Below are 57,671 nucleotides of genomic sequence, written 5' to 3'. Positions count from 1 at the left end.
CTTCAAATGTCATGAAATACATTCTGAACATATAGAAAGCAGTAATCCCAGCCGTTAGCCAACCAATAATCCACAGAAATGGATTGGCCTCAAATGCCTTGCCGAGAATTTCATCTTTTGACCAAAAACCAGCAAAAGGAGGCATCCCAGAAATTGCCAAACAACCAATCAAGAAGGTTGTAGCTGTGACGGGCATATATTTTCGCAGTTTACCCATCAGCCGCATATCCTGGGCTAAAGCAGGGTCATGACCGACGACTCCTTCCATCCCGTGAATTACAGAACCGGAACCCAAGAACAGCATCGCCTTGAAATAAGCGTGAGTCATCAGGTGGAACAAGCCAGCACTGTAAGCGCCTACTCCCATCGCCATTACCATGTAACCCAATTGGGAAATGGTGGAGTATGCCAAGCCTTTTTTGATGTCATTTTGCGTAATCGCAATCGTTGCCCCTAAAAATGCTGTAAATGCCCCAGTAAAGGCAATGACGTTCATGGCGGCGGGTACGTGTTCAAAAACTGGGTACATCCGAGCAACCAGGAACACACCTGCTGCCACCATTGTGGCGGCGTGGATTAGGGCAGAAATGGGGGTCGGCCCTTCCATTGCATCTGGTAGCCAGACGTGGAGGGGAAATTGCGCCGATTTCGCCACTGGCCCTAAGAAAACCAAAATGGCAAATAAAACAGCGAGGAAATTGCTGATTGTCCCTGATTGCACAAGTTGGGCGAGGCGATCGCCCATGATATGAAAGTCGAAACTGCCGGTTGCCCAAAACAGTCCCAAAATACCAAGTAATAAGCCAAAGTCACCGACGCGGTTGGTCACAAATGCTTTTTGACAGGCATCTGCTGCTGACTTGCGATCGTACCAAAAGCCGACCAACAAGTAGGAACACATCCCCACCAGTTCCCAGAAGATATAAATTTGCACTAGGTTGGGGCTGACCACCAGACCCAACATGGAGGAGCCAAATAAGCTCAGATAAGCGTAAAACCTTACATATCCTGGATCATGTGCCATGTAGCCATCGGTGTAGACCATGACTAGAAAGGCTACGGTTGTCACAATTACCAGCATGAGGGCGGTTAGATGGTCAATAGTGTAGCCCATGCTCAGGTGAAAATTCCCAGCTGCTGCCCATTCCAAGGTACGGAGATAAGTCGGGTGTCCTTGAATTTGACTCCACAGCAAGGCAAACGACAAACCCATTGCTGCTCCCATCAAGGAGATAATCAACACAGCGTTGAGTTGTCGCAGGCGGTTAGTCACCTGATTTATCGAAATTAATCCCAAACCGACCAGCATTGCCCCTAACAGGGGGAACACTGGAATCAGCCAGGCATATTCATAGATTGCTTCCATCACTGACGCGTAATTTTAGAATTCTTGACTAGCTTAGGACAGTTTTGCGGCGGCTGTCCTCCGCAGTCAACTGTCCAGGTCGGAACTGTTAATAATTGTGACACACACCCCTGATGATAAAATACCCCACCCAAGGGTGATTGGGTGGGGTAATTAAGCATGGTTTTAGATTTGAGACTATTCAAGAGTCCATAGTCAAGAGTTAATAGCATCTTTCACTAATAACCATTGATCATTGACTATTGACCTAGATCATGCAGTACGACATTCTAAATCTGCCGTTTGGAGATGATTGTATGTTTTAGGACGATTGGTGTAGGTGAGCCTAATTTCTTCTAACGCTAGACGTAAATCGTCTCTACCACGAAAACCTTCTAGGCGATGTCGGATAATTCCGTTTTCTACTAAAAGTAAAGTGGGTAGTGACTTGAGACGATAAGTATTAGATAGTTGGAAGTTTTCATCAGCATTAACCCCCACCAATTTAATTTGCTCTCCGCATTGAGATTTAAATTGCAACAATAAAGGGTGAATAATGCGGCATAAGCCGCACCAAGGTGCTTCAAAATTAACTAAAACAGGTACTGGAGATTCTAAAACTTCTTGAGTAAATGTCCGCTCACTAACCGACAACACCATGATGCCTCGAAAATTATAGGGTTTTAATATCAAACTAGCTATCAGCAGGGAGAATTGGCAACCCAGTCAGTACCTATCTATGAATCAGCATTCAGGATTAAGATGATTTAAAAAATACTTCCGCTTTGATTTTAACTCTGATAAAAAAGCCAGCGCGACTGTCACAGTGGCTTTTCAATTTTTTAACTCCTGATTGCCGCTGCAATAGAAGGGGTTGAGAATACTGTGCCATGAAATTCTCAACCAAGGTATTTAACCAGCGACTTACTACTATATGAAGATCAAACTGGCTAATTTTATCCCCACTGATAACTAGTTGAATTGATCCTACATTGATTTGGGAGCAATTGATAAGCAGAAATTTTCCTGCACTCAGATTTTTTGTTAATAGTGGGGATCAGCAAAAATCACAATGCTATCTTACTAGTTGCTACTATCAACAGTGGATGTGACCACCACAGGGCTGCCACAAAAATGGCTACTCCCAAATAAGCCGGACGGAAAAATTCCTGCCATTTGATAGATTGACGACCATCCAGAATTGCTTTAAAGGGGACGATGGAAGTTCTTTGTTTCACAAGTTCAAAAGCTTCGCCGTAGCGTTGGGATAGGCGGCGATCGCCATGCCAAACTCCAAATAAGTGATGTAATACTAATCCAATGGAAGTCACTAGGGTAAAGCTAGTCCCCAACCAAAGAGTATGAGCTATACACCACATAACTTGTCCTACCATCTGGGGATGACGGGTAATGCGGATAATTCCCGTTTCGTACAGATGGACTTGGGGCTTTTGAATAGCCGCAATTTCTAGTAGATTGAAGGTGGCAGGATACAAAAACAAAAACGAAATTGCTGACAACACCCAAACTACCGCCTTTACCCCTGGTAATCCCTGTACCTGCCAAATTTGCCAGCCATCATAGCGGTGATTAAAAAAGTAAATAATAAGGATGACAGCCAAAGGTAAACTAACTAATGCAAACAAAATGCGATAAAGCCTTGCTCCTATGTGCTTCTCAGCCAATGGACGTAAAGCAGCCCCGCCGCTGTGGGCGATCGCAAAAGCAAATTGTAACCCCAACATGACAAAATGACTGGGAGTAAACCAAGGATCGGGCATCGTAGACATGGGTGAAGTTATTTAAACAAAAGTTAATACAGTACAACCAATAACACAAAGTATTCAACAGGGGACTTGAGCAAAGATGCAATATTACTGTCTTTTTCAAGTCAAGTCTTCAGGTTTTAAGATGCAATAAATCATCTCGCACTTTTTTGTGATGAAACTCGATTTATTGCCAAAGTTGCTCCTTTCAAAGTTTGTGGGTTGAGCCTTATGTCTGACCTTCCTTTCACTTTAGATCAGTTACGTATCCTAAAAGCGATCGCTGTAGAAGGGAGCTTCAAGCGTGCTGCTGATAGTCTTTATGTCTCCCAACCTGCCGTGAGTTTGCAAGTGCAAAACCTCGAACGGCAACTAGACGTGCCTTTATTTGACCGTGGTGGCCGTCGCGCACAATTAACCGAAGCAGGGCATCTACTGTTAAGTTACGGCGAAAAAATCCTCAGTCTGTGTCAAGAAACCTGTCGCGCCATTGAGGACTTGCAAAATCTCCAAGGCGGTACATTAATTGTCGGTGCTTCTCAAACCACCGGGACTTATCTATTGCCGCGGATGATTGGGATGTTCCGCCAAAAATATCCAGATGTTGCAGTGCAATTGCACGTTCACTCAACGCGTAGAACTGCTTGGAGTGTCGCCAACGGACAAGTTGATTTAGCCATCATCGGTGGGGAAATTCCGGGCGAATTAGCCGAATCTTTGGAAATTATTCCTTATGCCGAAGATGAACTGGCACTGATTTTACCCGTCTTTCATCCCTTTGCGAAACTAGAAACAATTCAAAAAGACGACCTATATAAATTACAATTCATCGCTTTAGATTCCCAATCAACTATTCGCAAGGTCATCGATCAAGTACTAGCACGCTGCGAGATTGATACCAGACGTTTTAAAATAGAAATGGAATTAAACTCCATAGAAGCAATCAAAAATGCTGTGCAATCAGGCTTAGGTGCTGCCTTCGTTTCGACATCAGCGATCGCGAAAGAATTACAAATGGGTGTACTCCACTGCTCACCGATTGAAGGCGTGATCGTCAAACGCACACTCTGGCTGATTTGTAATCCCAATCGGTATAGATCCAAAGCAGCAGAGGCATTTAGTCAAGAAATTTTACCGCAGTTTGCTACTCCAGGATGGAACCAAGACCTGATAAAATTATCACAAAAAACGCTAGTAGTTAATACATTAGATGTAGCAACACCCAGTACCTCTGACGAGGGCTGATACTTTTCAATAGTCAATAGTCATTAGTTAAGGGCTACAGGCTATTGACTATTAACTGTGGACTATTGACTAAAAACTAACATGGAAGCTTACTGCACCCGTCCACGCTGCCCCCGCCCGAAAAACTATTTTGCCGACTTAGATGATGCGACAACCTTAAAAACAGCGCAGCAAAAATATTGCGCTACCTGCGGTATGCCGCTCATCCTAGATGGTAGATATATGTCTAGCAAATTACTGGGTCGGGGAGGATTTGCCTCCGCCTTTCTCGCACGTGATCGCCGCATTCCCGGAATCCGTGCGTGTGTGGTCAAACAGTTCCAACCTGCGGAAAATATCAGTGCCAATCAGTTGCGAATAGCCCAACAATTGTTTGAAAGAGAAGCAGATGTTTTAGCAGAAATAGGCAGAGAACACGAACAAATACCAGAACTATACGCTTTTTTTCAAATTACAGTTTCTAGCTTCAATCAGCCAAATCACGAAGAACAGTTTTTTTACTTAGTACAAGAATATATTGATGGGCTAAATCTTGAGGAAGAATTAACGCAAAAGGGGACATTTTCCGAAACAGAAATTTTATATATGTTGCAGGAAATCCTCAAAATCCTCAAGTTTGTCCATGATAAAAGTATTATTCATCGAGATATCAAGCCTTCTAATATCATGCGTCGCCAGGATGGGAAATTATTCCTCTTAGATTTTGGTGCCGTTAAGCAAGTCACAAATGTAGCTTCAGGAACAGTTGCGTCCTCTACTGGCATTTATTCAGCAGGATTTGCCCCCCCAGAACAGATGACGGGGAATCAAGTATTTCCCTGCACAGATTTATATGCTTTAGCTGTCACCGCTGTTACCTTACTTACAGGTAAACCAGCAAACAACTTGTTTGATCCGCTGATCAACCAGTGGACATGGCGATCGCACGTAAATATTAACCCCCACCTAGCTGATGTTTTAGAGAAAATGCTTTTGCCTGCGGTCAGTCAACGCTTTCAATCAGCCGAAGAAGTGCTAAAAGAACTTTTTCCCCAGATAATACCCCCAACCACTCTCGGAAACACACTACCCCAACCCCAAGGAATACAGCCACCTGCTACTTTTTCTCCCAGAGAGTTATTATCAGGCGCAGCCGTTAGCGGCTTTGAAAGTGCATTGTTCGCGATCGCCCTATTTAGTCTCATCCCATCACCTATAATCGTTTTGAGTATCACAATGGTGATTTTGAGTGGCATTATTTTTGCTCAAACTCGACGCTGGATTAAAACCACAAATTTGTTAATTGTTGCGGCAATTACTTTTGCGATCGTTCTTTTCGTTCCTGCCTTGCAAGCAGGCATGGATATTCAACAAATAGTAATTCTAGGAATTACTGGCAGCTTAGTAGCTATTGCCGTTACCACATTATTTCAGCTTATATATAAATTATTATCTATGATGTTTTAGTTAAAACTAAGTATAGCTCTACATTTCTCCCTCAGTGAGTAATTTCAGGAATCACATTGAGGTACTGTGTAGCATATTTCGTACTAACAGCATCGCAACTAGGAAATTAGAGTTTAACGAAACTTTAACCTAGAGTTACCCATAAAATGAGAAATTACTTTCAGGGTAAGAAAACCAAGCAACCAACTATGACACAACAAAATAGAACTAATGAAACTAAAGTTTTGGTTCTAACACTAGCAATCACCTTGGGACTAGTGGGTGGTTTGTTGTGGTGGTTTTCTCACAACTATGGCATACAAGCTGGTTATATTAATAGAACCAAGGTAGACACCCCAAAAACAGATACCTTCTCTCAAGTAGCTGATGTTCCTACAGGATTATTTAGTTATGGAGGTAGTACTACTTGGGCTCCCATCCGCCAGCAGGTAGATTCCGCAGTAGCAATTGTCTGGCCGAGATTTCAACTACGATACACCGAACCGATTGAAGCAGCACCCGGTTCAGGTACGGGAATTAAGATGTTACTGGGTAATCAATTAGCATTTTCTCAGTCTTCCCGCGCCTTGAAACCAGAAGAAAATGACCAGGCAAAACAATTGGGATTTACAATCAAAGCAGTTCCCGTAGCAATTGATGGCATAGCGATCGCCGTTCATCCTAATCTCAATGTTGCTGGGTTAACCCTCGCCCAGCTAAAAGATATCTACACAGGTAAAGTAAATAATTGGGAACAGTTAGGCGGGCCAAAATTACCCATAATACCGTACTCTCGCCGTCCAGAAGATAGTGGCACTATTGAGTTTTTTGATGAGAATGTCCTAGGTGGAGCAAAATTTGGTAGCAATGTGCAGTTTATTAGCACTACAACTAACGCTTTAAAAGAAATAGCCAAAAATCCTGGCGCAATTTACTATGCCTCTGCCCCAGAAGTAATAGGGCAGTGTAGCATCAAGGCCTTACCCCTGGGGCGACAGCCAGACAAATTGGTGGAACCTTACAAAAAACCTTATATTCCCTTAGAAAAATGCCCGCAACAGCGTAATCAACTGAATACAGAAGCATTTCAAACTGGTGAATATCCCATCACCAGACGTTTATTTGTCATTGTTAAACAAAATGGACAAAGTGATCAGCAAGCAGGAGAAGCTTACGCTAATTTGTTGCTCACAGATCAAGGTCAAGAATTAATTGCTAAAGCCGGATTTGTCAGGCTGCGTTAATAAAGACTGGCAATTTATGCAGACAAAAATGACAATTGGAGCCTAGGGTAGGCTCCAATTTGGTGAATCAACTGTATTTCCACTGCACCGCTGATCAAAGCAAGACAGACAATTGCATTGAAGAAGTCTTGGGTAATCAATACTTTCGACTCTGATTATGAGTTTGTTTTCAAGACCACCCAAACTTTATATAAAGTTTGCTGATATTTTTAGTGGCATCTACTACGCTTTTGCCGTAGACAAGGCATTCTCAATGTTCAACTTAGTTCCTGCTTTTGCCGGGCAAACAAGACAATCAATAAGTCCTCTACCAAGAACTATTATTTTTCTCTTGTGAATATTTTGTCAAAGAAACAAACTTCACACAGAGGCTTTTTTATCCAGAAACTACCCGATTACGCACAATCTGTTTGTGGTGGTCAAACAGATTGGTCAAACACAACAGTAAGAAAGAGTTGCTGCACCAACTTACTGATGACTGATCGGGGTCAAATTGTGATAGATGCCTTTACAGGAACTCTGAATGCGTCTTAACTGGCTCTATTAATCGATTCTGCTGGCAAGCAAATGAGATTATCTCCTTGAGTCAGGATTAAACCTCTTTGACGCAATTTGCCCATTAAGCGGGTAACAGTTACACGAGTAGAACCAATCGCACTACCAATTTGGGCATGAGTTAGGGGGAAAGGCAAACAATAGCCGCGAATCACATCGGGATCAGTTTCGCTCATTGCCGGTTCACCATATTCCTCAATTAACAATGTGAGGAATCCTAAGAGTCGGTCAATTGTACGTCGTTGGCCTAAGGCACTCAGCCACAACAATTTACGCTGATGCTGATACCTAAAGGCATCCATAACTTCACGCCGGAAGTGAGGCCAGTTGTCTAGATCATGCCAGTACATCCACAGCACCGCAGTTTGGTCAACGTGAGCGTATGCCTGAAGCGTGAATGGTGACTGAGCCACAATTTCAAATGGTTGTCCCGCTCCTACAAAACCCAAGAATGCTTCTTCTGGAGTTCTGTTGATGCGTCGAGATGTTAGCTGACTAGCAGTAGCACTAACTTGAGCAGTGCCTACCATACGGATCGCACCTCTTTGAACCAAATAGAGCAATCCGGGTCTAGCTGGAATGCGCTCATCTTTGCTAAAGGTGCGGCAACGATAGTGTTCTTGAGCCCAATCAAGAATACGTTGCCAAGTCAAAAAAGGGCGTGATGCCTCAGAAAAGGAGGATGGAGATTGCATAGGTAACAAAGAGCGTTCGGCTGAAGACAAAGACGTGATAAAACAAGGTGCAAGGAGTGTCTTTGTGTTGACGGGGTAGGCTTAACGCCTAACAGCGCCAGCCATCCAAAGAGTAGAAGGCAATTTAGCGCCTACTCTTTTGTTATACTTCTTACTGTACAATGATGGTAGTAAAGTTTACTTACTATTCATAGAATATTTATTAAATTTTATGCTCTTCTCATTTTTCTTTATATAGATTAAAGTTATATCCAAAGAAAGATGACAAGCCGTTGTTAGCGGAATAATAAAAAGATATTCTTATCAGATTCCGTGCATAGTTGGTCAATAATCAGCAATCACACGTCAATTAAACAGTTAATTTACAGTCTGTTATTTAACGCACTAAGTGAAGCTACGCAAACCCAAAAAATACAGAACATAAAATTAAAAAAAAATCATCTATATAAAGATAGAGATAATAGCAAAATTTTATATATCTCAGGATTGGCACAGCAGTTATCAAAATCTCATAATTGCACCGCTATGGATATAGCCGATAGTATCGGATATGCATTATCGGCGACCAGTGGCGACGTTTTTAGCGTCAAAATTGTTCCTCCTGGTTGGATTTATTTAGAATTAACTCCTGTTTATTTGGCAAGTTGGTTACAACACTGGGTAATGGAGTGCATAGGACAAGTAGAACTGATGGGAATAGAAGAAATAACCCCAAATGTTAAAAACCACAACCCGACAAATATTTTTGCTGCTCAATACGCTCATGCACGCTGTTGTTCATTAATATTGCTAGGTCATCACGAGGGATTAATCAAACTGACGGAACCTTTACCAGATACTAATCTGGAATTTTGGCGGCTAGTACCTCAACAGCCAATACCTTGGTTGAATCATGACAACCAACTTTGCTTCCATCACTCAACCGAAAAAGATTTACTTGCTCAGTTAGTGCAAGTAGCGGACAACTTGGGATGTTCGGATATTAGTGATGCAGTTAACTGGCAAAAAGTCGCCTTGAAGTTGAGTCAAGCTGTAGAAAACTTCTGGAGTAAGTGTAGAATTTGGGGTGATGTAAAAATTTATTCACCTGAACTAGCTCAAGCTAGGCTGGGTTTAGTGATAATTACTCAGCGTATGCTGAGATTTTTACTAGTAGAAAAACTAGGGGTGACGGCTCCTTGGGAACTATGAAATCTTACCACTGTAAGAAGTGAAGTCATAAATGAACAGGAGTTGGTTTGTTGCAGTAGTTCTCATAACAGTCAAGCAAGTTGGGAAAGCATTTGCTGATGAATGAGAACGCAGTAGGATTAACCTAAGATAGAGAACTTTTTTTTAAACTTGGCATTACTAATGATTTATTGAAGTTATAAAGTAGAATTTCCCAGAAATAACTACGCAATTTAGCTAGGAATAAGCGTGCTATTCATCAGTAGTGTTTCTGACAAAAAATATAACAATTTTTATCTCAGCTATTGACGCATAAAAGTAGTTCGACTATACTTTCAGTTGTGTGAGGAGCGAACCAGCAAGAACACCGAGACGAAACACGGCCAGTCGTCGGTGTTCTTTCTGATTTCATGAGATATAAAGATAGCAAGCTTTAAGAAAGTAAAAATTTTTTGATGGCGATCGCCGCTCCATCTTTTTCTACATTAGGAGTGACCCATTGAGCGATCGCCTGCACGTCTTTTGGAGCATTCCCCATCGCCACACCAATACCAGCATATTCCAGCATTTCCACATCATTATAATTATCACCAATAGCCATAACGTTATTTCTTTGTAAACCCAAAAGTTCTTCGGCGAAATAACGTACAGCAGCGCCTTTATTGACAGTAGGATTTGTGGCTTCAAAGAATGTAGCTACGGAAGTTGTCAGGTAAAGTTCTGCTGGTGTGTATTGACGGCGCAAATTTCCTAATAACCTATCAATCGCTTCTGTGTCATCGCACAAAGCTAAAATTTTTGTTGGTTCATGTTCAATTAAAATTTTGCGTAAATCACCCACAGCAATTGGGGTAATTCCTGAGCGTTGTGCATAAATTTTAGTTTCTCTGGTTAACTCCCGCACATAAAGCTCATCATTAATGTAAAAGTGGATAGATAGAAGCGATCGCCACTGGGGTTGTTCAAAATAGTCTAATAATTGGTGTGCCATTTCTCTCGCCACAGGCAAATGACGATGTATTTTCTGGTTCGTGGGATCTTGAATCCAGGCTCCTTGATAAGCTGCTAATGGTAGATTAGAGCCAATTTCTTGATGAAAGCGCAAGGCGGAACGATACATACGACCAGTAGCAATTGCAACATTGATTCCTTTAGCTTGCACGGCGGCGATCGCTTGCTTGACAGATTTGCTTAGGGAATTGGATTTTCCAGCGATCGTACCATCTATATCTAAAACTAGTAACTTAATGTCTTGTGTAGGTAGAACTTGATTTTCAGGCGATGCCATATATGTAAATTTTTAACCTGTGAACTTCCAGTATGAGGTTAGCAGGCATTGGCACAAGATGATTCAGTCTAGGCATTGCAATTGTCAACCAAAATTTAATAATGAAGGAATAGAAAGTCAGAATCATGAATAAATCAGGAGTCTCCTAGATCAAGATTTTCCTATTCTCATAGTACTGATGGTCAAACTTTAATAAATTCTGACTTCTGTATTCTGCATTTTTACCCCAAAATAAAAAACCCAGACTTATTGTCCAGGTTTTTCACAGTTAAATCAGATATGATTCTGACAGTAATAATCGGTATGAAGAGCAGTCTAGCAAAAGCACACTTTTGTAATTATTCAATGTGCTTCTTCATGTTTAATTGGTAATAGTAGATTAAATCAGGTGAGAAAACTCACCTATTTCTACCGATTAGTTAGAAGCTTTGAGCCAGCTTTTTCTGCGTTGTGACATTAAACCAATTCCTGCTACTAAACCAAGACCAATTGCCGCAGAAGGTTCTGGTACCGCTTTGGGGTCGTAGTTATAAGTAACATTAACATTTGCACTAGCTAATGTAGTAACATAAGAGGCAAGATTACCAGGGCCAGAAATACTTGAATTAGCTGTTGCTAAGAAGGTGAAGTCTGTGGTTCCTTGACCTAGGAAATATTGCAAGAAACTGCTATCAGCGAATGTTTTTGTTTCTGTAATACCAGCACTTAATCCAGCAACTGTTCTACCAGAAGTACCAGCGTAATCTAATACTCCATCTCTCCTAGCTACGGTGTAAGAATAAGACTGTTCTGGATTTAACTCAAATCGATCTACACCTTCTGGTAGTTGCAAATTCAGTGTACCTGCAAGATTTACTAGGACAGTAGCAGCATTATTGCTTCTGTTTTCAAAGCCTGCATCTCCTTTCAAGTTGCCAATAAACTCTATGGTTACACTTTTGAGAGTACCTAGTGCTGAGTTAAACTTTTGAACGCTGATTGTATCCTTGATGTCTGTTATGTAGTAACCATCAGCTGATGCTGCTTCATCTGTAGGTTTGTATTGGTATTGACTAGAGTAAGAGAGCGAAGCTGCGTTTGCTGCGCCCGCGGTGGCTACGATACCGGCTAAGGTTGTAGCTGCTGCTAGAGTTTGGAATAGTTTTGTTGTCATGGAAAATTGGGAAATTATCTTTTCAAACTGGATAAACGCAAGATTGCTACACTATTTCTAACTCTTACTTTCTAGTTCTCGGCTTGTTAAAACTACCGAAATTTATGTGAAGCTTTGATTATGAAAAAACTTGCATAAATCTCCCTTTGAGAACCACAGATAAAGTTTTGTTAAGGTTGACAAATTAGATGGAGATATTGGTAGCGCCTCACTGGACTATCAAAAACCATCAGAAGTTTTGCCCAATCATAACTATTTCAACTCAGCAAATCTTCAGATATCAGATGAATTTCCTATACATCAAGTTATTTATTGAGGATATATGCACTATTGGTATGATGAGCATGAAAGCTAGTGTGAATCGTGAAAATTTTAAATTTCTGTGGGTGTAATTCGCACTATCTATAGGAATCCGACTTGATTATTGAAATTACTTGTGTAGGAAGGGAACTCTTAAAAGGGAACAGAAAAAGAAGTAACAGAGGTGTACTGAGTTTTTTCTCCAAATCAAATATGATTCCTATATGCTTAAAAAGGCAGAGGTCGATTAATAATCGTCACAATAGTAGATAAAGGTACTTCAGAAAAATAATGTCGCTGAAATTGTTCTTCGCTGACTGCGGCTAAAAATTGAGTGACGGCTGCATCCGCTAGGGTGGCGGAAATTGTTTGGGGATTTTGGCTGATTTGTAAAGAACGGTCTTGTCTTGTGACGATAAATCCGCAATATTTTAAAGCCTTGATGCCTAAAAGCAAGCTTGGATTACCTATACCTAATTTTTCTAGTAGCTGTGTGCGGGTAACTAGTTGCTGTGTACGACTCAGATATTTAGCTATGCCAACCAGAGTAAGCCAAATTTCTTGGGGTGGTTGGAGGTGAAGTTTAGACCAAGCAAGGGCTAATTGTTGACCATGATAAAGAGAGCGTTGCCACCAAGCGCGTAGTTCATCCCAGCTACTAGGGCATTCTTCCAGGATGAGTGGGGAGTTTAGAGTGGGAAGTGCTGAGTGTTCTTGATTGCGCCAGTCGAGTATTTGTGTTGGGTGTTGTTGATTGAGTTCTGAGTTAGTGCTGGAACGGACGGCGATTAATCTGATTTCATAGCGTTTTTTGAAACTGTTGTAATCTAGTTCGACTATGCAATCAGCTTTGCCTATAGGTAATTCATCTTTATAATGTCCCCACCACACTCCAGGAAAAGGATTTTTAGTAGATTCATCCCGAATATCAAAATCGGTTTTAATGTACTGTACTTTTTTTCCTTGCCAGTCTTGCTGATTGCGATGCCAAGCATTTTCAAACCAGCAGTTTTGGATTAGTAGCTTTGGGGCTGGGTTTCCCATCCCGCAAGGTTCTAGCAGTTTCAGTTCTAAAAATAATTCTTTGCCTAAGTCTGCTACGGTAACTGTTAAATCTGCTTGAACCGTAGGCATCAATTCTGTACTACCCAAAGATTGCCGCAACTGCTGATTAATTGCTTGGGTAAATAAAGGAATATTCTCGACTGGCAGACTCAACCCCGCAGCGTAGGGATGTCCACCAAAGCGATGTAATAAATGTGCTTGGTCTTTGACTAGTTGATATAAATCGACAGAATTGATAGAACGGGCTGAACCACGGGCTAGTACAAGTGCTGAGTGCTGAGTGCTGAGTGCTGAGTGTTGAGTGCTGAGTGCTGAGTTAGAAGATAAAAGAGCTAATTCTTCTGAAGCTCCTCTGTTTCCTCGGTTACTGAGCGGAGTCGAAGTATGCTCCTCTGGCAATTCGGTGCTTAACAAAATTGTAGGACGGCCTGTTTCTTGGGCTACTTGTCCGGCGACTAAGCCTAACACACCTGCTGGCCATTGGGGATCTTCGAGGACAATGACGCTGGTGGTTGATAAATCTAATTGGGAGAGTTTTTGGACAACTTGGGCTTGCACATCTTTTTGTAATGACTTGCGGCGGGTGTTGGCAAGTTCTGTAACTTCAGCCAATTGATTGCAGTGTTTAGCATCGCGGCTGGTCAATAATTCTACGCAAAAACTTGCATCACCTTGAATGCGACTAACTGCATTGATGCGCGGCCCTAAACCAAAGGAAATATCTGTGGGGCGATCGCCACTTTTTTGGCACAATTCTAATAATCGCCCTACCCCTGGTCGTCTTCGTGCGGTTGGAGGTTGTTTAAAGTCTGCTTGTAAACGTTGAATTCCTAATTGTGCTAAATATCGACAATCTCCCTTGAGTTGCACCAAATCGGCTATTAACCCCACCGCTACTAAATCTAATAAATTTTCTAGTGCATCTTGAGGGACATTTGGCAGTGTTTGATAAAGGGCTTCTACTAATTTATAGGCAACCGCTACCCCAGAAAGATTAAATAAAGGATGAACGCTGGATAAATAACGGGGATTAATAATTGCTGCAACTGGTGGACGTTCCGCAGGTAAGGTGTGATGATCTGTAACGATTACATCTATACCTAACTGTTTAGCATAAATAATTTCATCAATATTTGTACTGCCCGTATCACAAGTAACTATTAATTTAAAATTTTGTTTAGCTAAATTCTCAATTCCTGGATTATTCAATCCGTGGGATTCTCGCAGGCGATTGGGAATGTAATAAGTTAACTGAGTATGTTGCTGAAAAAATTGCCCCAAACCATCCCATAACACAGCAGTAGAAGTGATACCATCAGCATCAAAATCACCCCAAATAGCAACTTTTTCACCAGTATTACGAGCTTGTTGTAACCTTTCTACTGCCAAGTGCATTTCTTCCCCAAATTCAAAGGGGCTGGCAGGTTGATAAGTTTGATAGTTAACAAAAGCTGCTAGTTGTTGAATATTTTTGATATCTCTTTGCCATAATAATTTTGCAGCATATAGTCCACTAGATGCAGGTGTGTACTGCTTTACTGCTGCAATAAACCACTCTGGTGGTTGTTCAGTTGGGGCTAAAAGCCACTGTGTTTGGTCATTTGTCATTTGTCAATAAGATGGAACCGTTAAAGAGAGACTTCTTGAATACTTTCAATATTTGATAATGGGTATGTCTTTGTTGTTTCAGTTGATTGATTACGTTGACAACGAATAGCAAACTGACAGTAATTACAAGCTTTACTACTCTCCATTATTTGTGGAAATGGCTGACCTTTTTGATAAAGTTTTAGGAAATTAGAGAGATGATTTAACAGTTGATTGAGGTCTTTTTCTGTTTGCTGATGTTGCTGATTATTATAAGTAAATTTTATATTTTGTGGTCTGCCTTGAGACTGAACAAACCAGTAAGTCATAGAAATCTTTTCTGGAGAGTATTCGCTAGTCTCAGCTAATACGTACAGATAAAGACGTGTTTGCCAGTTTTGTGCTAGTTTGTGTTGATCTGGGGGTTTTGGATAAGTTTTCCAATCTAAAATTTGTGCTTGTTGGTTATCTGCAATTAATAAATCGTAGATAACTGTCAGTAAATAATCTTGTACTTGTAGGGTGCGGTAGTGTTCACTGGCGCGGAAGGTTTGATTATCTATTGTCGGTGTGACAATTTCTGGTGCAGCGTTGGCAAAAGCAGACATCCAACTTTGCAGTTGAGCATCTGCTTGTAATAAACTATCAATTGGTAAACCCATTTCTTGCTGCTGCATTAACAAGTGAAAACGGCTACCTAAAGTTTGTCTCTCTTCATGTTCAGGGTCTGAAGGAGAATTGAGTTGTTCTAAATATGTATGTTGAAACTGACGAGGACAACATTCTAGTAAGTTTAGTTGTCCTTGTGAAAGTCGTAATAAGTTAGTAGGAGTTGATAGCATAATTCTATTTTAGATTTAGAAGCGATCGCCTTGGTTAATCTTATGAGATTTGTAATAATTTTTATATTCAGTTCTCTTTAATAAATAAACTTACTATTTTGTGGATCAAAGATACGACAGTTTAAGCGATCGCCTCGACTTTCAATCACTTTAAAATCACACAGCACAAAATGATAAGATAAACTATAAATCAATACGGTTCAGATAAGAATATTTAACTACCGATGTACGCCGACAAATGAAATATTTAATTGATTGATTTAGTTTATTTCTCAGGAATCTAGCCTTAACTGAACCGGATGGAATTATAAATAATTAATAAAATTAATCGTTACAGCCAAATTTTCGTCTAAATTCTTCAAAATTATCTCCGAGAATAAATCTTGAATATATATGTTTTGGGCTAACTGGACAATAAAATCCTGGCTGTAATTGATGTTTTTTGATTAATTTTCTATTCTCATAACCAATTATTATTAACTCAGAACCACATACCGCACATAAAATACAACCTCCATTTGTATAAATATCAAGAGCTTGCTTTAAGTTCTCTGACTGGCAATCATAAATATAATTATCTCTATTCATTTTTACACAAAACTTTAACTTAAAGCTGTACTCAATAATTCGCGGTGCATTAAGGCTTTATCTACTAAAGATTGAATTTGTGCAGATAAAAGTGGTTCACCATTGGCGTAATATTCCAGCCAAGTTTTACTAATTATATTTGCGTCATCTGGTAAATTTTCTAAATCCCAGCCAGGTATTGCTAAATCTTCCATTAAACGATTAACTTTGGGATCATAACTCAAGGCAAAACAGCGGCAACCTTCAGCAGCAGCCATAATTAAACTATGTAACCGCATTCCAATTGCCATTTCAACACCACGATAGACACCTTTTAAAAGTTGTGGATCTTCCAGACATAATATTTTACTGACATCAGCAAGATGAGGATGAATTGCTTCGGCAATGCCTAAATCTTCACTTTTTTGAAATGGCAACAGTAAAATAAATGCTTGGGTAGCTGTTTGAAAATCAACTAATGCCTTAGTGAGTTTAGCTAGGCGTTTTGATGTCAATTGAGGATGCGATCGCAATGTGACAGCCACTCTCGGCGCAGGTAAATCTGCAAGTCCGGGAACTGGTTTACCTTGTAACGCCCAAACCGGATCAGGTGCAATGATATGGGGAATTTGCCAATCTGATAATAAAGCCGCACTGGCGCGATCGCGTACACTAATTTTGCTACAGCCAGCAAAGTTGCGTCTTGCTAACCAACGAGTTTGCGGACGCACTAACGGGCCAATACCTTGCGCCCAAGCAATGGTTCTTAAATTCATTGTTTGCGCTAATGTCATCAATCCTCCATAATACAGAGGGCTAATAGTACTGGTGACATCTTGAATTAAACTCCCACCACCCCAAATAAAAGCATCACAAGAACGTAAAGCTTGCAGTACAGGTAGCATCGCCATCCGGTTGTGAGTTTCTACATTGTAGCGATCGCGCGTTTCTTCTGGATTGCCAGAAAGCACCACAGGCGTTACATGAGATGGCAACATTTGTAGAAGCGTCGCTAGTAAAGCTTCATCACCACCATTACCTTTGCCGTAATAACCAGACAATAACGCCCGCATAGTTCCCATCTTTAGATTGTGGATTTTAGAATATCAACTTTTTCCCTGTAGTTCATCTGATGTCAGCCATCTTGCCGACTAAAGATGAATTTTCTTATGGGAAGATGAACTAAAGGAAGAATCAGAAGACAATTAACTCTTGACTTTTGACCTTTGACTTTTGACTTTTGACTTTCCTATGCACGCCCTATCAATTCCCACTTGGATTATTCATATTTCTAGCGTTATTGAGTGGATTGCCGCGATTTGGTTAATCTGGATTTACGGCGAACTCACTGGTAATCGCCGTTGGTGGGGATTGTCCCTAGCCATGTTACCAGCTTTGGTTAGTGCTATGTGCGCTTGCACCTGGCATTATTTTGACAATGCAGAATCTTTAGAATGGCTGGTAACGCTACAAGCTACCATGACCTTAGTTGGTAATTTTACGCTGTGGGCGGCTGCGGTGTGGATTTGGCGTTCCACCAAGCCTGCCAAAAATACCACTGATACTATTGCAGTCCCATCTATTAAATCAGAACCATGATCTCGAAGGAAACCCTATTTGCCCTTTCTCTATTTCCCTATTTGGGTTTCTTGTGGTTTATTAGCCGTAGTCAGCAAATGCCACGTTTAGCACTATACGGATTTTACGGCACGCTTGTGTTTGTCGGCGTTACCATCCCAGTAGGTATTTACGCCAAGGTGCATTATGGAGAGTCTTTGGCAAATGTAGATTGGCTACATGGGGGCGCAGAAGTATTTTTAACCCTATCTAACATTTTGCTTGTGATTGGTTTTCGTCAAGCTGTCAAAGAGAGGTTAGAGGCTAGGAACTAGAGGCTAGTATTTTGTCTCAGAACTCAGCACGGGCTGAACGCCCCGCTACCGCAGAACTCAGAACTCAGCACTCAGCACTTTTAAAAAGGAAAGGTCAATGGACGTAATTCCAGCAATTGATTTACTCGAAGGTCGTTGTGTACGACTGTATCAGGGAGACTATGAAAAATCCCAAGTTTTTAGCGAAAATCCGGTTGATGTTGCAAAACAATGGGTAGATCAAGGTGCAACTCGGTTGCACTTAGTTGATTTAGATGGAGCAAAAGCAGGTAAAGTAATAAACTTGAAAGCGATTGAAGCGATCGCTCAAACAATATCAGTACCGATTGAAGTTGGCGGTGGATTGCGTGATCGCTCTAGTGTGCAACAATTGTTTAACTTGGGTGTCCAATGGGCGATTCTGGGAACTGTCGCCGTTGAACAACCCCAGTTAGTCCAGGAACTCTGCCAAGAATTTCCCCAACAGATTATTATCGGTATTGATGCCCGGAATGGGAAGGTGGCAACTCGCGGCTGGTTAGAAACCTCGGAAGTTTTAGCCACCCAACTGGCTGTGCAAATGCAGGAATTAGGTGCAGCCGCCATTATCTATACAGATATTCACCGCGATGGAACCCTCAGTGGCCCTAACATCGAAGCCTTACGCGAACTTACCAACGCTATTAATATTCCTGTAATTGCTTCTGGTGGTGTGAGTTCTGTAACTGATTTGTTGAGTTTATTAGCTTTAGAAGCGCAAGGTGTCACAGGTGCAATTGTAGGACGGGCTTTGTATACTGGCGATATTTTACTAAAAGAAGCACTACGAGCGATCGGGCCAGGACGCATTCAAGACGTACCCCCAAATCTGGACTTTTCCTCCTTCGCCTAAAAATAGCTTGATGCAAAATTGCGGCTATACAAACTCAGGTTATGTCTGTTTAGCCGTATGTAATTTCCGGAATAGCTATTTACACTGTTGTAGTTCAAGTAGTAAAGATTCTACCAACAGTGAGAGTATTCTTATGACTCGTCAAAAACCACGTAATCTCGGTAAACCAGATAAAACAGAACCTGGTGCTATTCGGTCTATTGGGAAAATTGACAGAATCAATCAACAGAACTCAAACAAACTTGATAAACCAGAATAATTTAGTATACAAGTAACCTAACTAATTATAGTAATCACAGGTCATAAAACGTAAGTATTCAGGAGTCAGAATTCAGGAGTCAGAAGGTTTAAAGAATCTGGAGAAATATTTGATTAATGAATTTGCTAATCCTATCGATAATTCTCAATTCTGACTCCTGGGTGCTGAATTCTTACCATAAAACTTTTAATTTTTTATAATATTGGGTTTCTTCTCGACTTAGAGATGTGATTATAATCACGTCTCTTTTTTATTTTTGTATGTAAATTTTTTAACTAGTTTCTGGATTCAGTCATATCCTTGTTGTAGGTAAACTTATCATTAATTTCCGCAGTCTTATGTCTAATCAAAAATCGAATGCTAACCCCCAACCCAATAAAAAATCGAATGAAACCAGCACTCCCCGCAAGAAACCTCTGAATAATGGTAAACCAAATAAAACTGATCCCTAATTATCGAAACTCATAATCAATTATGCCTAAACAATAGAGACGTAATAGGAATTACGTCTCTAAATTATTTGATTTGTATCCTAACTATTTATTTTTTACCTGGCTTTTTGCCTGTTCTAAAGCTATCTCTTTAATGGCTTGGTAAGAATTTACATTTGCAGTTCCTTCAATAGCCTTAACAGCCAAATCTTGAACTTGTTTCAAAGCTGAGTCTAACTGCTTAGAAAGATTTTGAATACGTGTTTCCTGATTATTAATAGTTTGTTCTAGAGATTGTAATCTCTGCTCATAAAAACGCTTTTGTCCTTCTACTTCTTTCGCATATAAATCTGATTTTACCTTCGCCTGATAATGAGCAATACCCTTACCTTCTTCTGTAGCTTTTTTCAAAGCTGCTTCTTTATCTTTCGGGAATGCTTCTACCTTAGATTTGGCTTCTGCAAATTGCGTTTCTCGTTCTACAACTTGTTTTTCACGTTCATTCCATTGTTTTTCTGTAGCTTGTTGAAATTCTTCTAACTGCTTGTATAAAGTTTTTTGCACTTGTTCATATTCATCAGAATTCAACTTGCGCTGTAGTTCTAAATCATATTTATACTCTGATGTATCTCGTTGTCGGGTTTTATTTAAGTTATCATTGCGTTCTTTAATTGACTGCTTATATTCTTCTTGTTCTTTTTGCCAAGTAATACGTTGCTCAAGGATTTCTTGCGATAACACTTCATAACGTTGATTATACTCTTCCTGATATGCCTTAGAATTATCTTCATAGGCTGTAATCAAAGTATCTAATGTATTTTCAGCAACTTCTAAATTATGTAGTTGTTTTAAGGCTGTAACTTCTGTTTCTACAGATTGCCTAATTTCTCCTAATTTAGAAGCTTGCGTAGTTAACTGTTCTGATAGCTCATTCGCCGCACTACCGAAGCCTAATTGAATTTTAGCTAAACTTTCAATTGTGTGATTCATCTTCTGTTGGATAGTAGTTGGCTGATTCATAGCTATATTTGCCTCTATGTTAGGCTTATCTATATTTACAGTTTGATTAGCTTTTACAGCTTGATTTAATTGAGTTTTCAATCCTGATGTTTCTTTAGATAACTCTTCATAGGCTTGCAAAATTTCTGCTTTTGTATTCTTATCTGTGAGTTTTTTACCAGCCATTATAAACCTCCAAATATTCTCGATTTTTCAGATAAAATACTTATTTATTGGCAGAATTGCCAAAAGCTCTCATTGCCAAATCTTGCGCCTGTTTCAAAGTTGTTTGTAATTGTGTAGAAATACTTTCTATTTGCTCTACTTGCTTTGTAATTGTTTCTTCCAAGCTTTGAATTTTTTGTTCATAGCTTTGCTTGCTAGATTCCCATTCTTTCTCAAATAAATCAGCTTCGATTTTAGCTTTTTGACTGGTGTCTTTAATTGCTTCTTCTCTCGCCTTTTTAACTGCTTCTTCCAATTCGGCAGGAAAAGCTGCGACCTTTTGTTGATATTCTTTAAATACTGCTTGATTATTAGAGAGAATTTTCTCCCGTTCAGCCCAATCTTTCTCTTTTTCTTGGGTTTTTTCTTGAATATCTCTTTCTAAGTTGCGTTTATTCGCTTCATAAGCATCTGTATTCAGCTTGCGAGTAGTTTCTAGTTTATATTGATATTCTTCTTGTTCTTGTTGGCGTTCTTTATTGGTCACATCATTGTATGCTGTGACTGCTTCTTCATACTCCGATTGTTCATTTTGCCATTCTTTACGCTTGAGAGCAATTTCTTTTTCAATTGCCTCTTGTTTGCTGGTAGTATCTTGTTCTAGAGTTTTTAATTTTTCTTGGTGTTCTTGAGTGAGAATATCTAGTGTATCTGCAACAATTCTAATTCTTTGTAGTTCTTGCAACTGTTGAGTGGCAATTTCTATACCTCGATTTAGTTCATCTAACTTGGAGTTTTCTTTAGCTAACTTTTCTGATAGAGAATTGACAATACTCCCAAATTCTAATTGTAAATCAGCTAAACCTTTAACAATGCTATCAACTGTATAGGTAGAAGCCGCAGTTAAAATTTCTTGGTTTTTGACTTTTTCTGCTTCTTCTTGTTTGGTAGCAATTTTTGATTCTAATTTTTTTCGTTCAGTTAAAATTTGTTGAAATGCTTGCATTAGTTGCTGTTTGCTGTCTTTAACTGCAACTGAAGTCATACTTTAACTCCTTGAATTAGTAATGAATTGAGTGGGTAACAAACCATACCAATAGCTACCCTATGCAGACATAAGAGTAACCTTTAAAACAGTAATTTTTGCTCAGTACAAATACTGCAATGAAGAAATACGGAAACTGGGTATGGTTTTTACTTGGAAAGGCGGTAGTATTTTTGTACTAATAACTATACTCAAACTCATTCATCCTTGTCAATAGAGAATCGATGCTGGAATGAGAATATGTGTAGGCTATGGTAAAAAGCTTGTTTTTCATCGCTGTGGCGGTGTAAAATCACCAAATATTCAACCTAGTAACGAATCAAAGCTGGCTGCAAAATACTGTAGCTCTAAGTTTCACAAAGAGTTTTCTTGCCAATATGCAGCAAATCTGATTTATAATGTTTGTAGATATAGCTGTTACATATGTTACTTTTTGCAAATTAATTTGCAACGGCGCGACTGTAAATGCACCGAGAAGTTAGATAATTGACTCAATTTTCATATTGATACAAGCACAGGGCAGACTTTTGTGATATCAATGTACACCAGTGAATCGACCAAGTATTCTGCTAGAGCAGATATCGGACACACAAGCCAGATTCTAGTGGTAGAAGATGAAGAGTTAATCCAAGAGATGCTATCTGTAGCCTTGGAAGAGGAAGGTTATGAGGTCGTAACAGCCCCAGATGGGCGGGTAGCGATCGAGTATCTCAAAAGTTTTGAATCTAACTCAGGCGAGTTTCCCTTTGATTTGGTGATTCTTGACTTGATGTTACCGCAAATCAATGGTTTAGATATTTGTCGCTTGCTGCGTCATCAAGGCAATCCAGTACCGATTTTAATGCTGAGTGCTAAGGGTAGTGAAACCGATCGCGTGTTGGGTTTAGAAGTTGGCGCAGATGACTATCTCACCAAGCCTTTTAGTATGCGGGAACTAGTAGCTCGTTGTCGGGCGCTGCTGCGTCGTCAACGTTTAAGCACTTTACCGCAATTACCAGTTCTGAAATATAAAGACGTTAGCTTAAACCCTCAAGAATGTCGGGTGTTAGTGCGGGGTCAAGAAGTCAATCTTTCCCCAAAAGAATTCCGCTTGTTGGAATTGTTTATGAGTTATGCGCGGCGAGTTTGGTCGCGGGAGCAGTTGTTAGATCAGGTTTGGGGGCCAGATTTCGTAGGGGATAGCAAAACTGTGGATGTTCACATTCGCTGGTTACGGGAGAAATTAGAATTAGATCCTAGCCATCCTGAATATATTGTGACTGTAAGAGGATTTGGCTATCGATTCGGATAATGGATGAAGATAGTTGTTAGTTTATTAATCACGACGCAACTAGCAACTGGGACTCATAATGTTCTTATTGGGATTTATTCTAGGTTTGGCGGTAGGTATCGGGTTTTGGATTTGGCAACAGTTTCAACTAAACCGTTACCTAGAGAGAGTTTTGCAACCCTACTCTAAATCTACTGATTTAGCCTTACCGCTTTTACCTCGTTTGCGTCAAGAAATCAAGACATTACAGCAGCAGCGCCAAGATTTGCAAAAATCCCTGCAAACTTATCAAGACCTGTTGGATTTTGCACCAATGGGATATTTGCAAGTAGATGAAGAAAATCAATTGCTGTGGTGTAACCAACAAGCCAAAGAAATTCTATATCTGCAAAGATGGCAACCAGGACAGGTGCGTTTGTTGTTAGAGTTGGTGCGATCGTATGAATTAGACCGATTGGTTGAGCAAACACGCGATCGCCAAAAACCCCAAACTAAAGAGTGGTTATTTCATCCCTCATCCGACAATCCAGCAGAATTACCCACTATCAAGTCTATGACTTTACGTGCCTCTGGCTTGCCCTTACCCAATGGCCAAGTAGGCGTATTTCTGGAAAATCGTCAACCACTGCTAGACGTAAATCAAGAACGCGATCGCTCATTTTCTGATTTAGCTCACGAACTCAGAACACCTTTAACTTCCATTCGTCTCGTTGCAGAAACCTTACAACATCGCTTAGAACCGCCGTTAAATCGCTGGGTTGACCGCCTGATGCAAGAAGTTGACAGACTAATTAGCTTAGTTCAAGGCTGGTTAGAACTGACGCAAATTGAAGCTAACCCCAAAATGCAATTGCATCTGGAAAAAGTCGAAGTGCGATCGCTAATTGCATCGGTGTGGGAAACTTTAGAACCCTTAGCACAAAGACAACATCTTTCTCTGAATTATTCCGGGCCAGAAGACATTTGGATTAAAGCCGATCAAGCCCGGATTTATCAAGTTTTTCTCAACTTGCTAGACAATAGTATTAAATACAGTTCTCCTAGCACAAACATTCAAGTGGAAGCAAAAATTAGATTTTTAGAAGACCATCATCAAGATAATTCTCTACATCCCACCTTAGAACTAAATTTAATTGATTCAGGTACAGGTTTTTCGGAAGCAGATTTACCGCATATTTTTGAGCGATTTTATCGCGGCGATAAAGCCCGAACACATTCGTCCTTAGCCGATAATTCTATTGGATCGATTGTCGGTAATGGTTTAGGATTAGCGATCGTCCGACAAATCTTGTTAGCTCACGGTGGTTCCATCAAAGCCATGAATCACCCCCAAACAGGTGGTGCTTGGATGCAAGTGATACTTCCAGAAGTTGTGGCGAACTCTCAAAGCCAAGACTATAGTTAATAGTATCTTCACTTTTGAGAATACAAGTGTGGAAGCTGTCGTTTATAATCCCAACCCTGACAGTTCTCAGTTAGCACGCGCTATCAGGCGCTTAGAACGAGATGTTTTACGTATGGGAGCTTTGGTAGAACAATCATTTCGCCTCAGCCACCAAGCGTTATTTGCTCGTAACTTAACCGCTGCTGAAGAACTCCCCAAATTAGATAAAAAAATTGACCGTTTTTATAGACAAATAGAATCAGACTGTACAGCAATCATGACCCAAGCGCCAACAGCCCAAGATTTGCGCTGTTTAAGTGCTTTTATGCAATTAGTCCGAGATTTAGAACGCATAGGTGATTATGCTAAGGATATAGCCAAAATTGCGATTAAGCTCTTTCCTTATGAGCCTCATTCATCTTTGCCAGAAATCGAAGTTATGTCACACCACGCCCAGGCGATGTTAGCCACTAGTTTAGTAGCTTTGGCAGATTTAGATGAAGCGGGCGGACGGGGAATTAAACACTTAGATGATGCTGTAGATAATGCTTACGCTCGCCTTTATCAAACCTTAGCTCAACAACGGGATATTATCGGAGTTGTAGAACCAATTATCCTGCTGGCACTGGCAATTCGTTGTCTAGAACGGATGGCAGATCACGCTACCAATATCGGTCAAAGAGTGGCATATATTGTTACTGGTCAACGTAGTTAAACACAATTGACAAGCGATTTTTTTCATTAAGGAATTAATTATTTAGCAAATTTTTTGTTACTAAATACAACATTTAAAAAAGCGAGGATTGGAAATTGACATATTCCAATTCTCACTTTTTTTGCTCATAAGTAAAGAAATACTCGACTTCTTGAAGACGTAGCGGATTTCAACTTCTGATTATTTTGTATTGCCCAAAAAGTTAAAACTTGCTTAACTAAGTTAGATTTCACTAAATTTTTACCTATTCTTAACCTTGCATGATTAAAGTGTCCGCAAGCACAATAAATATCGCCTTATCGGTATAAATGAGTATCCAGCGTCGAGATTTCTTGCTATTAATGGGAGGTAGCGCTAGTGCATTAGCGCTTAGTAACCTTACAGGTTGCGGTCAAAATACTACGGCGCAAAAAAGCACATCATCAGTAGGAGAATCAGTATTCTCGTTTAAACCAATTAAGGGAGCAATACCTCTAGAAACCGCAGGCTTCAGCCCAGAACAGCAGCAAATTCAATACAGTTCTTATGATGTGGTTGATGACTTGGTACTGCCAGAAGGGTTTCAATATAAAGTAATTGCCGCTTGGGGTGATCAAGTTGGTGATTCGCGGTTTGGTTACAACAACGACTATTTATCTTTTATCCCCACGGGAGAAAATGCTGGTTATTTAGCGGTGAACTTTGAGTATATCAGCGCTATTCCTTGGATGGAAACCTATCAGCAAGTGATGGGAAAATCATTACCATTTGCAGATGTGAAAGCAGCTTTAAATAGCACAAATTCCGGTAAAAATGCGATTAATGCTTATGCTTTGCCAGATAATGACCCGATAAAAACTAAAATTGCGGAAATTTGTCAAGCAGCTTTATTAGACCAAGGGTTAGGTGTAATTTCGCTACAGAAAACAGCTAATGGTCAGTGGGAAAGAACTAATTCCCCAGCAGATAGACGGATTAGTGGGATTTCGGGTTTAAAAGATCGTCGGTATTTACAAGCTACTGGCCCCGCAGTTACAGTATTTCGGAAACAAACAGGTCAGGGATATATAGATAAACTTGGCGATCGCATTATTGGAACTTTCGCTAACTGTGCGGGCGGAACAACCCCGTGGGGTACAGTACTGAGTGCCGAAGAAAATTTTCAAGCCCAAGTACCAGAACCAGTGTATGCCGATGGTACAGCTTTTGAACCTAGTACACTGCCGTTTGCTTTGGGTGACGAGGAATTATTTGGTCAAGGAAATGTATTTGGTTTAGCGGGGAATAAATATGGTTGGATTGTGGAAATTGACACAGCCAACCCCCAAGATTATGGTACGAAACACACTTGGTTAGGACGTTATCGTCATGAAGCTGTAGGTGTACGGGTAGAAGCCGGGAAACCATTAGCTTTTTATTCAGGATGCGATCGCCGCGGCGGACACATATATAAATTTGTCAGTCGTGATCAGGTAAAAAATCCCCAAGACAAGGCTAATTCTCAGCTATTACAACAGGGAATGCTGTACGCCGCCAAATTCAACGCCGATGGTACAGGTAGCTGGATAGCCCTAAAAGCAGAAACTCCTGTTAACCCAAGTATTCCTAGTAGTATTGCTGGTAATATTATTTTGTTGCCACTAGGTGCTAAAGCAGAAACAGCAGACTTGAAGGCAGGTTATTTACCAGTTACCCAAGATGAAGCGATCGCTCAATACAAACAAAAGTATCAAAAACTGGCAGACCTTTACACTGGTAACGCCGCCGAAAAACAAGGTGCAATTTTAATTGATGCACACTACGCCGCCAATGCAGCGGGCGCTACCTGCACAGCACGTCCTGAAGATACAGAAATTGCTCCCAACGGCGATTTATACATCAGTTTTACCTCTGGTGCGCCTGATAAACAAGGTGGTTCTGATTTGCGAGTATTTAAAAGTCCCCAAGGTGAAGCAGGCTATGAATACGGCTGGGTGATGCGTTTAACCGAAGATAACAACGACCCCGCAGCGATGACTTTTCGTTGGCAAATCTTAGCCATAGGCGGAGAACCAGCCGCCGGCGGGATGGGTTTTGCAAATCCAGATAATTTATTACTAGATCGTCAAGGTCATGTCTGGATGGTAACGGATATTTCCACAGCCAAGCTCAATCATGCGGTGAATAACCGTCAGGCTGAACCAGGAAAATCTGTCAGCTTATCTGGTTTATTTGGGAATAACTCTGTATGGTTTATCCCCACCAGTGGTGCAGATGCAGGTAAAGCCTTTTTGTTTGCGATCGCACCAATGGAATGTGAAACTACTGGCCCTTGTTTCACCACAGATCAGACAACTATGTTTTTATCTATACAACATCCAGGAGAAACAAATGGGACTCGCAAAGGCCAAGCTAGAGAAACCAGACAATTTGTAGTCACTACTACTACAGGCAAAGAATTTTTCCAAACTCGCCAAGTTCCTATTGGTTCTAATTGGCCTGATAAAACTCCTAACGCACCTCCGAAACCAGCAGTCATTGCTATCACAAAATCTTCAATCTCTGCTAACAAACAATATCAAAAGATTCAATTAGCTACATAATCACAAATCTATTATTTATTAACCGAACATTTAGAAAATATCAAGCAAATAGCTGTTTAAAAATTACCAGATTTGCAGCGATTACCTTGTCAAACCATTAAAACTTTCACTAGCTCCCAGAAAATTTATAATGACATCCACCAGTCTGACACCAACATTCTCCACGGCATCTGTTAGTGAACAACTATCAATAAAAATCTTTGCCAGAAAAGAAATTATTCCCTTGCCGAACGAGGTAATATGGCGGATAGATCGTGGCGCAGTTCGTACCCTAACCTGGGCTGAAGATGGCACCTTCATCACTTTAGGTTATTGGGGGCCAGGAGACTTGATTGGCTCTCCTTTAACTAAAGTTAAACCCTACCAAATTGAATGTTTGACCAGTGTTGAGGTAAGTCTTGTGCCATCTTATCTCTGGCATCAAAATATTGAGGGTTTATTTAACCATATTCAACAGTCAGAAGAACTTTTAAGCATAGTTCATCTCAAACCAATCTCCCTGCGCTTATGGAAATTTTTATTATGGCTGAGTGATAAGTTTGGACGGAATGTCGAACAAGATAAAGTTATTGATATCAACATCACCCATCAGGAAATTGCCGAAGTTTTAAACACAACGAGGGTGACAATTACAAGACTATTACAACACTTTGAAGAAGAAGGTGTCTTGTTAAGATACAAGCGGCGGATTATTTTGCGTTTGCCAAATAAATTTACTACCCAAACTATAGTAAAAAACAATGTTTATTGACTTGTGTTAATAACAACGCATCTGGTATATTGATGCCTGTGATTATGTTTCTATACCCTTAAAATAAGCAGCAATTGTAGCCAAAATACAGCCATAGATTGCACTAGTGGGTGTGAGTGAGAGTTAAGATAATGACCAAACTTTTCTGGAATGTTCTGAAGTTCAGTCCAGCAGTTCTGGCTGCGACCGTATTAGCTGCTAACAGCGCCTTAGCTGGGGAAGCTAACGAACAAGTTACAGCTGTGACTCAGTTGGCGGCACAACCTGACAGTATGGGGCAAGTAACATCTGTTTCCCAGTTTTCCGATGTACAACCCACAGATTGGGCATTCCAAGCCTTACAGTCTTTAGTAGAACGTTACGGTTGTATTGCAGGTTATCCTAACGGTACATATCGCGGGAACCGGGCTTTAACTCGTTATGAGTTTGCGGCTGGTTTGAATGCTTGTTTAGACAGAGTTAACGAACTAATTGCTACAGCCACAGCTGATTTAGTCACCAAAGAAGACTTAGCAACGTTACAGCGTTTACAAGAAGAATTTTCTGCGGAACTCGCAACTCTGCGCGGTCGGGTAGATGCGCTAGAAGCGCGGACTGCGGAACTAGAAGCAAACCAATTCTCCACTACTACCAAATTGGTTGGTGAAGCTATTTTCGACGTATCTCAAACTTTTGGGGACAATGTAGCCGTATCCAATCCCAACACACCAACACGGGATTTAGATTCTAATACTACCTTTGGCGATCGCGTCCGTTTATCCTTACTTAGTAGTTTTACAGGCACAGATCAATTACAAGTTCGCTTACAAGCTAACAATATCGTCAACGGTACTGCACAATTTACTGGTACAAACCAGACCCGATTAGCTTATGCAGAACCAATTCTGAACAACGAAGTTCAAATCGATAAAATTAACTACGCTTTTAACCTAACTAATTTTGCTCGCGTCAAAGTTGATGTGAGCGCAGCGGAATTGTGGGAGAATGTCAACGTTTTAAACCCTGAATTTAGAAGCAGTGGTGCAGGTGCTATCTCACGTTACGGACGTTTCAGTCCTATTTATCGTAATGGTTCTGGTGGTTCTGGTTTAACAGTTACCCTTAACCCTCAAGGCGCTATTAGCTTAACTGGCGCTTATTTAGCACCTAGATCAAGTAGCCCCAATGCAGGTTTTGGCTTATTCAACGGTGATTACGCTGCTTTTGGACAATTAGAATTTAAACCAAGCAAAGCTTTAAACATTGCTTTAGCCTACGCCCACACTTACGATGGTGCGAGAACTTCACCTGCTGGCATTTCCAATAATAATGTTAACTTCACTGGGGGTACAGGTAGTCTCTATGCAGTGAGTCCCTTTGGTACTGGTGTTGCTACCACAGGTAATCACTACGGTATACAAGCTACTTTTAAACCTAGTGAGAAATTGACGCTTGGTGGTTGGGCTGGCTATTCCAGTGCTGTAGCCGAAACTGGCCCAAACAGAGGTAGAGATGCGGATGTTGTCTATTGGGCTGGAACCATAGCACTAAGAGACTTTGGTAAAGAAGGTAACGTGCTAGGTATAGTATTCGGTCAACAACCAACAGTGACAGAAAATCCTGATGCGAGTCGTAGAGATGGAGATACTTCCTATCATCTGGAAGGGCTTTATAAAATCAAGGTCAGCAATAACATTCAAGTCACCCCTGGTTTAATAGTAATTTTCAACCCGGAAAATAACGATAGAAACGATACTCTTTACGTAGGTACACTTCGGACAACTTTTAGTTTCTAAATCGGAACTTACGTGATATAATAAAAACAAGCTTTGTGAGTATATTTCCTGATAAAATAATAAGGAGTGTACTCATAAGGTTTGATGGTATGGTGTGAGTGAGAGTAAAATTCATGACAAATTCTTTTTGGAATGTACTGAAAGTCAGTCCAGCATTTTTAGCTGCGACCGTATTAGCTGCTAACAGCGCCTTAGCTGGGGAAGCTAACGAACAAGTTACAGCTGTGACTCAGTTGGCGGCACAACCTGACAGTATGGGGCAAGTAACATCTGTTTCCCAGTTTTCCGATGTACAACCCACAGATTGGGCATTCCAAGCCTTACAGTCTTTAGTAGAACGTTACGGTTGTATTGCAGGTTATCCTAACGGTACATATCGCGGGAACCGGGCTTTAACTCGTTATGAGTTTGCGGCTGGTTTGAATGCTTGTTTAGACAGAGTTAACGAACTAATTGCTACAGCCACAGCTGATTTAGTCACCAAAGAAGACTTAGCAACGTTACAGCGTTTACAAGAAGAATTTTCTGCGGAATTAGCAACTTTGCGCGGTCGCGTAGATGCACTAGAAGCACGCACTGCTAAGTTAGAAGCACAGCAATTCTCTACTACCACCAAGTTAGTTGGCGAAGCAATTTTCAGTGTGACTGCACCTTTCGGTGGTGATAGAGCTGATACAACTACAAGTACTGCCGATAATAGTGACTTAACTAGCAATGTCACTTTTTCTGATCGGGTGCGCTTGAACTTATACACTAGCTTCACAGGCACAGATAGATTGCAAACTCGTTTGCAAGCTCGGAATATTACCCCATTGGGTACTGCTGTTACCGGCACTAACATGACCCGCTTAGGCCATGATGGCGATAATGGTAATGAAGTTGAAGTTGATAAACTCAACTATGAATTTAACTTGGTGAGTGACGCAATCCGAGTCAAGGTTGACGCGTTTGGTGCGGAACTTTGGAATAACATCAACGTTTTCAATCCAGACTTCCGAAGTAGTGGTACAGGTGCGCTCTCTCGTTACGGACGTTTTAGCCCAATTTATCGGGCATCATCTCCTGGTGGCGCTGGTTTGACAGTCACTGTCAACCCCAAAGGGCCTATCAGTCTCACAGGTGCTTATCTTGCACCCAACGCTAATGACCCCTCCCAAGGTAATGGTCTATTCAACGGATCTAATGCCTACTTTGGTCAAATAGACTTCAAACCAAGCAAACAGATCAACCTTGGTTTTGCCTACTCTCACACTTATCAGAATGATGGTGCTGATATTGATGTCAATTTATTTGGTAGCCAAGGTAGTTCTCTTTCTAACAGACCTTTCGGTAATATTGGTACCACAGCTAACAACTACAGTTTTATGGCCAACTTCCGCCCCACTGATAAAATTGGCGTTGGCGGTTGGGTAGGTTACACTGATGCACAAGCTGACGCTGGTACAACTTCCGGTGACGCAGAGATTTGGTACTGGGCGGCTAATCTAGCTATCAGAGACTTGGGTAAAGAAGGTAACACTTTAGGTATCATTTTTGGTCAACCACCCAAAGTTACTGACCTGAACTTTGGCACTAGAGCAAACACCGACAGAGATACTTCTTATCACTTAGAAGGTCTTTATAAAATCAAAGTCAGCGATAATATTTTAGTGACTCCTGGCTTGTTGGTAGTTTTCAATCCTGAACATAACGACAACAACGATACTATCTACGTCGGTACAATTCGTACCACATTCTCGTTCTAGAATTTAGTTTTGGATGAGATGAGATAGATAAAAAAGCCCACGTTAAGTGGGCTTTTTTATTGGGGATAATCTTCTTCTGGTTTAGCCAAATCCGATGGGGGTCGATCGCTACTCCAAGCCCACCATACACAACCACAATGGCATTGATAAAACTCTTGCCATTTGCGACGATGTTCTTCTGAACTTACAGGCGATCGCCGATTGATCCAAACTTGTAATGCTTCTCGACTACTGGAATGGCAAGTAGGACAGCAAAATTCATAAGCGTGAACTGCCTTGGATGTCCATTCAGGTGGGATGGGAGCAAAAGCGTCCATGTAATTTAAAATTTAATCTCAGCAGGCAGCATATCAGCCCGAATTAATATAGATCTGTTTATCTGGTATTTTCATAAAATTAGTCTGTTTTTTTACAACTCTTAATTTTCAATAAAAACAAATCGCCACGGGCGTATAGAACACAAATATGGAGTTAAATGTCGAAATTCGTCGGTTATTGGATGTTATGCCTGCTTCTGGAAGAATGACAACCAAAATAGTCAGTAAACCAGAGCAAAGCACAGTAATTGACGCTAATTTTCCCCTACCTTGGAATCAAGATAGACCGATATATATTAATTTTGATTTGTGGGGACGTTTAACTAAACCACAACGAGATTTATTGCTGTTGCAGAAGGTTAGCTGGTTAATTGGCGTGAAATGGTTTAAACCGAATCTTGATCAAGGTGTAGTGCTGCTGGGATTGTTGGCTGGATTAATCGAATCGTCGCAGTCAGATGCAGTTGGTGTGGCTGTGGCTGGGGGATTAAGTGCGATCGCCATTTTCCGCATCTGGCGTAGTAACAAATCATCAGAGTCGGAGTTAAATGCTGATATAGCCGCCATTAAAATAGCCCAACGTCGGGGTTATTTAGAAGCTGAAGCAGCGCAACATTTACTATCTGCTATTGAAGCTGTAGCCAAAATAGAAGGACGTACCGGGTTGAATTTTACTGAATTAATTCGCTGTCAAAATTTGCGGGCGATCGCAGGTTTATCGTCTGTGGGTGTTCCAGAAACATATACTTGACAAATTACTAATTCTTGATGAATCTCTCTACGAGATACTAACAGTCAAAGCAGGCTCGCTAAAGTAATTGACTGTCATGATTCAGAAATAAGTTTGGCATTGAGCAAGGTAAATATTCTATCAAGTTCTAATATACCTGCCAATTCAGCATTTTCCTCTGAGGTTAGCAATCCATCTGTACATACAAGTCAAAAATTTTCGTGTTCAACCACATCCCGCCTAGAACTAAAGTTCCAGGCTCATAGCCAAAGTCCACTCAACTGGACTGGAATGTATTTCTCGTTGAGTCATCTGAAGATGACTTGCGCTATGAGACTCGGAATTCATTCCGAGGCGGGACAGATGTACTCGACGAACATTCATTTGTGTGTACACCACAGGCGTGAACAAGGAGGAGAGACAAAACGTAGTTTTGGCGAGGTGGGGTTCCTAGGTCTTTATTAGTAATCAAGCGGACATGATATAACAGTGAATCCTGCCTGCTTTCCTTAAGCTTGAATAGGATTTAAATTAACTATTGACAATGATAAATTTTGTACTCATAGCCGTTGACTGCTGGGAGAGATTTAGTTTCAGCAAGACATTTTTCTGTTTCTACTGCTGTGGGTGCGCGGAAATTTACTAACCACAAATCAAAGGGTTTTGGTAGGTGTTTTAAAATATTATTGAGGGTATTTGTAGGAGTATTTGGGTCTTGGTCTTGATGTGCCAGGATAAACTGGAGTGATGGTGCAGGTGTATTTTGGATTTTCCACTCTCTGGCGATACCCATCATTTCACCCATTTGAACATGAGTAATTTGAGTAGTTGCAATTACGGCTGGAACTTGGGATGTTTGTCTGATGACTTGTAAAAATAAGTCTGGGCGGTAATATTTTTGATAACCCAAATTACAAATCACAGTTACTGCACTACAAAATCCCATGAGCCAAACTATGGCGATGGCTTGTTTGCCTGTGATTTTATAATTGTTGTGTTGACTCTGCCAACGAACTGCTAAACTTGCTCCAAGTAAAAGAATGACGGCGGGAAAATAAACAAAGTTATAACGAGCGCCTCTGGTTAAATCAATTCCCAGGAAATAAGTAAAGACAAAAAATAAAGCGATCGCGCTTAAAATGATTCCCCATAAAACCTGAGTTTCTGGTTGCTTTAATTGAATTTTGATACCGCGAATAAATATTGGTAAAAACCAAATAAAGAAAATCAACATCACTAGCCCAGAAATTAAAATAATTGCTAACTGAGGTGATTCAATTGGGAGCAAGAAAAGCATTGTCACCCAAGCAGCAAAAGCCTGAAAAAATGGGTTTAACCATTCAAATCCCTGGCGCGGTTGTTGTATCCAATCTGTTAATTTATCGCCATAATTATTCTGTAAAAATATTGGTACCCAAACTATGCCAGAGACAGCAGTACCAGCAGCTACGGCATAAATTCGCCACCAAGGAGGAGAGAATAAAGTACGTTGTCGCCAAGCCAGAAAAATTAAAACTAAGGCTTCACTACCAAGGGTAAGGACAAAAAAGTAATGAGTAGCAATCCCGAAAGCGTTAATAATTACCCAAGTAAGTGCCGTGGTGATGGGTAATTGTGTCCGATGTTGAATGTGGCGTGTAGCGATAATTAAACAAGCAAAAGATGCAATCACCCACAAAATTGCCAAAGTGTAATGACGTGCTTCTTGTGCCAGAAAGATAGCATAAGGTGATACCGCCATAATGGCAGCAGCGATATGTGCAATCAAGCGAGAACGAAAAGTTAGCCAGCCTAAACCATAGATGGCGGGAATAGACGCAGCACCAAAAATTGCCGAGAGCGATCGCGCGCCCCATAATGAAACTAGCCCTTGTTGTGACGGAAATAACTGCATCCACCAGTGAGCCAAGAAAAAATACATTGGTGGATGATTAGTTTCATGGCTCAAGTGCGCCCAAACATCTGCAACACTAGCACTTGCTTGGGGTTGTAATGGTTGTAATAAAATATCAGGTGCGATCGCTTGATCTAAGGGTACTGGTAAAAAACTATTCCCCAGGCTAAATACTAAAGTCGAAAATTCGTCAGTCCAAGGGGGTTTGGCTGTTAAATTAGTTAAACGCAAACCCAGGCCAATCATCAACCACAGCAATAACAGCAAAGGATGAAACCAGCGATTATTGGTAACAAAATGCCAATTCCCCGATATTTGATTTGGGGTAGGAGTTTCGTCTGCTAAAGGCACGCGACGGTTAGCAAAGTCAGAGAAAAACAGGATAATATGTTTGTAAAATTTTGATGCACTCCCAAAAAAAACTTTCATAACCGCGCCATTTACAAGTCAACTCTTTGCTATTTTGACTTGATTTGTAAATTTAAGTTCGCTTATTTCACCTCTGTGACGCGCCAACTCAGTTTTAAATTCACCCAAAAATTCCAGACAGTAGCAACTGCGATCGCAATTAAGTTAGCAATGTAACGATTGGGAATCACAAAATTAAACACTAAATTTAACACCAAAACATTTATTCCCAATCCTGCCAAGCAAACAAGATTAAATTTCAAAAACCGCTTTGCACGATGATGCCATTCTTGCTGTCTTTGACTTACATCGGCAAATGTCCAAGCATCATTCCACAAAAAATTATTGAAAACTGCAATTTCACCCGCAATAAATTTGCTGCGTGTCAGGGGTAAAGCTAAAGTTGATGGGTCGCTAAGTAAATAAAGTATGGCCATATCCACAAATACCCCACTGAGTCCTACCAAACCAAAGCGGAGAAATCGGCCAATGGGAAAAGAAGATTTTTGTCCCACCTGTTTTGTCGTTAGCCGTAAGCGCAATAAGTGATGTAAGTATTCTACATATTGCTTCCATGTGACTTTACTTTCACCTTCTTTGCGTTCACAAAATACATAACCAACCTCGGCAATTTCGCCGACATTTCCCCGTCCAATCACCTCTAGGAGAATTTTATAACCTACAGGATTGAGTGTTACGCCTGCAATACAACTGCGACGCACCATAAAATAACCACTCATCGGGTCAGAAACTCTTCCTACTACCCCAGGTAAGAAAATCAAACCCAACACTTGAGCGCCACGGGACAAAAAACGTCTCACCGCACTCCAACTGCTAACACCGCCGCCTTCTATATGACGACTCGCCACAGCCAAATCTGCGCCCTGTGCAATACCACGTAAAAGCTGCGCCAATACTTCTGGCGGATGCTGCAAATCTCCATCTATTACACCTAAAACACTCCCCCTAGCAACTTGCCACCCACGGATCACGGCTGAAGATAATCCTCGTTCCTGTTGGCGACGCATTACCCGCAAATTAGGATATTCTGGCATGAGCGATCGCGCTACTTCCCAAGTCCCATCTGGACTATCATCATCTACCACAATTAGCTCGTAATCTTCCGAGATAAATTCCTCTATCAGTTCGCTCAGTATCTTGATGACATTGGCGATGTTGTCACGCTCTTTGTAAGTAGGGATGATGAGAGAAAAATAAATATTTTTGCTGTCTGTAGTTAGATATTGAGGTGGAAATTCAGGAATCTGTAAATTGCCAGATGGCACTGTTAATAATGTATTTGTTTGGTTGTTTCTCATGGAGCTAAATCAATTTGGGAAAAACATAACTAGCAAGAGATGAGATTTAGTCAGTATATATTGTTTAGTGGTGATCCTTAAGACTGATGTAACTTTTCTTGCATATTTAAATTTTGGGTTACTTGGTACTCTTTAATTAGTGGTTGCCAAATTATGTAAATTAAACTAAAAATTGCCAGGTAAATAAAGAAAGGAGTCATTAGAGAAACATGAATATTCAAATATTTGGGCAATATAGTTTTATATCCATAATCTAGCCAGTGGAGAAATAATCCTCTGGAAATAAACATCACTAAATTTATGAATAAATTGTCAGACGGGTTTGTTGATACTCCGGATAGATTGATGAAAATTGATAAAATTCCTAATATTTTAATATATTTAGTTTTACAATACACAATTGGAATAATAATAAATGGTGTAGCAACTACTAAATGCCGTGGGCCAAAGCAGACATCACCCGACCAGGCATAGTAAGTAGAATTATAGATTAATACACATAAAACAAATATCCCCGAAAATAAACATATACTATTTTTGATACTTTTATTTTTTAGTAAAGAGATAACAAAAAGAAATGTCATAGGAAAATAGAGAAAAATTCCTCTATAAGGGCTAAATGTTAATCCCCATAAAATTTCAAGCGTAGGTAATTTAAAAAATGTGGGAGCTAAATTTTTACCTTCTTTAGCTTGACTTAATTGCTTAAAGAAAAGTGAATTAGGTGTTGTGAATATTGAACCCGTAATTGAATAATTGTAATACAGGATAACACCTAAAAATATTGAATATCCACAACCAATTAAAATTAATTTTTGAAAAATATTTTTTGATTTGTTTTTCAGATTTATATACAACCAAAAACCTAATAAAAGAAAGATTGGCAATATTGCAATATAATCAAGCATTTGAGCCATTCCGAGACATAAACCAATGAAAAAACTATTTTTTTGCCTAACAATAAGGTAAAAAGCTATAAAAATAAATGACATTGTGTAGGCATGACTCCAAATCCCATTAGTTGAATAAAAGAAACTTAAAGAACCAAATATAAAAATAAAAACTAGCCATAGTTTCTTAATCAGATCTCCTGTAAAAATTTTGAGTATTTTAAACATCATCACAGCCACAATTCCTAATAAAGGAGCCATGATAGTAATATTAGAAAGCATAGTAAAACCAGCCCAATAAGATTCACTTACAGGAACACCTAAGAAATTCATTAAATTTCGATATATAAAATATAAAGGCGACAATAAAATCGGTACTCCAGGCGGAATTACGGCATAAAAATGCTCTTTAACTTGTAGGATATCAATATGAGAACGATATCCTGGCTGAAGTGCAAAGGTTCCAAAATCAACAAGTGATTGAATGGCATCGGTGTAACGAGCATTTTGAGCGCCATCTGGAGTTACATGGAGAGCAATAAGTATAAAAACAGTAATAAATATTTTTTGAGGAATGGCTTTTGTAAACATACTTAAAAAAGTTATTGGGCTTAAGTTGATTTATATAATTTGGTCAAGAAATCCATAAAAAATCCGCGTATTTCCCTTCAACTACAAACCAGATGAGTTTGAGGCTAAACACAAAATTCTAGGTAGTTGCAATAGTGAGTGTTCTCAATCAAATTAGTAAAATAGTGGTTAAAAGTTACATCTGTGAGTAAACTGCGGCACACCATCAAATAACCACTCATTGGGTCAGAAATATTGCCTAGTACCCCTAGTCGGATAATCAATCTCAACATTTGAGTACCACAAGACAAAAACCGTTTAACAAAACTCCAACTACATACCTTGCCACTTTCAATATGGCTACGCTCTACTGCCAAATCTGCTCCTTCTTCAATAGAAGCCAATCAAAATATTACTAAATTAAAAACTATAATAGTAAAAGTTGTCATGCCAATTTGCCAACAACTTCTGTTATTGCATCATCATTAAACTGCTTCTGTAACTTTCCGGATATGATGAGTCAAGGAATGAAGATATAAAGCTTTACTATATTAGTATGCGAATAAATGTAGCATGATAAATGCTGAAGCATTTGGCAATAAAGACTCATTTAACAGCGGTATTCATAGATGAATATTATGAATTTTTAAAAATAAAAATTAGTGGAAGAAATTTTAAATTTACTGAGAATATTAAAAAAGCAATTCTCCAATTTTCAGTTATTAATTGTGATTGCACTCCCAAAAAACTTTCATAGCCGCGCCATTTATCAGTTAAATTATTACTATAGCAATCCGGAATGATTCATGAGAAAATACTGAGAGAGTATAAAGGTAGCGTTTGCAACCAAAAAGAGGGTGTGGTGATGTGGATGCAATTATTAGAAGATTTTATCAAAAATAGTAAAGAACCGCGTGAAATCAAGCGAGCTACAGCAGTCAAGATGCTGCTATGTGGATACAAGCATGAGGAGATAATGCCAATATTAGGTGTCTCATCTGGTTTCATAAGTACCTATAAAAAATCATTTTTTAAAATGGGGATTGATGGGTTAAAACTAGGGCATAAAGGAAGAAATTTTTGTTCAATACCCTGTTCAATACCTTGTTCAAAGCCTTCCTTAACACCTTCTTGTAAAATATCTTGATAAATTACAGATTCGCGCATCATATCACTCCGCAAAATTCTTTTAATCACGTCCTTATTTAATACTAGCCCAGATAACACGGCTGTTGATGCAGCAAGATTACTGCGGATTCTAGTGTCTTCGATCGCTTCAATAACTTGAGCTACTTCTTCTAAAGTGCGCGTTTGATTATCGGTTTGGCTTAAAGTTGCAAATGGTAACAAACCTGGGTAATTGAAAAATATTCTGTTGGCTGTTCCCAAAGTCGAATTACGTCAAATCTATGCCAGCTATTTTCTAAAACAAATTCCGTTTGATAAACTAACTCAGAATCGCTTGGTGGTAAATAAATTACCACCTGACGCATTTTTTTCTGGGGAAATTTGCGATACCCGCGTAAGCGATAATCACTCATCCGAAAGGGAATATCAACTTTTGGTCTAGTTTGAAATTCCAGATGGAGAACAATTTCATCGGACTGTAACAAAATTAGCGCATCTGCCCGTATGGGTTCGAGGGATAATTCCGATGGGCTTAGTTGAGTGAGTTCAATTGGTTCATTAAGTAGTCAAGTTGCAAAGTCACTGGCAAATGATTCAGCAAGGAACTTACAGACGTTATCATACATAGGTTGTAATTTTATCAGTACCCTTTTACGTCCCCGTAATTTTTTATATTGGTGTACCTTGGTTCAGTCGGGGAAAATCAAAAGATTTATAAAGAAATTCAACCGTGATGCTGTATTCCCGACAACATAATTAATAGATTTAAGCTAATTTTTCTCCCAAAGCTGAAGGAGGGCCTGATGGTTACAACGACAGAACCGAAGCAACAGGTCAAAATCGGCCCAACCAAACTGCTGATTAATAATGAGTGGGTAGATAGTGTCAGCGGTAGTCGATTTGCAACGATTAATCCCAGTACAGGTGAAATTATCTGCGAAGTTGCAGAAGCCAATGCAGCCGATGTCGATAAAGCAGTGCAAGCAGCGCTTAACGCCTTTAACCGTGGGGAATGGCGTAATATGTCTGCAACCCGTCGCGGCGAATTGCTCTACAAGTTAGCCGACTTAATTGAGCAAAATATTGACGAGTTAGCGCGACTGGAAACCCTGGATAACGGCAAACCATTACAAAATTCTTTAGGAGATTTGGGTTTAGTTATTGCCTGCTATCGCTACTATGCAGGTTGGGCTGATAAAGTCCAAGGTAAAACTATCCCCATTAATGGGTCTTACTTTTGCTACACCCGCCATGAGCCTGTGGGGGTAGTTGGGCAAATTATCCCGTGGAATTTCCCCTTGTTAATGCAGGCGTGGAAGTTAGCCCCAGCTTTGGCAACGGGTAATACTGTGGTGATGAAAACGGCTGAACAAACGCCTTTATCTGCTTTGCGGGTGGGAGAGTTAATTATTGAGGCTGGTTTTCCGGCTGGGGTGGTGAATCTTTTATCAGGATATGGCCCAACGGCTGGGGCAGCGATCGCAAATCACATGGATATCGACAAAGTTGCTTTCACAGGTTCTACGGAAGTGGGACACCTGATTATGGAAGCGGCTGCTAAAAGTAATCTCAAGCGTGTCACTTTAGAACTTGGTGGTAAGAGTCCGAATATAGTATTTGCCGACGCAGATATGGATGCGGCGATCGCAGGTTCTCATGAAGCCTTATTCTTTAACCAAGGTCAATGCTGTTGTGCTGGTTCGCGGTTGTTCGTCGAAGAAAAATGCTACGACGAATTTGTGGCTAGAAGCGTTGAAAGAGCCAGAAATAGAGTTGTTGGCGATCCCTTTGATTCTAAGACAGACCAAGGGCCGCAGGTAGACCAAGAACAATTTAACAAAGTCATGGGTTATATCGAATCTGGGATGCGGGAAGGCGCTCAGATGCTTTGTGGTGGCAAGCAAGTAGGCGATCACGGTTACTTCATTGCCCCGACAATTTTTGCTGATGTGCGTGATGACATGAAAATTGCCCAAGAAGAAATCTTTGGCCCAGTCATGAGCATCATTAAATTCAAGGATATTCACGAAGTCATTGAACGGGCAAACAACACCATGTACGGACTCGCCGCTGCTGTGTGGACTCAAGATATTACCAAAGCCCATGCGATCGCCAACAATCTTCGTGCAGGTACAGTCTGGGTAAATTGCTACGATGTGTTCGATGCTGCTGCGCCCTTTGGTGGCTTCAAGCAATCAGGTATCGGCCGCGAACTAGGTGAATATGGCTTGCAACAATATACCGAAGTTAAGACTGTTACCATCAAACTGTAACCTAGTATGTATCAAAGCTCTTGGGCAAGTTGGGCTTTTGCCTGTTGCCAGAGCATTTCTAACTCATCCAAACTGTAATCAGAGAGGGGGCGGTCAACCACTGCCTCCATTTTTTGTAATCTCTGCACAAACCGCTGATTTGTCCCCTGCAAAGCGGCGCTAGGGTCAAGATTATACCAACGGGCTAACTGAATCACCGCAAATAATAAATCGCCTAACTCTGCTTGTTGGCGTTCTGGTGTTTCCTCTGCCAAAGCTTGCTGGAATTCGCCTAATTCTTCGTGAAACTTAGTCCACACGCCATCAATATTTTCCCATTCAAAGCCCACCGCCGCTGCTTTGTGAGAAATTTTCATTGCCGCCATCAATGGGGGAAGAGTGCGTCCATAACGGCTGAGTTTGGCACTGAGTTGGTGCTTTGCGGGAGTTGCTTCGCCTTTCTCCGCCGCTTTAATTTGTTCCCAGTTTTGTCGCACCTCATCGATATTCTGTACAGACACATCACCAAAAACATGGGGATGGCGGCGAATGAGTTTTTGAGAAATACCTTGCGCGACTTCTTTGAGAGAAAATTGTTGTGATTCCCTGGCGATTTGGGCTTGTAAAACAACTTGTAAGAGTAAATCGCCTAATTCTTCAGAAATTGCGCCTTGATCACCACTTTTAATCGCATCCACCACTTCATAAGCTTCTTCAATTACGTAGGGTATTAGGGTTTCGGGCGTTTGTACCAAATCCCAAGGACAACCCCCATCAGGCGATCGCAATTTTGCCACAACATCAATTAATTCTTGCAGTGCTGTTAATGTTTCAGCATGATTGTGATTGATTTCCATAATTCGCCCACCTCAATACTTCTTTACCTTAAGCAAAGCACGATAAGTATTCAACCAAAAGCGATATTACGCGATGTGCAACTTATTTTTTCAACCCCTCTCCAAACCTCTCCCCTGGAAAGCTATCCATTAGTCACATCTTTCTTAACAAAGCTGAAAGCTATTTCTAGAGGTAATTTCACGGTGATGATGCCTAGCAGATATTGACAAATAAAGAAAGTCTGGGCATGAGATGGAATAGTATTTGCCTACCTAAAAGTGCGGTTCATTTTTCTAATGGGTTTGCTCTAGTCCATCTAACCAACGTTGGCTTTCTTTCGCTTGTGTTTGTCTTTGAAGGCGTTTTTTGGCTATTCCCAATTCTTCTATATCTCTTGTCCAAACTTGTTTGCTAATGTTGAATGTACTTTTGATCCTCAGCTTTGCCTCTGGTCTAATTAGAAAATGGTTTACGGGCGATAAACGCTACATTACCTTTTGGCAAATAGTAACTGCCATAATTACGAGTTGTTTGCACACGAAAGCCAATTTGTCGCAAATCTGTGGCTATTTGCGTTGCTCTGTATAATCGCACATGATGTATTTCGTCATCGCGCTTGTAGTATTCTCCGACTTTGCGGAAAGTAATAATTTTGCGGGTTAAAATGTTTTGCGATCGCAATTCTTCTTTCTCAACCAATACAACCCAATCCTTTCCTTCCGTATAATTTTTAGTTTTATTTCCGATGGCGATTTGTCCCGCTTCCACAATATCAAAAATGAAGGCACCACCAGGAATTAAAGCTTGATAGATGCGCTGGAATAGCTGAATTAGTGTTTTGCGGTTGTTGTCAGAATCAAACAAGTAACTTAAGCATTCACCAATGGAAGTGACAGCTTGACATAGGGGAATTTCAACTTTAAATAGTGAACCAACTTGAAACTTTGCTTGGGGTACTCTTTTTTGGGCGATCGCAATTAACGATTCAGAAATATCAACTCCCAATACCTGATAATTAGACTTGATAAGTTCTTTTGCCCATAATCCACTACCACAACCCAAGTCCACCACTAAACCTGAGTTAATTTTATTCTGCGCTAGAATTTCCAGAATACCGGGAGCCGATTTGAGCGCATAATCACGAAAACCATCATCATGGATAAAGGCGAGGTCTTCTTTATACCATTCACTCATATAGCGACCTGAGGAGCAGCAATTTATTTTATCGCAGAAGGCAGAAGGCAGAAGGCAGGAGGCAAAACTATTACTGTTCCTAGCATTCACGCTCATCATATGTCCTAACCTATGCGACTACAAATATATCTAAATTCTTGATTAGAGTAATGCCTTGATGGCATTTACTAACACTTGATTTTGCTCATCTGTACCAATAGTGATGCGGAGTTTATCTACCAGTCCTGGATGGGGGAAGTAGCGGATGAGAATTTGTTGTTCCTTGAGCTTTTGGTAGAGATATTTAGCGTTTCCTTGTGGCGGTTGGACTAGTAAAAAGTTGGTGTGAGAATCCCAAACCTGGAAACCTAATTGTCTGAATTCTGCGGTGAGTTGAGTTCGTGATGCTTTAATTTTGGCTACACAAGCGTTTTTATAAGCTTGGTCAATGATAGCGGCTGTGGCAACTGTACAGGCGATCGCATCAATATTATAACTATCCTTGACCTTAAACAATCCCTGCAACAACTTGGGATTCGCTACACCAAAGCCCAAGCGCAAACCCGCTAAGGAGTAACCTTTCGATAAGGTGCGGATAATCATCACATTCTCATATTCCTTGACCAAAGCCAAAGCATCGGCTTCAGCAAAATCTACGTAAGCTTCATCAACTACTAACACCCCAGATAACTGACTGGCTAATTTTTCTAAATCTTCGATAGGTACAACATGACCAGAAGGACTGTTAGGTGAAGCAATGAATGTGACAGCACCATTCACAGCAATTAATTCTGCTACTGGTAACTTGTAGTCTTCCGTGTAATGAATTTCGACAATATCTGCTGACTGCATTTCTGTAAGTGTACGGTACAGAACATAAGTTGGTGTTGGATAAACTACCTTGCGCCCTGGTTCTGTACAAGCTCGTATGACAACATTTAAAATTTCATCACTGCCATTACCAACAATAATCCAATCACTGGGTACTCCTAAAACCTGACTTGCAGCTTGACGAAACTGGTCGCCAAATGGTTCAGGGTAACGTCGCAACCACTCACCGTCAATATTTTGGAGTGCAGCTAAAGCATTTGGTGAGGGAGGGTAAGGATTTTCGTTACTGTTGAGTTTAATAACTTGAGTACCGCGTTTCGGCTGTTCACCAGGGACGTAACTAGCCATTGCATCAACATTGGCGCGGAAGAAATTGGTCATAGCTGCGAAAAAGGCGACAGGGAAGAAACGAGTAGACAAATATTTTAGCTTGTGGATGAGTATCGCAGCTAGATTAATGAGTATTTTTTACTCGCGGACGAGTGTTTGATACTCGCGGACAAGTGTTTGATATTCGCGGACGAGTGTTTGATATTCGCGGACGAGTGTTTGATATTCGCGAACGAGTGTTTGATATTCGCGAACGAGTGTTTGATATTCGCGGACGAGTGTTTGATATTCGCGGACGAGTGTTTGATATTCGCGAACGAGTGTTTGATACTCGCGAATGAGTCTTTGATATTCGTGAATGAGTCTTTGATATTCGTGAATGAGTCTTTGATACTCGCGAACGAGTGTTTGATATTCACGGACGAGTCTTTAATACTCGTGATATTGTAGCGTTTCCTAATCTGCTGAGGTAATTAATACATTGCTAATAAAATTAGGCAAAACTCTGCGCCCCTCGGCGGTTCGATAAATTAATGATGATAATTGCCGCAATTTTCTATTTGTTTTTGGGAATTCTAACTCTATAAAAATCTCAAACTGCAAAGCCAACAAGGAACTTTTATGAACAAATTGAAGCAATGTAAATCACTACAATGGCAATTTATTCTATTTGTAGTCGGTCGCAGTATTCTGTTCAGCAGCATTATATTATTATTTTCACCATTCAGTATGGCAATAACTGGGCAGCGTTCAGGACATACTGCACAGTTGAAACAAACAAAACCAGCAGATACAACTGCGGCTGATGAAACTTATCAAAAAGCCAAGCAACTATATGAGCAAGGAACAGGAGAATCTTTAAGGCAGGCAATTAAACTTTTTGAGCAAGCGCTTGTAGTATATCGTAAAGTAGGCGATCGCCAATCACAAGCCTTTACTGTTGCTCACCTTGGCAAAATTTACTCAGATTTAGGACAACAGCCAAAAGCACTAGATTATTTAAATCAAGCCTTAGTCCTCCGGCGACAAATTGGAGATCAAAAAGGTGAAAGTATCACCCTCAACAACATTGGTAATGTTTATTCAAATACCGGCGAACTCCAAAAAGCAATAGAGTATTTTCAACGAGCTTTATTACTCAAACAAAAAATGGGAGATAGAGCCGGAGAAGCGATAACTATTAACAATATTGGTAATGTCTACTTAGATTTAGGTGAACAGCAAAAAGCCCTAGATTATTTTGAACAATCTCTTGCTCTCAGGCGACAGGTAGCAGACAAACCAGGTGAAGCTCGCACTCTCAACAACATTGGCAAAGTCTACTCCGATTTAGGAGAACAACAAAAAGCTTTAGAGTATTTCCAGCAATCCTTGCCTTTATATCAACAAACAAAAGATAAGTCATCAGAAGCTAGTACCCTCAACAACATCGGAACAATTTACTTAATGACTGGAGAACAACAAAAGGCGCTAGATTATTTTCAGAAATCCCTGGTTCTCAGGCGAGATGTAGGAGATAAATTAGGCGAAGCTCGGACTATTAACAACATTGGCAGAGTTTTCTTAGATTTAAAAGACCAACAAAAAGCCCTAAATTATTTCCAGCAATCCTTACCTTTATTCCAAGCTGTAGAAAATAAATTAGGGATAGCAGCTAACTTTAGTAACATTGGCTATATCTATTTAGGTTCAGGAGAACAGCAAAGAGCATTAGATTATTTTCAGCAATCTCTACCTTTATATAAACTAGTCGGAAACAGAGACGGAGAAGCTTTAGCTTTGTATAACATCGCCACTGTGCAACGTAATCAAGGAAATTTGAATGCAGCCCTGACTAATATCAAAACAGTTATCAGCATTGTTGAAGACCAACGTACCAAAATTAATTCTCAAGAACTGCGAACTTCGTATTTTGCTACAGTCCAAAACTATTATCAGTTCTACATTGATTTGCTCATGCAGTTGCACAAACAGCAACCATCCAGAGGATATGACGCTTTAGCACTGCAAACCAGTGAACGCGCTCGCGCCCGCAGTCTATTGGAACTCCTGAGTGAAGCTAACGCGGATATTCGCCAAGGTGTAGAACCGAAATTAATTTCTCAACAACAAAACTTACAAAAACAACTTGATAATTTAGAAAAACGTCGCATCCAAATATTAAGTAGAAATCCTACCGAAGCACAGGTACAAGCTTTAGAAACAGAAAGCGAAACACTTTTAGAACAATATCAGCAAATCCAAGCCAAGATTCGCGCCACTAGTCCTAATTATGCAGCCCTCACTCAACTGCAACCCCTTTCACTAACACAAATTCAGCAGCAAGTACTGGATGATGACACTTTACTTTTAGAATATTCTCTAGGAGAAAAGCGCAGTTATCTTTGGCTAGTTAGCAATAAAAACATTACTAGTTACGAACTTCCCAAACGCGCAGATATTGAAGCGGCTGTACAAAACTTTCGTCAAGCCATCACCAGCCCATATCTGAAACCCAACTCATCTATTAATGCTCTATCTCAGTTAATACTTTCACCAGTAGCCACTCAACTGCAAAATAAACGTTTAGTAATTGTCAGCGATGGTGCTTTACAGTATGTCCCATTTGCCGCATTAACTAAACCCAATGTCAAAGAAACCAGCACTTATGAACCATTATTGCTGAACCACGAAATTATTACTTTACCTTCAGCATCTACAGTAGCCATCCTTCGGCGTGAATACAAACAACGTCAACCAGCAGCTAAAACATTAGTTGTGTTAGCAGATCCCATCTTTAGCCAAGATGATGAACGTCTCCAAGGTAAAAGCCAAACGTCTACCCTAGTTGCTTCCGAAAATAATTTAAACAGTCTGGCTTTAACCAGAGCGGCTAGAGACGCAGACATCAGTTTTGAGCGTTTAACTTTTACACGCCAAGAAGCAGCACAAATATTAGCTCTTGTTCCAGCTAACAAAGCCAAACAAGCTGTTGATTTTACTGCTAGTCGTACCACCGCCACTAGTAATGAGTTGAGTCAATATAGCATCGTGCATTTTGCCACGCATGGCATTATCAACAGCAAACATCCAGAATTATCAGGCATTGTATTGTCATTATTTGATCAGTCAGGAAAACCGCAAAATGGTTTTTTGCGTCTGCACGATGTTTTCAACCTCAAACTGCAAGCAGAACTAGTCGTACTCAGTGCTTGCCAAACCGGACTAGGTGAAGAAGTCAAAGGAGAAGGATTAGTAGGACTAACTAGAGGATTTATGTATGCTGGGAGTCCACGCGTTGTAGTCAGTTTGTGGAGTGTAGATGACCAAGCGACATCAGAATTGATGAAAACATTTTACGAGAAAATGCTCAAAACAAAATTAAAACCTGCGGCGGCATTGCGAGCAGCACAACTAGAAATTTGGCGCACTCAAAAATATACTGCACCTTATTATTGGGCGGCTTTCACTTTACAAGGTGAGTGGAAGTAAAAGTAATTCGTACGACAGATGTCAAAAACCCCTCTCCAAACCTCTCCCCCACGGTGGGAGAGGCTTTGAAACCTTTATTTTTTCGTTCCAAACTAGAAAGATTTTTGCCCCTCTCCGCCTCGGAGCGAAAAGTTTGCGCGTCCGGGTTTCCCGGCGCAAAACTTTTCAAGACAGAGGGGTTGGGGAGAGGTTCATCGAACTTACAGGAGACGACATTAACCTGCGTTCAGAAATTGCAAATATCCATTACTAAGTTCTTTCACCGCCAAGTCATAAAACTGCTTACCGTGTTCTGGTGTTGCTAAAGCAGGATTTGAACCCATCCGCCCATCTGGGTAACGGTTGCGAAAGTCAGCTGCACTATAAATGTTGTGTCCACGCGCAACTTCTGGTGAAAGGGATGCTTGCTTAATTGCTTCTGGATAAACAAATTGAGTTACAGCTACTTCACTGGGGGTAGCATGAGAACCTTCTTGATCACCGTATAATTCTTTAGCCAACTCGTATACAGATTTGCACATAAACCAATTGGCTACTTGACATTGCACCTGATGAGCATGAGGAATTTGCAAATCTTCCAGGTAAGCGTAAGTTTCCGAGAAAGCGGCTTTGAGTGTAGCAATGTTACCGCCGTGGCCGTTGATAAAGTAGAACTTGCTAAAACCAACTTTGACTAAACTACTTACATAATCTCGCACCACTTGAATCATCGTGCTAGGACGCAGACTAATCGAGCCGGGAAAAGCTGTATGGTGTAACGCCATCCCCACATTGATTGTAGGGCCAACGATCGCCCCAGTTGCTTCACCCACACCACGAGCGATCGCTTCTGCACAAATAGCATCAGTACCAATTAACCCCGTCGGCCCGTGTTGTTCTGTAGAACCAATCGGAAAAATCATCCCCTTAGACTGCTCTAGGTAAGCTTCAACTTCTTGCCAAGTACTCAAGTGCAGTAACATTTTTAATCTACGTCCTCATGAAAATTGCTGTGGAAAGCCAATTTTTCTGCTTTGTAATTAACTCACCACTAACTCGACTTTAGCCAAATTCAGCATTTTCAACTGTAGTACTTGTCCTGACTTTTCACCTTATGTGGAAAAACGAACACTAAACCTAACCCCCTTCCCTACCAGGGAAGGGGGAAAATTAAAGCCTCTCTCCTTGCAGGGGAGAGGAATGGAAGTGGGGTTTTCTAGCTCCTGTGAAAAGTCAGGTACTTGTCAGGCGATCGCACAAACTAAGCTAACACCAAGTTTGCAAAACACGACCTTGTAATTCTTTGCCCAACCAAGGTGTATTACTTGAAAGTGTATATAGATTTTTCCTTTCAACTTTCCAAGTTTGTGCGGGGTCAAATAAAGTTAATTCAGCTTTTTGATTAGCAGTCAATGTACTTAATTTCTGTCCCAAACATTTTGCGGGATTGGCGCTTAATGCTTGCCATAATTCTAAAGCTGTAAATTCTCCAGTTGCGACCAGATTTTGCCACAACAAAGGCAATGCTAATTCAAAACCAATTGCCCCGGTTGGTGCTTCGGCAAAGGCTTGGACTTTTTCTTCATAAGTATAAGCTGCATGGTCGATGGCGATCGCATCAATTACCCCAGTGCGAACACCTGTACGCAAAGCCTGCACATCACTAGGATTACCTAAAGGCGGGTCTAAATGCAAACTAGTGTCGTAACTTTGAATAGCTGTAGTATCTAATAATAAGTGCATCCAAGTAGTGCTGGCGGTGATGGGTAAACCAGCAGCCTTAGCTGCTGCTATTAATTCCACACTCCGCGCCGTGGAAACACGCATAATATGAACGTGAGGATTACCAGTAGCCGCAACTAATTCTAACAAAGCAGCGATCGCCGTTGTTTCCGCACTGGCGGGGACTGGTGGTAAACCAAAACGCAGTGCATTTGCCCCTTCACGCATGACACCATTAGAGGTAAGCTGGCGATCGCAAGGCCAAAAAGCCACAGGTTTATTCAACGGCTGCACATATTCCAGCACTCGCCGCACCAAACCCAAATTATCCAACGGATGACTATCAGTAAAACCAACAACTCCCGCAGCCGCCAAATCAGCCAATTCCGTCATCTGCTTTCCCGCCACATCTAAGGTAATTGCACCCCAAATATTCAGCAGGGGAGCCAGGGAGCCGGGGAGCCGGGGAGAAGTGCTTTTCTGCTTTTGCAACTGCGCCACCAGCGCCGGATGATCAATAGAGGGAGAAGTATCAGGTAAAATTCCAATTCTCGTAAAGCCGCCAGCAGTAGCAGCTTGCAACAGCGAAGACAAAGTTTCTCGTTCTTCAAACCCTGGTTCGCCAGAGTGACTATATAAATCTACCAACCCAGTTCCCAGAACTAATCCTCGACAGTCTCTAACTAGAATCTCCGCATTAACATCAGAAATTTGTGCCGCTACAGCTTGAATATTACCATCAACAATCAGGACATCTGCTATTTGGTCAGTGCCAGAAACCGGATCAATTACTCGTACTTGTTGTAAAAGTTCAGTCATAAAAATCATAAGTTAGGAGTGACGAGTCAGGAGTTATCGCAGGTGACAGCTAACAGGATTAAAACCCTTGTGGTGTCTAATATTTATCATCTGTTAATGTCCCAAACTATGCTTTGATTGCTAATATTTAGGCTTTACTTTCACACTTAACTTAATTCCTCACATTTTACTCGTCACTCCTCCCTGTTTTATAATGCTCCAGCTGCGGTTTTATCGAGAACACCACCACCTAAATGAGCCGTAATATTCATTGCTTGTAAAACAGGAAAACCATTTAATCCGTTGGGATAGTCAATCACGCTCACTGCACCATTACCTTGACGGAAATTCCAGAAATTTTCGGCTGTTAAACCCAGAATATGACAAAGCAAAGTTTTATTAGTCGCATCATGCGCCACTACTAATCCAGTTTTCAGCTGATTATCTAATGCGGTTTGCACAATAGATTGCCAAGCCACAACACTACGTTCCCAAACTTGTTGTAAATTTTCTCCTTCTGGCATTTGTACCTCAGCGGGGATAGTCCGCCAACGGTGCAGTTCGCCAGGAAATTCTTGTTCAATTTCTGCTTCTAATTTCCCTTCCCAAAGACCATGACTAATTTCTCTTAAACCATCTTGCAGTTCTAACTGAATGCTGGGATGTTGATGCAATATAATTTCCGCTGTTTCTTTTGGACGTTGCATCGAACTACTAACAGCAAAGTCAATAGCTACATCTTGGAGAAATTCACCAGCTTTTTGGGCTTGATTCCTCCCATTGTCATTCAACGGAACATCAATTTGTCCTTGAAATCTGGTTTGACGGTTCCACTCTGTTTCGCCGTGACGCACCAACAACAACCGTACTCCCTGGTGACTAGGACGCAAGGATGGTAAATTCTCTCCCATGTGTTGCGTCTGATTCATCGATTCTAATTGGACTGGTTCATCCAATCCGCCAGCAAAATTCAGTACAGTGACAGCACAGTTAGATTGCTGGATGGCATGATAACGGCTGGGAGGAATGCCCAGTGCTGTGCTAATTAAGGCACGATTAATCCCGTTATGTCCGACTATGAGAATGGTTTTACCTTGATGTTGCGGCAAAATTCCTTGCCAAAATTGCTTTGCTTGTTCGTACAAAGCCAGAACTGGAAAATGCTCTCTAGTTCCCTCGACATTATTAAGCAGCATAACCAATTCGTGAGGATGTTCGTGCCAAATCCGATAGTCTTCAGCAAACTTCTGCTCCACATCAGCAGTTAGCATTCTCTCCCACAAAGGCAAATCGATTTCCAATAATTTATCGGAAGTCTGAACAGCAGTAGACTCTGGATTATTGACTAACTCGCTGTGAATAATCTCTGCTGTGAGTTTGGCTCTTTGCAGAGGACTGCAATAAATCGCATTAAACGCAATATTACTGAGGGCTTTGCCTACTTTACTGGCATCTCGACGACCTTTTTCTGTTAACGTTGACGCATCAGTGCGTCCTTGAATACGCCGTTCAGCGTTGTAACTACTTTGACCGTGACGCACAATGATGACACGAGTCATCGGCTTTGCCCTCCTCTATCTAAAGGATTAATTTTACTCTAAAGTGTTTGCAGAATAATCTATTTAGATAGATTGGGTACTTATATAAGAATACAGAATTTTGGAGTCAGAATTCAGCTTAAGAATAAGCTCTCTACCTAGCGTTGAGACACAAATGCTGTACTTAATTCATCCTGGAGGGAGTTTGCACGTTCTGTCTGTGGGTAGGGGTATTTGATGATCTAGCCAAAATATGCTGGAGATAGAGGGCGGGTTCCCAGAAATTCCCACAGATGGAAATTAATATGCAAACAGAAACAGAAGCAAGAACTTTAGCACCATCGCTTCAGGCAATTGGCAATACTATTCACTGGACAGGCTGGATTACTTTCTGGTTACAACTAGGACTTGCTGTAGTTTCTGGTATAGCTGTATTGTTTGCTTCAACTGGACGTGGCTTTGCAGACCAACCAAATGCAGGTCTAGGAGTTGGGATATTTTGGGCAGTCTGCGGAATTGTCGCTCTATTATTTAGCGTGTACTGGGATTTTCGGTATACTCGCCTTGGTAAAAGATTAGAAAATCCTAATCACGCTTTACACCCCAGTAAGGCAGATACGATCGCCGCTATCAGATTAGGCATTATAGTCAGTTTAATCGGTATATTATTAACTCTTTTAGGTGCTGGCTCAACTTTAGGAGTTTTGGTAGCAAAATCAATTTCCCAACCGCCAGGGGTAGCAATTACAGACCCCAACAAAATTATTCGGGCGTTGGATGTATTTGTCGCAGTGGCAAATATTAATGGGATTACGGCTCACTTTGTCGGTGTTGTGGCTTCTTTGTGGCTGTGGGAGAGGGTGCATAATCACTAAAATAGCGCACTGATTTATTTTTAGGACTTACGCAAAAAAACGGAAAATTAAGTTTTAGAGCAGGGTGTAGGTATTCAAAACCCTTACACCCAATCCCCACAGACAATTTTGGTGCATAAGTCCAGATTTCCTTACACCCTGATTACTGAGCATAGCGAAAGTATTTAAGTATACTCATAAGCTTTTGTGGGTAAATCCTTATAAATAAGGAATTGGGAGTAGTGTATTTAAACGCATCTTGGGCATACTAAATAAAAACTTAGGCAATCTTTTGTGCTACTCATGACTAATTTGGTGATGAGATGCCTAGAAGAAAGTCAGTACTTGCAGGATTTAGCAAGATGGCGTTTTTCCACTTTGTTCCGCAAAAATCTTCTCAGACTTTTCTGTGGAGTATTCTCAACACCATTACAGATCCAATCTTTGTTAAAGACAGACAACACAGGTGGGTGTTCGTCAATGATGCTTTCTGTCAGCTAATCGGATATGAACAAGCAACACTAATTGGGAAGTCTGACTATGATTTCTTCTATAAAACAGAAGCGGATATTTTTTGGGAGAGAGATGAATTTGTATTCACCACAGGCTTAACTGATGAAAATGAGGAATTAATCACAAATTGCCAAGGCGAAACCCACATCATATATACAAAGAAAAGCCTATTATCCGACGAGGAGGGTAATTCATTTCTAGTGGGTTCAGTTCGCATGATTGCTTCCAAAGATAAAATTGAAACTACTTTGCTGCGTGAGACAATCAATAAGTTAGAACAAGAAATTTATGAACGCCAAGAAACAGAGAAGCGTTTTCGCAGACATAGTAATTCTCTACAGCAACTTGTGCAAAGTGAAAAGCTCCAACATGATGATTTTCAAATTGCCATTCAATATATAACAGAAGTGGCTAGTTTAGGTCTTGATGTGGCGCGGGTTAGTGTTTGGTTATATACAGAAAAAAGTTTAGGAATTCAATGTTTTGACTTATATGAACAGGAGAAAAATTGCCACAGTGATGGTTTAGAATTATTTGTCTGCGACTTCCCTAAGTATTTTCAAGCTCTCAAAGAAGAACAAATAATTGCTGTTGCTGATGTATATACTGATCCTCGTACTTCAGAATTTTCGACAACTTATACAACTCCTCTGGGAATTGGGGCGATGCTTGATGCGAGAATTTGGTCTAGAGGGGAAGTAATTGGTGTAGTTTGTTGTGAACATTTGGGAACTCAGCGTCAGTGGACATTAGAAGAAGAAAGTTTTATTGGCTCGATTACTGACTTTGTGCGGCTGGTAATTGAATCACGCGATCGCAAAAATGCCGAAGCAGCACTGAGACAACAAACTCAACAACTAGAGGAGACACTCAAGGAATTACAACGTACTCAAACCCAAATGATCCAAAGTGAAAAAATGTCTTCTTTGGGACAATTAGTAGCTGGTGTAGCTCATGAAATTAATAATCCAGTTAACTTTATTTATGGTAATATCACCCCAGCAAATAATTACATTCATGACTTACTTAACCTAATTAATCTCTATCAAGAACACTATCCCTATCCTGTGGATGTAATTCGAGAAGAAATTACGGCGATAGACTTAGAATTTTTAATGACAGATTTGCCTAAGTTATTATCTTCGATGAAAATAGGAGCCGATCGCATCAGGCAAATTGTTCTGTCTCTCCGAAATTTCTCTCGCCTTGATGAAGCTGAATATAAAGCCGTTGATATTCATGAAGGCATTGATAGTACATTATTAATTCTCGAAAATCGTCTCAAAGCAAAACCTGATTATCCAGGTATTAAAATCATTAAGGAATATGGAAAATTACCTTTAATTGAGTGCTATGCTGGTCAACTCAATCAAGTATTTATGAATATTTTAACTAATGCGATAGATACCTTAGAAGAAAGAGATGAACAACGTACACCACAGGAAATTCAAGCATCTCCTAGCAAAATTCGCATTAGCACAGAAATAGTCAATCCCAATCAGATTGCGATTAAAATTACTGACAATGGGTTAGGGATACCAGAAGATATCAAACAACGCATTTTTGACCCATTCTTCACCACAAAACCAATTGGTAAAGGTACTGGTATGGGGATGTCCATTAGTTATCAAATTGTGACCGAAAATCATCATGGAACTATTGACTGTATCTCATTTCCCGGCGATGGTACGGAATTTGTGATTATCATTCCTTTAAGACAGCCATGAGTTGTGAGAGAAGTTTGGCAGTTTTTCACTATACTAAACCCGATCGCAGTGCAACTACAGCAGCTTGAACGCGATCGTCAACTGCTAGTTTGTTCATAATCCCGCGGACATGGGTTTTGACGGTGTTGGGACTGAGATAAAGTCTTTCGGCGATTTCTGGGTTACTCAAACCGTCTACCATCAGTTTTAAAACTTCTAACTCTCTTGTTGATAAGTTAGCAGTGTTTCCCGGCGTTGTCGGGGGTTTGAGGTTGTCAATTACTCGTCTGGCGATTTGCGGATCTAAATAAGTCGCACCATCAACAGCAGCTGCGATCGCCTTTAACAATCTTTCTACACTCGCACCTTTGATACAATAAGCATCTGCACCACTTGATAATGCCGCAATCACTTCAGTCTCGGTGGTGTGAGATGTCAGCATCACGACATGAGTATCTGGTAATGCGGCTTTAATTTGCTGCGTAGCGGCTATTCCATCCAGACGCGGTAAACCAATATCCATAACTACCAAATCTGGTTTTAATTTTAAGGCGGCTTGCACGCCTAAATAACCATCTTCTGCTTGACCGACAATTTCTAACTGGGGTTGCGCCATCAATGACTGTTCTAGTCCCAGTTGCATCATCGGGTCATCTTCCACAATCAATACCCGTAACACAGGTGTATCAGTTGGCAGATTTAAGGGATGGCTAGAATTGGTAGACATTTTTTCTATAGTCCAGAGTCAAGGGTCAAGAGTCAAAAGCGGTGGGACTTTTGACTCTTGACTTTTCTCTATTCTTCCACGCGATAGCCAAACTCTGCCAAATTTAGCCGAGACTGTCGCCATTTTGGCTGGACTTTGACGAAAAGTTCCAGGTATACTTTGCCAGAGATGAGTTTTTGAATTTGTTCACGGGCTTCACTGCCAATGGCTTTGAGCATTGAGCCACCTTTACCAATTAAAATACCTTTTTGCGAATCTCGTTCGACGTGAATGGTGGCGAGAACACGGGTAATAGTTGCGGTTTCTTCGACTTTATCAATGGCGATCGCCACAGAATGCGGTACTTCTTCACGGGTTAATAACAAAATTTGTTCCCGAATTAATTCGCCCATAATAAACCGTTCTGGTTGGTCTGTTACCAAGTCAGGCGGATAGTATAAGGGGCCAGTTTCTAAATTATCAATGAGTAATTGTTGCAGTTCGGGCAATCCTATAGCCGTCTTGGCGGAAAATTTCACTGTCGGCCATTGATTAGCTGCACCTAACTGCTGATAACTTTCATCGATAAACTGGGAATTCCCTGGTTGCTGATCGGTTTTATTCAGTCCCAAAATTACGGGTGTTTGGCTGTGAGTCAGTAACTCCGCAATGTAGCGATCGCCTGCGCCACAAGCTGCTGTACTATCGACTACAAACAGCACCACATCTACTGATTCAATGGCCAGTTTGGCATTCCGCACTAAGACTTCCCCCAATTGATGATGGGGTTTATGAATTCCCGGTGTATCGACGAAAATTATCTGTGCTTCTGGTGTTGTTAAAATTCCCCGCAAACGGTTACGTGTAGTTTGTGCTACTGGTGAGGTAATAGCAACTTTTTGACCTACTAATTGATTCATTAAAGTAGATTTACCGACATTTGGACGACCAATAATGCCGATAAACCCCGATTTGTATTCAGGAGGAGCTTGAGGAATTAATACTTCTCCTGAAAAAGAGAAGACGTGATTATCAATACTAGTCACCTTTTACTCCACCTTCATATTTTATAGATGAGATAAGTTAGTTCTGGGTTCAAACGCACAACAAACATATATTCACCCTGGAATTTTCGGGGTTTGTCATTGTTTCAGTTTAATCTACTACTAGAGATATTTGGCTACAAATATCTCAAACATAAGATATTGAGATCTAACAAACATCATGTTATCTCTCTTCCATACAGTTGTGTTACATTAAAGCGGAGACTGTAATTTTTATGACAATCTTCTTTTATTCTTATCCCTCTTCTGCCACTTTCCGGGTATTCTTAATAAAAGGATTAAAAGAAAAAACCTCTTCAGGTAAGCAGGGCAATGGATGTAGAATTACAAATCCTGAAACATTTGGCTAGAGACGCCCACCCAACAGTTGCGATCGTAGATGAATATTGTGCAGAGTATCAAGATATATTTAAAGAAGTGAGAAATTATGAGTGTTTCAAATATTTGCACTTAGGAATAATCTCGCCAATCAAAAGAAAATCATTACCAGAGATAGCTAAAGTAGTAAGTATAAACGCAGCACAGTCATTA

General features: G+C 40.6%; 45 protein-coding genes and 2 pseudogenes (1 of these 47 running past the window's edge). 22 read left to right on the top strand and 25 right to left on the bottom strand.

Annotation, left to right across the window (positions count from 1 at the left end; all coding sequences use genetic code 11):
• The 3 genes from IQ244_RS09635 to IQ244_RS09625 all read right to left on the bottom strand — a co-directional run.
• Positions 1-1,366, bottom strand: the 5' portion of a protein-coding gene (locus tag IQ244_RS09635; protein WP_193892759.1) for an NAD(P)H-quinone oxidoreductase subunit 5. The gene continues 725 nt to the left of window position 1, outside the view; the window shows 1,366 of its 2,091 coding nt (coding positions 1-1,366); it begins with the start codon at positions 1,364-1,366; its stop codon lies off the left edge, out of view.
• Positions 1,367-1,618: 252 nt separating this feature from the next.
• Complete coding sequence (locus tag IQ244_RS09630) at positions 1,619-2,005, bottom strand: thioredoxin family protein (RefSeq protein WP_193893008.1); 387 nt, start codon at positions 2,003-2,005, stop codon at positions 1,619-1,621.
• Positions 2,006-2,412: 407 nt separating this feature from the next.
• A complete protein-coding gene (locus IQ244_RS09625; RefSeq protein ID WP_193893005.1) occupies positions 2,413-3,126 on the bottom strand; it encodes an NnrU family protein in 714 nt (237 codons plus the stop codon).
• 216 nt (positions 3,127-3,342) lie between these two features.
• Between IQ244_RS09625 and IQ244_RS09620 the strand changes: the two genes are divergently transcribed.
• From IQ244_RS09620 to IQ244_RS09610, 3 genes are all read left to right on the top strand, one after another.
• Positions 3,343-4,356 (top strand): LysR family transcriptional regulator, encoded by a 1,014-nt coding sequence (locus IQ244_RS09620; protein WP_193892756.1) that lies wholly within the window; start codon positions 3,343-3,345, stop codon positions 4,354-4,356.
• An 81-nt stretch (positions 4,357-4,437) separates the two neighbouring features.
• Positions 4,438-5,802, top strand: coding sequence for a serine/threonine-protein kinase (locus IQ244_RS09615; protein WP_193892753.1), 1,365 nt, complete (start codon positions 4,438-4,440; stop codon positions 5,800-5,802).
• Positions 5,803-5,948: 146 nt separating this feature from the next.
• The gene (locus IQ244_RS09610) at positions 5,949-7,025 is read left to right on the top strand and encodes a PstS family phosphate ABC transporter substrate-binding protein (RefSeq protein WP_228058830.1); all 1,077 of its coding nucleotides are present in this window, start codon (positions 5,949-5,951) and stop codon (positions 7,023-7,025) included.
• Between the two features lie 530 nt (positions 7,026-7,555).
• Here the strand turns inward: IQ244_RS09610 and IQ244_RS09605 are convergent.
• Entirely contained in the window at positions 7,556-8,275 is a 720-nt protein-coding gene (locus IQ244_RS09605; RefSeq protein WP_015114387.1) for a Crp/Fnr family transcriptional regulator, read from the bottom strand.
• A 525-nt stretch (positions 8,276-8,800) separates the two neighbouring features.
• Between IQ244_RS09605 and IQ244_RS09600 the strand changes: the two genes are divergently transcribed.
• On the top strand, positions 8,801-9,466 hold the full coding sequence (locus IQ244_RS09600; protein WP_322746044.1) for a DALR anticodon-binding domain-containing protein: 666 nt from the start codon (positions 8,801-8,803) through the stop codon (positions 9,464-9,466).
• Between the two features lie 412 nt (positions 9,467-9,878).
• Here the strand turns inward: IQ244_RS09600 and IQ244_RS09595 are convergent, their stop codons facing one another.
• The 6 genes from IQ244_RS09595 to csaB form a co-directional block, all read right to left on the bottom strand.
• Positions 9,879-10,733 carry a Cof-type HAD-IIB family hydrolase gene (locus IQ244_RS09595; protein WP_193892747.1) on the bottom strand — a complete coding sequence of 285 codons (855 nt, stop codon included), beginning with the start codon at positions 10,731-10,733 and terminating at the stop codon, positions 9,879-9,881.
• A gap of 415 nt (positions 10,734-11,148) precedes the next feature.
• Positions 11,149-11,886 (bottom strand): choice-of-anchor E domain-containing protein, encoded by a 738-nt coding sequence (locus IQ244_RS09590; protein ID WP_193892744.1) that lies wholly within the window; start codon positions 11,884-11,886, stop codon positions 11,149-11,151.
• A 528-nt stretch (positions 11,887-12,414) separates the two neighbouring features.
• Positions 12,415-14,859: a single-stranded-DNA-specific exonuclease RecJ gene (locus IQ244_RS09585; protein ID WP_193892741.1), complete on the bottom strand. Its 2,445-nt coding sequence runs from the start codon at positions 14,857-14,859 to the stop codon at positions 12,415-12,417.
• 20 nt (positions 14,860-14,879) lie between these two features.
• Complete coding sequence (locus IQ244_RS09580) at positions 14,880-15,680, bottom strand: PD-(D/E)XK nuclease family protein (RefSeq protein WP_193892738.1); 801 nt, start codon at positions 15,678-15,680, stop codon at positions 14,880-14,882.
• 324 nt (positions 15,681-16,004) lie between these two features.
• The gene (locus IQ244_RS09575; RefSeq protein ID WP_193892735.1) at positions 16,005-16,268 is read right to left on the bottom strand and encodes a hypothetical protein; all 264 of its coding nucleotides are present in this window, start codon (positions 16,266-16,268) and stop codon (positions 16,005-16,007) included.
• Positions 16,269-16,282: 14 nt separating this feature from the next.
• Positions 16,283-17,320 carry a polysaccharide pyruvyl transferase CsaB gene (csaB, locus tag IQ244_RS09570; RefSeq protein ID WP_193892732.1) on the bottom strand — a complete coding sequence of 346 codons (1,038 nt, stop codon included), beginning with the start codon at positions 17,318-17,320 and terminating at the stop codon, positions 16,283-16,285.
• A gap of 178 nt (positions 17,321-17,498) precedes the next feature.
• On the opposite strand from csaB, the gene IQ244_RS09565 reads away from it, so the two are divergent.
• From IQ244_RS09565 to IQ244_RS32965, 4 genes are all read left to right on the top strand, one after another.
• Positions 17,499-17,846, top strand: a complete 348-nt coding sequence (locus IQ244_RS09565; protein ID WP_193892729.1) for a DUF2499 domain-containing protein — start codon at positions 17,499-17,501, stop codon at positions 17,844-17,846.
• The gene (locus IQ244_RS09560; protein ID WP_193892726.1) at positions 17,843-18,139 is read left to right on the top strand and encodes a DUF3593 domain-containing protein; all 297 of its coding nucleotides are present in this window, start codon (positions 17,843-17,845) and stop codon (positions 18,137-18,139) included. The genes IQ244_RS09565 and IQ244_RS09560 overlap by 4 nt, the downstream gene beginning before the upstream one ends.
• Positions 18,140-18,236: 97 nt before the next feature.
• Entirely contained in the window at positions 18,237-19,010 is a 774-nt protein-coding gene (gene hisA / locus IQ244_RS09555; protein ID WP_193892723.1) for a 1-(5-phosphoribosyl)-5-[(5-phosphoribosylamino)methylideneamino]imidazole-4-carboxamide isomerase, read from the top strand.
• A 133-nt stretch (positions 19,011-19,143) separates the two neighbouring features.
• A complete protein-coding gene (locus tag IQ244_RS32965; protein WP_265578912.1) occupies positions 19,144-19,269 on the top strand; it encodes a hypothetical protein in 126 nt (41 codons plus the stop codon).
• 536 nt (positions 19,270-19,805) lie between these two features.
• Here the strand turns inward: IQ244_RS32965 and IQ244_RS09550 are convergent.
• Together IQ244_RS09550 and IQ244_RS09545 are read right to left on the bottom strand one after the other, a co-directional pair.
• Complete coding sequence (locus tag IQ244_RS09550) at positions 19,806-20,885, bottom strand: hypothetical protein (RefSeq protein WP_193892720.1); 1,080 nt, start codon at positions 20,883-20,885, stop codon at positions 19,806-19,808.
• Between the two features lie 40 nt (positions 20,886-20,925).
• The gene (locus IQ244_RS09545) at positions 20,926-21,909 is read right to left on the bottom strand and encodes a hypothetical protein (RefSeq protein ID WP_193892717.1); all 984 of its coding nucleotides are present in this window, start codon (positions 21,907-21,909) and stop codon (positions 20,926-20,928) included.
• Positions 21,910-22,447: 538 nt separating this feature from the next.
• Here IQ244_RS09545 and IQ244_RS09540 point away from each other — a divergent pair.
• From IQ244_RS09540 to IQ244_RS09510, 7 genes are all read left to right on the top strand, one after another.
• A complete protein-coding gene (locus IQ244_RS09540) occupies positions 22,448-23,200 on the top strand; it encodes a winged helix-turn-helix domain-containing protein (protein ID WP_193892714.1) in 753 nt (250 codons plus the stop codon).
• Positions 23,201-23,258: 58 nt separating this feature from the next.
• Positions 23,259-24,584, top strand: a complete 1,326-nt coding sequence (locus tag IQ244_RS09535) for an ATP-binding protein (RefSeq protein ID WP_193892711.1) — start codon at positions 23,259-23,261, stop codon at positions 24,582-24,584.
• 28 nt (positions 24,585-24,612) lie between these two features.
• Positions 24,613-25,278, top strand: a complete 666-nt coding sequence (phoU, locus tag IQ244_RS09530; RefSeq protein ID WP_193892708.1) for a phosphate signaling complex protein PhoU — start codon at positions 24,613-24,615, stop codon at positions 25,276-25,278.
• 308 nt (positions 25,279-25,586) lie between these two features.
• The gene (locus tag IQ244_RS09525; protein WP_193892705.1) at positions 25,587-27,839 is read left to right on the top strand and encodes a PhoX family protein; all 2,253 of its coding nucleotides are present in this window, start codon (positions 25,587-25,589) and stop codon (positions 27,837-27,839) included.
• 130 nt (positions 27,840-27,969) lie between these two features.
• The gene (locus tag IQ244_RS09520; RefSeq protein WP_193892703.1) at positions 27,970-28,590 is read left to right on the top strand and encodes a Crp/Fnr family transcriptional regulator; all 621 of its coding nucleotides are present in this window, start codon (positions 27,970-27,972) and stop codon (positions 28,588-28,590) included.
• A gap of 131 nt (positions 28,591-28,721) precedes the next feature.
• The gene (locus IQ244_RS09515) at positions 28,722-30,365 is read left to right on the top strand and encodes an iron uptake porin (protein WP_193892699.1); all 1,644 of its coding nucleotides are present in this window, start codon (positions 28,722-28,724) and stop codon (positions 30,363-30,365) included.
• Between the two features lie 113 nt (positions 30,366-30,478).
• Entirely contained in the window at positions 30,479-32,110 is a 1,632-nt protein-coding gene (locus IQ244_RS09510; protein ID WP_193892682.1) for an iron uptake porin, read from the top strand.
• A gap of 56 nt (positions 32,111-32,166) precedes the next feature.
• Here IQ244_RS09510 and IQ244_RS09505 read toward each other — a convergent pair whose 3' ends face one another.
• Positions 32,167-32,427 (bottom strand): hypothetical protein, encoded by a 261-nt coding sequence (locus tag IQ244_RS09505; protein WP_193892661.1) that lies wholly within the window; start codon positions 32,425-32,427, stop codon positions 32,167-32,169.
• A 148-nt stretch (positions 32,428-32,575) separates the two neighbouring features.
• Between IQ244_RS09505 and IQ244_RS09500 the strand changes: the two genes are divergently transcribed.
• On the top strand, positions 32,576-33,178 hold the full coding sequence (locus IQ244_RS09500; RefSeq protein WP_193892658.1) for a DUF3318 domain-containing protein: 603 nt from the start codon (positions 32,576-32,578) through the stop codon (positions 33,176-33,178).
• A gap of 514 nt (positions 33,179-33,692) precedes the next feature.
• Here the strand turns inward: IQ244_RS09500 and IQ244_RS09495 are convergent.
• The 4 genes and pseudogenes from IQ244_RS09495 to IQ244_RS09480 form a co-directional block, all read right to left on the bottom strand.
• A complete protein-coding gene (locus IQ244_RS09495) occupies positions 33,693-35,480 on the bottom strand; it encodes a glycosyltransferase family 39 protein (RefSeq protein ID WP_228058828.1) in 1,788 nt (595 codons plus the stop codon).
• A 62-nt stretch (positions 35,481-35,542) separates the two neighbouring features.
• Entirely contained in the window at positions 35,543-36,778 is a 1,236-nt protein-coding gene (locus IQ244_RS09490) for a glycosyltransferase (RefSeq protein ID WP_193892655.1), read from the bottom strand.
• Between the two features lie 77 nt (positions 36,779-36,855).
• A complete protein-coding gene (locus IQ244_RS09485; protein ID WP_193892652.1) occupies positions 36,856-38,259 on the bottom strand; it encodes a hypothetical protein in 1,404 nt (467 codons plus the stop codon).
• A 993-nt stretch (positions 38,260-39,252) separates the two neighbouring features.
• Positions 39,253-39,992, bottom strand: a pseudogene (locus IQ244_RS09480) (Rpn family recombination-promoting nuclease/putative transposase).
• Between the two features lie 177 nt (positions 39,993-40,169).
• Here IQ244_RS09480 and IQ244_RS09475 point away from each other — a divergent pair.
• Positions 40,170-41,639, top strand: a complete 1,470-nt coding sequence (locus tag IQ244_RS09475) for an aldehyde dehydrogenase family protein (protein ID WP_193892649.1) — start codon at positions 40,170-40,172, stop codon at positions 41,637-41,639.
• Between the two features lie 11 nt (positions 41,640-41,650).
• Here IQ244_RS09475 and mazG read toward each other — a convergent pair whose 3' ends face one another.
• From mazG to hisC, 3 genes are all read right to left on the bottom strand, one after another.
• Complete coding sequence (gene mazG / locus IQ244_RS09470) at positions 41,651-42,475, bottom strand: nucleoside triphosphate pyrophosphohydrolase (protein WP_193892646.1); 825 nt, start codon at positions 42,473-42,475, stop codon at positions 41,651-41,653.
• A gap of 433 nt (positions 42,476-42,908) precedes the next feature.
• Positions 42,909-43,649 carry a class I SAM-dependent methyltransferase gene (locus IQ244_RS09465; protein WP_193892643.1) on the bottom strand — a complete coding sequence of 247 codons (741 nt, stop codon included), beginning with the start codon at positions 43,647-43,649 and terminating at the stop codon, positions 42,909-42,911.
• A gap of 141 nt (positions 43,650-43,790) precedes the next feature.
• Positions 43,791-44,840, bottom strand: coding sequence for a histidinol-phosphate transaminase (gene hisC / locus IQ244_RS09460; RefSeq protein WP_193892640.1), 1,050 nt, complete (start codon positions 44,838-44,840; stop codon positions 43,791-43,793).
• A gap of 101 nt (positions 44,841-44,941) precedes the next feature.
• Here hisC and IQ244_RS09455 point away from each other — a divergent pair, with 101 nt between their 5' ends.
• Both IQ244_RS09455 and IQ244_RS09450 read left to right on the top strand, forming a co-directional pair.
• The gene (locus IQ244_RS09455) at positions 44,942-45,130 is read left to right on the top strand and encodes a hypothetical protein (RefSeq protein WP_193892637.1); all 189 of its coding nucleotides are present in this window, start codon (positions 44,942-44,944) and stop codon (positions 45,128-45,130) included.
• Between the two features lie 388 nt (positions 45,131-45,518).
• A complete protein-coding gene (locus IQ244_RS09450; protein WP_228058827.1) occupies positions 45,519-48,260 on the top strand; it encodes a CHAT domain-containing tetratricopeptide repeat protein in 2,742 nt (913 codons plus the stop codon).
• Between the two features lie 215 nt (positions 48,261-48,475).
• Here the strand turns inward: IQ244_RS09450 and IQ244_RS09445 are convergent, their stop codons facing one another.
• The 3 genes from IQ244_RS09445 to IQ244_RS09435 form a co-directional block, all read right to left on the bottom strand.
• A complete protein-coding gene (locus IQ244_RS09445; protein WP_193892632.1) occupies positions 48,476-49,222 on the bottom strand; it encodes a creatininase family protein in 747 nt (248 codons plus the stop codon).
• A 283-nt stretch (positions 49,223-49,505) separates the two neighbouring features.
• On the bottom strand, positions 49,506-50,789 hold the full coding sequence (locus tag IQ244_RS09440; protein WP_193892629.1) for a dihydroorotase: 1,284 nt from the start codon (positions 50,787-50,789) through the stop codon (positions 49,506-49,508).
• Positions 50,790-50,968: 179 nt separating this feature from the next.
• The gene (locus IQ244_RS09435; RefSeq protein WP_193892627.1) at positions 50,969-52,318 is read right to left on the bottom strand and encodes a histidine phosphatase family protein; all 1,350 of its coding nucleotides are present in this window, start codon (positions 52,316-52,318) and stop codon (positions 50,969-50,971) included.
• 284 nt (positions 52,319-52,602) lie between these two features.
• Between IQ244_RS09435 and IQ244_RS09430 the strand changes: the two genes are divergently transcribed.
• Together IQ244_RS09430 and IQ244_RS09425 are read left to right on the top strand one after the other, a co-directional pair.
• Complete coding sequence (locus IQ244_RS09430; protein ID WP_193892625.1) at positions 52,603-53,172, top strand: DUF3611 family protein; 570 nt, start codon at positions 52,603-52,605, stop codon at positions 53,170-53,172.
• Between the two features lie 302 nt (positions 53,173-53,474).
• Complete coding sequence (locus IQ244_RS09425; RefSeq protein WP_193892624.1) at positions 53,475-55,391, top strand: ATP-binding protein; 1,917 nt, start codon at positions 53,475-53,477, stop codon at positions 55,389-55,391.
• A 28-nt stretch (positions 55,392-55,419) separates the two neighbouring features.
• Here IQ244_RS09425 and IQ244_RS09420 read toward each other — a convergent pair whose 3' ends face one another.
• Together IQ244_RS09420 and era are read right to left on the bottom strand one after the other, a co-directional pair.
• The gene (locus IQ244_RS09420) at positions 55,420-56,097 is read right to left on the bottom strand and encodes a response regulator (protein ID WP_193892622.1); all 678 of its coding nucleotides are present in this window, start codon (positions 56,095-56,097) and stop codon (positions 55,420-55,422) included.
• Between the two features lie 68 nt (positions 56,098-56,165).
• On the bottom strand, positions 56,166-57,122 hold the full coding sequence (era, locus tag IQ244_RS09415) for a GTPase Era (RefSeq protein ID WP_193892620.1): 957 nt from the start codon (positions 57,120-57,122) through the stop codon (positions 56,166-56,168).
• A 330-nt stretch (positions 57,123-57,452) separates the two neighbouring features.
• Here era and IQ244_RS09410 point away from each other — a divergent pair.
• Positions 57,453-57,671, top strand: a pseudogene (locus tag IQ244_RS09410) (IS701 family transposase); the annotation flags it as partial.

This window comes from Nostoc sp. LEGE 06077, assembly GCF_015207705.1.
In the GTDB taxonomy this organism is placed as follows: domain Bacteria; phylum Cyanobacteriota; class Cyanobacteriia; order Cyanobacteriales; family Nostocaceae; genus Nostoc_B.
Note: the sequence above shows the minus strand (reverse complement) of the source record. Positions and strands in the feature narration are given on the sequence as shown.

Bases quoted from the DNA above. Each gene is read 5' to 3' on its own strand.
- IQ244_RS09630 (WP_193893008.1), bottom strand. From the start codon at position 2,005: ATGGTGTTGTCGGTTAGTGAGCGGACATTTACTCAAGAAGTTTTAGAA.
- IQ244_RS09625 (WP_193893005.1), bottom strand. From the start codon at position 3,126: ATGCCCGATCCTTGGTTTACTCCCAGTCATTTTGTCATGTTGGGGTTA.
- IQ244_RS09620 (WP_193892756.1), top strand. From the start codon at position 3,343: ATGTCTGACCTTCCTTTCACTTTAGATCAGTTACGTATCCTAAAAGCG.
- IQ244_RS09615 (WP_193892753.1), top strand. From the start codon at position 4,438: ATGGAAGCTTACTGCACCCGTCCACGCTGCCCCCGCCCGAAAAACTAT.
- IQ244_RS09610 (WP_228058830.1), top strand. From the start codon at position 5,949: ATGAGAAATTACTTTCAGGGTAAGAAAACCAAGCAACCAACTATGACA.
- IQ244_RS09605 (WP_015114387.1), bottom strand. From the start codon at position 8,275: ATGCAATCTCCATCCTCCTTTTCTGAGGCATCACGCCCTTTTTTGACT.
- IQ244_RS09600 (WP_322746044.1), top strand. From the start codon at position 8,801: ATGGATATAGCCGATAGTATCGGATATGCATTATCGGCGACCAGTGGC.
- IQ244_RS09595 (WP_193892747.1), bottom strand. From the start codon at position 10,733: ATGGCATCGCCTGAAAATCAAGTTCTACCTACACAAGACATTAAGTTA.
- IQ244_RS09590 (WP_193892744.1), bottom strand. From the start codon at position 11,886: ATGACAACAAAACTATTCCAAACTCTAGCAGCAGCTACAACCTTAGCC.
- IQ244_RS09585 (WP_193892741.1), bottom strand. From the start codon at position 14,859: ATGACAAATGACCAAACACAGTGGCTTTTAGCCCCAACTGAACAACCA.
- IQ244_RS09580 (WP_193892738.1), bottom strand. From the start codon at position 15,680: ATGCTATCAACTCCTACTAACTTATTACGACTTTCACAAGGACAACTA.
- IQ244_RS09575 (WP_193892735.1), bottom strand. From the start codon at position 16,268: ATGAATAGAGATAATTATATTTATGATTGCCAGTCAGAGAACTTAAAG.
- csaB (WP_193892732.1), bottom strand. From the start codon at position 17,320: ATGCGGGCGTTATTGTCTGGTTATTACGGCAAAGGTAATGGTGGTGAT.
- IQ244_RS09565 (WP_193892729.1), top strand. From the start codon at position 17,499: ATGCACGCCCTATCAATTCCCACTTGGATTATTCATATTTCTAGCGTT.
- IQ244_RS09560 (WP_193892726.1), top strand. From the start codon at position 17,843: ATGATCTCGAAGGAAACCCTATTTGCCCTTTCTCTATTTCCCTATTTG.
- hisA (WP_193892723.1), top strand. From the start codon at position 18,237: ATGGACGTAATTCCAGCAATTGATTTACTCGAAGGTCGTTGTGTACGA.
- IQ244_RS32965 (WP_265578912.1), top strand. From the start codon at position 19,144: ATGACTCGTCAAAAACCACGTAATCTCGGTAAACCAGATAAAACAGAA.
- IQ244_RS09550 (WP_193892720.1), bottom strand. From the start codon at position 20,885: ATGGCTGGTAAAAAACTCACAGATAAGAATACAAAAGCAGAAATTTTG.
- IQ244_RS09545 (WP_193892717.1), bottom strand. From the start codon at position 21,909: ATGACTTCAGTTGCAGTTAAAGACAGCAAACAGCAACTAATGCAAGCA.
- IQ244_RS09540 (WP_193892714.1), top strand. From the start codon at position 22,448: ATGTACACCAGTGAATCGACCAAGTATTCTGCTAGAGCAGATATCGGA.
- IQ244_RS09535 (WP_193892711.1), top strand. From the start codon at position 23,259: ATGTTCTTATTGGGATTTATTCTAGGTTTGGCGGTAGGTATCGGGTTT.
- IQ244_RS09525 (WP_193892705.1), top strand. From the start codon at position 25,587: ATGAGTATCCAGCGTCGAGATTTCTTGCTATTAATGGGAGGTAGCGCT.
- IQ244_RS09520 (WP_193892703.1), top strand. From the start codon at position 27,970: ATGACATCCACCAGTCTGACACCAACATTCTCCACGGCATCTGTTAGT.
- IQ244_RS09515 (WP_193892699.1), top strand. From the start codon at position 28,722: ATGACCAAACTTTTCTGGAATGTTCTGAAGTTCAGTCCAGCAGTTCTG.
- IQ244_RS09510 (WP_193892682.1), top strand. From the start codon at position 30,479: ATGACAAATTCTTTTTGGAATGTACTGAAAGTCAGTCCAGCATTTTTA.
- IQ244_RS09505 (WP_193892661.1), bottom strand. From the start codon at position 32,427: ATGGACGCTTTTGCTCCCATCCCACCTGAATGGACATCCAAGGCAGTT.
- IQ244_RS09500 (WP_193892658.1), top strand. From the start codon at position 32,576: ATGGAGTTAAATGTCGAAATTCGTCGGTTATTGGATGTTATGCCTGCT.
- IQ244_RS09495 (WP_228058828.1), bottom strand. From the start codon at position 35,480: ATGAAAGTTTTTTTTGGGAGTGCATCAAAATTTTACAAACATATTATC.
- IQ244_RS09490 (WP_193892655.1), bottom strand. From the start codon at position 36,778: ATGAGAAACAACCAAACAAATACATTATTAACAGTGCCATCTGGCAAT.
- IQ244_RS09485 (WP_193892652.1), bottom strand. From the start codon at position 38,259: ATGTTTACAAAAGCCATTCCTCAAAAAATATTTATTACTGTTTTTATA.
- IQ244_RS09475 (WP_193892649.1), top strand. From the start codon at position 40,170: ATGGTTACAACGACAGAACCGAAGCAACAGGTCAAAATCGGCCCAACC.
- mazG (WP_193892646.1), bottom strand. From the start codon at position 42,475: ATGGAAATCAATCACAATCATGCTGAAACATTAACAGCACTGCAAGAA.
- IQ244_RS09465 (WP_193892643.1), bottom strand. From the start codon at position 43,649: ATGAGTGAATGGTATAAAGAAGACCTCGCCTTTATCCATGATGATGGT.
- hisC (WP_193892640.1), bottom strand. From the start codon at position 44,840: ATGACCAATTTCTTCCGCGCCAATGTTGATGCAATGGCTAGTTACGTC.
- IQ244_RS09450 (WP_228058827.1), top strand. From the start codon at position 45,519: ATGGCAATAACTGGGCAGCGTTCAGGACATACTGCACAGTTGAAACAA.
- IQ244_RS09445 (WP_193892632.1), bottom strand. From the start codon at position 49,222: ATGTTACTGCACTTGAGTACTTGGCAAGAAGTTGAAGCTTACCTAGAG.
- IQ244_RS09440 (WP_193892629.1), bottom strand. From the start codon at position 50,789: ATGATTTTTATGACTGAACTTTTACAACAAGTACGAGTAATTGATCCG.
- IQ244_RS09435 (WP_193892627.1), bottom strand. From the start codon at position 52,318: ATGACTCGTGTCATCATTGTGCGTCACGGTCAAAGTAGTTACAACGCT.
- IQ244_RS09430 (WP_193892625.1), top strand. From the start codon at position 52,603: ATGCAAACAGAAACAGAAGCAAGAACTTTAGCACCATCGCTTCAGGCA.
- IQ244_RS09425 (WP_193892624.1), top strand. From the start codon at position 53,475: ATGCCTAGAAGAAAGTCAGTACTTGCAGGATTTAGCAAGATGGCGTTT.
- IQ244_RS09420 (WP_193892622.1), bottom strand. From the start codon at position 56,097: ATGTCTACCAATTCTAGCCATCCCTTAAATCTGCCAACTGATACACCT.